The 57,671-nt window shown below is 49.5% G+C and carries 47 protein-coding genes (1 of these 47 running past the window's edge); 1 reads left to right on the top strand and 46 read right to left on the bottom strand.

The annotated features are described in order from the left end of the window. The 30 genes from NI21_RS0112350 to NI21_RS0112205 form a co-directional block, all read right to left on the bottom strand. Window positions 1-1,452 carry the 5' portion of an MBL fold metallo-hydrolase RNA specificity domain-containing protein gene (locus tag NI21_RS0112350; RefSeq protein WP_033126507.1) on the bottom strand. The gene continues 156 nt to the left of window position 1, outside the view, so the window shows 1,452 of its 1,608 coding nt (coding positions 1-1,452); it begins with the start codon at window positions 1,450-1,452; its stop codon lies off the left edge, out of view. Between the two features lie 50 nt (window positions 1,453-1,502). Then, window positions 1,503-2,243 carry an RNA polymerase sporulation sigma factor SigE gene (gene sigE, locus NI21_RS0112345; protein ID WP_033126506.1) on the bottom strand — a complete coding sequence of 247 codons (741 nt, stop codon included), beginning with the start codon at window positions 2,241-2,243 and terminating at the stop codon, window positions 1,503-1,505. Between the two features lie 23 nt (window positions 2,244-2,266). Further along, the gene (locus NI21_RS0112340) at window positions 2,267-3,055 is read right to left on the bottom strand and encodes a sigma-E processing peptidase SpoIIGA (RefSeq protein WP_033126505.1); all 789 of its coding nucleotides are present in this window, start codon (window positions 3,053-3,055) and stop codon (window positions 2,267-2,269) included. 233 nt (window positions 3,056-3,288) lie between these two features. Then, on the bottom strand, window positions 3,289-4,518 hold the full coding sequence (gene ftsZ, locus NI21_RS0112335; RefSeq protein WP_033126504.1) for a cell division protein FtsZ: 1,230 nt from the start codon (window positions 4,516-4,518) through the stop codon (window positions 3,289-3,291). Window positions 4,519-4,686: 168 nt separating this feature from the next. Next, window positions 4,687-5,430, bottom strand: coding sequence for a cell division protein FtsQ/DivIB (locus NI21_RS0112330; protein ID WP_033126503.1), 744 nt, complete (start codon window positions 5,428-5,430; stop codon window positions 4,687-4,689). Window positions 5,431-5,481: 51 nt separating this feature from the next. After that, a complete protein-coding gene (locus NI21_RS0112325) occupies window positions 5,482-6,567 on the bottom strand; it encodes an FtsW/RodA/SpoVE family cell cycle protein (protein WP_033126502.1) in 1,086 nt (361 codons plus the stop codon). 13 nt (window positions 6,568-6,580) lie between these two features. Beyond that, window positions 6,581-7,939 carry a UDP-N-acetylmuramoyl-L-alanine--D-glutamate ligase gene (gene murD, locus NI21_RS0112320; RefSeq protein WP_033126501.1) on the bottom strand — a complete coding sequence of 453 codons (1,359 nt, stop codon included), beginning with the start codon at window positions 7,937-7,939 and terminating at the stop codon, window positions 6,581-6,583. Window positions 7,940-7,961: 22 nt separating this feature from the next. Continuing rightward, window positions 7,962-8,918 (bottom strand): phospho-N-acetylmuramoyl-pentapeptide-transferase, encoded by a 957-nt coding sequence (gene mraY, locus NI21_RS0112315; protein WP_033126500.1) that lies wholly within the window; start codon window positions 8,916-8,918, stop codon window positions 7,962-7,964. An 84-nt stretch (window positions 8,919-9,002) separates the two neighbouring features. Further along, on the bottom strand, window positions 9,003-10,631 hold the full coding sequence (locus tag NI21_RS0112310; protein WP_347562462.1) for a penicillin-binding transpeptidase domain-containing protein: 1,629 nt from the start codon (window positions 10,629-10,631) through the stop codon (window positions 9,003-9,005). Between the two features lie 188 nt (window positions 10,632-10,819). Next, on the bottom strand, window positions 10,820-12,628 hold the full coding sequence (locus NI21_RS0112305; RefSeq protein ID WP_242842861.1) for a penicillin-binding protein 2: 1,809 nt from the start codon (window positions 12,626-12,628) through the stop codon (window positions 10,820-10,822). A 57-nt stretch (window positions 12,629-12,685) separates the two neighbouring features. After that, a complete protein-coding gene (locus NI21_RS0112300) occupies window positions 12,686-13,243 on the bottom strand; it encodes a hypothetical protein (RefSeq protein ID WP_033126497.1) in 558 nt (185 codons plus the stop codon). Window positions 13,244-13,283: 40 nt separating this feature from the next. Further along, window positions 13,284-14,219 (bottom strand): 16S rRNA (cytosine(1402)-N(4))-methyltransferase RsmH, encoded by a 936-nt coding sequence (gene rsmH / locus NI21_RS0112295; RefSeq protein ID WP_033126496.1) that lies wholly within the window; start codon window positions 14,217-14,219, stop codon window positions 13,284-13,286. An 11-nt stretch (window positions 14,220-14,230) separates the two neighbouring features. After that, window positions 14,231-14,671: a division/cell wall cluster transcriptional repressor MraZ gene (gene mraZ, locus NI21_RS0112290; RefSeq protein WP_033126495.1), complete on the bottom strand. Its 441-nt coding sequence runs from the start codon at window positions 14,669-14,671 to the stop codon at window positions 14,231-14,233. A gap of 320 nt (window positions 14,672-14,991) precedes the next feature. Beyond that, window positions 14,992-15,234 (bottom strand): hypothetical protein, encoded by a 243-nt coding sequence (locus tag NI21_RS0112285; protein ID WP_033126494.1) that lies wholly within the window; start codon window positions 15,232-15,234, stop codon window positions 14,992-14,994. A gap of 59 nt (window positions 15,235-15,293) precedes the next feature. Next, window positions 15,294-16,133, bottom strand: a complete 840-nt coding sequence (locus NI21_RS0112280) for a DegV family protein (protein ID WP_033126493.1) — start codon at window positions 16,131-16,133, stop codon at window positions 15,294-15,296. 129 nt (window positions 16,134-16,262) lie between these two features. Further along, window positions 16,263-17,498 (bottom strand): FtsW/RodA/SpoVE family cell cycle protein, encoded by a 1,236-nt coding sequence (locus tag NI21_RS0112275; RefSeq protein WP_242842860.1) that lies wholly within the window; start codon window positions 17,496-17,498, stop codon window positions 16,263-16,265. A 144-nt stretch (window positions 17,499-17,642) separates the two neighbouring features. Continuing rightward, window positions 17,643-18,245: a manganese catalase family protein gene (locus NI21_RS0112270; RefSeq protein ID WP_033126492.1), complete on the bottom strand. Its 603-nt coding sequence runs from the start codon at window positions 18,243-18,245 to the stop codon at window positions 17,643-17,645. Between the two features lie 3 nt (window positions 18,246-18,248). Then, on the bottom strand, window positions 18,249-18,521 hold the full coding sequence (locus NI21_RS0112265) for a spore coat protein CotJB (protein ID WP_033126491.1): 273 nt from the start codon (window positions 18,519-18,521) through the stop codon (window positions 18,249-18,251). Then, window positions 18,521-18,850, bottom strand: coding sequence for a spore coat associated protein CotJA (locus NI21_RS16130; RefSeq protein WP_033126490.1), 330 nt, complete (start codon window positions 18,848-18,850; stop codon window positions 18,521-18,523). The genes NI21_RS0112265 and NI21_RS16130 overlap by 1 nt, the downstream gene beginning before the upstream one ends. A 152-nt stretch (window positions 18,851-19,002) precedes the next feature. Then, entirely contained in the window at window positions 19,003-19,281 is a 279-nt protein-coding gene (locus NI21_RS0112255) for a metal-sensing transcriptional repressor (RefSeq protein WP_033126514.1), read from the bottom strand. Between the two features lie 64 nt (window positions 19,282-19,345). After that, window positions 19,346-20,581, bottom strand: a complete 1,236-nt coding sequence (gene glyA, locus NI21_RS0112250; protein ID WP_033126489.1) for a serine hydroxymethyltransferase — start codon at window positions 20,579-20,581, stop codon at window positions 19,346-19,348. 162 nt (window positions 20,582-20,743) lie between these two features. Beyond that, window positions 20,744-22,006 carry a S1C family serine protease gene (locus NI21_RS0112245; protein WP_033126488.1) on the bottom strand — a complete coding sequence of 421 codons (1,263 nt, stop codon included), beginning with the start codon at window positions 22,004-22,006 and terminating at the stop codon, window positions 20,744-20,746. A gap of 111 nt (window positions 22,007-22,117) precedes the next feature. Then, window positions 22,118-23,221 (bottom strand): UDP-galactopyranose mutase, encoded by a 1,104-nt coding sequence (gene glf, locus NI21_RS0112240; protein ID WP_347562464.1) that lies wholly within the window; start codon window positions 23,219-23,221, stop codon window positions 22,118-22,120. A gap of 38 nt (window positions 23,222-23,259) precedes the next feature. After that, a complete protein-coding gene (gene glmS, locus NI21_RS0112235; protein WP_033126486.1) occupies window positions 23,260-25,086 on the bottom strand; it encodes a glutamine--fructose-6-phosphate transaminase (isomerizing) in 1,827 nt (608 codons plus the stop codon). A gap of 138 nt (window positions 25,087-25,224) precedes the next feature. Further along, complete coding sequence (locus tag NI21_RS0112230) at window positions 25,225-26,835, bottom strand: cohesin domain-containing protein (protein WP_033126485.1); 1,611 nt, start codon at window positions 26,833-26,835, stop codon at window positions 25,225-25,227. A 53-nt stretch (window positions 26,836-26,888) separates the two neighbouring features. Next, the gene (locus NI21_RS0112225) at window positions 26,889-28,304 is read right to left on the bottom strand and encodes an LCP family protein (protein ID WP_033126484.1); all 1,416 of its coding nucleotides are present in this window, start codon (window positions 28,302-28,304) and stop codon (window positions 26,889-26,891) included. 82 nt (window positions 28,305-28,386) lie between these two features. After that, window positions 28,387-29,301 (bottom strand): glycosyltransferase family 2 protein, encoded by a 915-nt coding sequence (locus tag NI21_RS0112220; RefSeq protein ID WP_033126483.1) that lies wholly within the window; start codon window positions 29,299-29,301, stop codon window positions 28,387-28,389. Continuing rightward, entirely contained in the window at window positions 29,280-30,617 is a 1,338-nt protein-coding gene (locus NI21_RS0112215; protein WP_242842859.1) for an O-antigen polymerase, read from the bottom strand. Before NI21_RS0112215 ends, NI21_RS0112220 begins: the two co-directional genes overlap by 22 nt. 5 nt (window positions 30,618-30,622) lie before the next feature. Further along, complete coding sequence (locus NI21_RS0112210) at window positions 30,623-31,750, bottom strand: LCP family protein (RefSeq protein ID WP_033126482.1); 1,128 nt, start codon at window positions 31,748-31,750, stop codon at window positions 30,623-30,625. A gap of 24 nt (window positions 31,751-31,774) precedes the next feature. Beyond that, entirely contained in the window at window positions 31,775-33,178 is a 1,404-nt protein-coding gene (locus NI21_RS0112205) for an undecaprenyl-phosphate glucose phosphotransferase (RefSeq protein ID WP_033126481.1), read from the bottom strand. A gap of 240 nt (window positions 33,179-33,418) precedes the next feature. Here NI21_RS0112205 and NI21_RS0112200 point away from each other — a divergent pair, with 240 nt between their 5' ends. Further along, window positions 33,419-34,399: a glycosyltransferase family 2 protein gene (locus NI21_RS0112200; protein WP_033126480.1), complete on the top strand. Its 981-nt coding sequence runs from the start codon at window positions 33,419-33,421 to the stop codon at window positions 34,397-34,399. A 98-nt stretch (window positions 34,400-34,497) separates the two neighbouring features. Here NI21_RS0112200 and rfbC read toward each other — a convergent pair whose 3' ends face one another. From rfbC to NI21_RS17305, 16 genes are all read right to left on the bottom strand, one after another. Further along, complete coding sequence (rfbC, locus tag NI21_RS0112195) at window positions 34,498-35,106, bottom strand: dTDP-4-dehydrorhamnose 3,5-epimerase (protein ID WP_033126479.1); 609 nt, start codon at window positions 35,104-35,106, stop codon at window positions 34,498-34,500. Between the two features lie 14 nt (window positions 35,107-35,120). Continuing rightward, window positions 35,121-36,062: a dTDP-4-dehydrorhamnose reductase gene (gene rfbD / locus NI21_RS0112190; RefSeq protein WP_033126478.1), complete on the bottom strand. Its 942-nt coding sequence runs from the start codon at window positions 36,060-36,062 to the stop codon at window positions 35,121-35,123. Further along, window positions 36,062-37,093 carry a dTDP-glucose 4,6-dehydratase gene (gene rfbB, locus NI21_RS0112185; RefSeq protein WP_033126477.1) on the bottom strand — a complete coding sequence of 344 codons (1,032 nt, stop codon included), beginning with the start codon at window positions 37,091-37,093 and terminating at the stop codon, window positions 36,062-36,064. The genes rfbD and rfbB overlap by 1 nt, the downstream gene beginning before the upstream one ends. A 59-nt stretch (window positions 37,094-37,152) precedes the next feature. After that, window positions 37,153-38,049 (bottom strand): glucose-1-phosphate thymidylyltransferase RfbA, encoded by an 897-nt coding sequence (gene rfbA, locus NI21_RS0112180; protein WP_033126476.1) that lies wholly within the window; start codon window positions 38,047-38,049, stop codon window positions 37,153-37,155. A gap of 141 nt (window positions 38,050-38,190) precedes the next feature. Further along, complete coding sequence (locus tag NI21_RS0112175) at window positions 38,191-39,372, bottom strand: methyltransferase domain-containing protein (RefSeq protein WP_033126475.1); 1,182 nt, start codon at window positions 39,370-39,372, stop codon at window positions 38,191-38,193. 17 nt (window positions 39,373-39,389) lie between these two features. Further along, window positions 39,390-40,004, bottom strand: coding sequence for a GerMN domain-containing protein (locus NI21_RS0112170; protein WP_033126474.1), 615 nt, complete (start codon window positions 40,002-40,004; stop codon window positions 39,390-39,392). 113 nt (window positions 40,005-40,117) lie between these two features. Then, window positions 40,118-41,308: a glycosyltransferase gene (locus tag NI21_RS0112165; protein WP_033126473.1), complete on the bottom strand. Its 1,191-nt coding sequence runs from the start codon at window positions 41,306-41,308 to the stop codon at window positions 40,118-40,120. 145 nt (window positions 41,309-41,453) lie between these two features. Next, window positions 41,454-45,086: an RICIN domain-containing protein gene (locus NI21_RS0112160; protein ID WP_033126472.1), complete on the bottom strand. Its 3,633-nt coding sequence runs from the start codon at window positions 45,084-45,086 to the stop codon at window positions 41,454-41,456. A gap of 152 nt (window positions 45,087-45,238) precedes the next feature. Then, window positions 45,239-48,394 carry a GBS Bsp-like repeat-containing protein gene (locus tag NI21_RS0112155; RefSeq protein WP_033126471.1) on the bottom strand — a complete coding sequence of 1,052 codons (3,156 nt, stop codon included), beginning with the start codon at window positions 48,392-48,394 and terminating at the stop codon, window positions 45,239-45,241. A 134-nt stretch (window positions 48,395-48,528) separates the two neighbouring features. Then, window positions 48,529-51,018 carry a glycosyltransferase gene (locus tag NI21_RS0112150; RefSeq protein WP_052084093.1) on the bottom strand — a complete coding sequence of 830 codons (2,490 nt, stop codon included), beginning with the start codon at window positions 51,016-51,018 and terminating at the stop codon, window positions 48,529-48,531. A 13-nt stretch (window positions 51,019-51,031) separates the two neighbouring features. Then, window positions 51,032-51,634 carry a hypothetical protein gene (locus tag NI21_RS0112145; RefSeq protein ID WP_033126511.1) on the bottom strand — a complete coding sequence of 201 codons (603 nt, stop codon included), beginning with the start codon at window positions 51,632-51,634 and terminating at the stop codon, window positions 51,032-51,034. Window positions 51,635-51,665: 31 nt separating this feature from the next. Then, window positions 51,666-52,400 carry an ABC transporter ATP-binding protein gene (locus NI21_RS0112140; RefSeq protein WP_033126470.1) on the bottom strand — a complete coding sequence of 245 codons (735 nt, stop codon included), beginning with the start codon at window positions 52,398-52,400 and terminating at the stop codon, window positions 51,666-51,668. A 15-nt stretch (window positions 52,401-52,415) separates the two neighbouring features. Next, on the bottom strand, window positions 52,416-53,192 hold the full coding sequence (locus NI21_RS0112135; protein WP_033126469.1) for an ABC transporter permease: 777 nt from the start codon (window positions 53,190-53,192) through the stop codon (window positions 52,416-52,418). Between the two features lie 25 nt (window positions 53,193-53,217). Beyond that, window positions 53,218-54,132 carry a glycosyltransferase family 2 protein gene (locus tag NI21_RS0112130; RefSeq protein WP_033126468.1) on the bottom strand — a complete coding sequence of 305 codons (915 nt, stop codon included), beginning with the start codon at window positions 54,130-54,132 and terminating at the stop codon, window positions 53,218-53,220. Window positions 54,133-54,172: 40 nt separating this feature from the next. Then, window positions 54,173-56,359: a hypothetical protein gene (locus NI21_RS0112125; RefSeq protein ID WP_033126467.1), complete on the bottom strand. Its 2,187-nt coding sequence runs from the start codon at window positions 56,357-56,359 to the stop codon at window positions 54,173-54,175. A 255-nt stretch (window positions 56,360-56,614) separates the two neighbouring features. Beyond that, the coding region (locus NI21_RS17305) for a GBS Bsp-like repeat-containing protein (RefSeq protein WP_369792813.1) at window positions 56,615-57,671 on the bottom strand (1,057 nt) is incomplete at its 5' end.

The following is a 57,671-nucleotide window of genomic DNA, read 5'->3' as shown; positions in this document are numbered from 1 at the left end:
CTTCTCGGCCGCCTTCCTGGGGATCCGCACCCCCTCCGACAGGATCTGTCCCGTGGCCAGGTCCATGCAGCCGCCGGAGAAGGGAGCAAAGGCAGGGCAGCCGATCCTCTCCTCCACAGTCCGGGCAAAGCTCTCCGTCACAGTGTCCTCCCCGTGGACCACGATGACCCGGTCCGGCTTCTTCTCAAAGCCCTCCAGCCAGGCCAGCAGACCGTTCATGTCCGCATGGCCGCTGATGCCCTTGATGGACTCGATCCGGGCGTTGACTGAGATGGTCTCCCCGAAGAGCTTCACCACCTGGGCACCCTCCAGAAGCTTCCTTCCCAGAGTCCCCACCGCCTGGTAGCCCACAAAGCAGATGGTGCACTCGCTGCGCCACAGATTGTGCTTCAGATGGTGGCGGATCCGGCCCGCCTCGCACATGCCGGAGGCGGAGATGATGACCTTGGGCCGGTCGTCCAGATTGATCTGCTTGGACTCCTCCGTGGTGATGCTTGTCTTCAGCCCAGGGAAAACGAGCGGGTTGATGCCCTGCTCCACAAGAGCCATGGCCTCCTCGTCAAAGCAGGAACGGACATTCTTATTGAAGACCGTAGTGGCCTCGATGGCCAGAGGACTGTCCACATAGACCTCAAAGGAGGGGTATTCGGGCAGGAGATTTTTCTCCTTGATCTCCCGGATAAAGTAGAGCAGCTCCTGGGTCCTGCCCACGGCGAAGGAGGGGATAACCACATTGCCGCCCCGGTCAAAGGTCTCCCGCAGGATCCGGGTAAACTCACCCACATAGTCCGGGATCTCATCCCCGTGGAGCCTGTCTCCGTAGGTGGACTCTATGACCACGTAGTCCGCCTCCCTCACAGGCTGGGGATCCCGGATGATGGGCTGGTTTATATTTCCCACATCCCCGGAGAACACCACCTTCTTTGTCACGTCCCCCTCCGTCACCCACACCTCGATGCTGGCAGAGCCAAGGAGATGGCCCATGTCGTTAAACCGGACACGGATCCCGGGACACAGGTCGATGGTCTGTCCGTAGTCGCAGGGGGCGAAGAGCTGGATGGCCGCGTCCGCGTCCGCCATGGTGTACACCGGCTCGTACAGCTCTCCTCCGCTGCGGCGGGCCTTCCGGTTTCTCCACTGGGCCTCAAACTCCTGGATGTGGGCGCTGTCTCGCAGCATGATGCTGCACAGGTCCGAGGTGGCAAAGGTGGTGACCACCTCGCCTGAAAATCCCTGTTTGCACAGGAGCGGGATGTTTCCCGAGTGGTCGATGTGGGCGTGGGTCAGAAGCACGTAGTCGATCTCCCCCGCCGTCACCGGCAGCTTCTGGTTCTCATACAGATCCGGCCCCTGCTCCATTCCACAGTCGATGAGAACCCGTTTCCCGCAGGCTTCCAGAAGATGACAGCTGCCTGTCACCTCGTGGGCCGCGCCGATAAAAGTAAGCTTCATATACCTCAACCCCTTTTTGTTTTTATTGTATCATTTTACCCGGGCCGTGGCTATGAATATTTTACCATTTCCCTCTTCAGCCGCTGCATGATCTTCTTCTCCAGCCGGGAGATGTAGGACTGGGAGATGCCCAGCACATCCGCCACCTCCTTCTGTGTCTTCTCCTCTCCGCCGGGCACTCCCAGGCCGAACCGGAGGCGCACGATAGTCTGCTCCCTGCTGGTGAGCCTCTCCAGGGCCTTCCCCAGCACCTTCCGCTCCGCCTCCTGCTCCAGGTCCCGGTAGATGGTATCCTCCTCCGTACCAAGGATATCCGACAGGAGCAGCTCATTGCCGTCCCAGTCCACATTGAGAGGCTCGTCGATGGACACCTCCATCCTTGTCTTGTTGTTCCTGCGCAGGTACATGAGAATTTCATTTTCAATGCACCGGGAGGCGTAGGTGGCCAGCTTGATCTTTTTCTTCGGGTCGTAGGTGTTGATGGCCTTGATGAGGCCGATGGTGCCGATGGAGATCAGATCCTCCACCCCCACGCCCGTGTTGTCAAATTTCTTTGCTATGTACACCACCAGCCGGAGGTTGTGCTCGATGAGCAGCTTCCTGGCCGCCTTGTCCTCCTCCGTCCCCAGCCTTCCGATGGCATCGGCCTCCTCCTCGGCCTCCAGGGGCGCCGGGAGGATGTCTGAGCCGCCGATATAGTGCACGTCCCCCCTCTCCGGGAAAAGCAAAGTCCTGAAATTCGGTATCACCTTGAGTTTAAATTGATTTGGCACCGCTACTTTTATCATCATGTCTTTCTATCCTCCAATCTATGCTACAGATCCGGATGAATGAGCATCCGGTATGTTCCGTCTGAAGATACTGCGTCCTCGCTGATCCCCACAAGAGGCCCCTGTATCCACCTGGGCCCCCTCTCATATATGCAGAGCCTTTCCAGCCTCACAGCCGGAAGCACTCCATCCTTCCTTCCAACTGAGCGGTACGGGATATACCGCAGCTCCTCCGGCAGCCGGCCCTGAAACAGCTCCTCCGCCGCCTCCCTCTCCAGGATGCTGACGGGCTCCCCGGTGAAGGGATCCTTCAGGGAGTTGCCGGTGTCCACAAGGGCTGTCAGCGTCACCTTCCTGTCCCTCCAGAAAAGATCCGCCCGGCACCTGCCGCGGCCTCTCTGAAGTCCCAGGGACACAAGCCAGAGCACGCCGGAGGCCAGGTAATAGCTCCCGGCCGTCAGGGCGAAAAAGAGGCTTCCCACCTCCAGCCAGTCCCCGTACTGGGCCAGCCAGCCCATGATCCCGCCTGTCAGGAACCCTGCCGCGTACAGAAGGAAGAAAGCGTACACCATCTTCCTCCCCCAGGGTATCCCAAGGCCCGCCCGCAGCATGGCCACACTGACCATGCCGTGGAACAGAAAAAATTTTATGAACGGACAGGGAAGCGGACAGGCGATCACCACACACATGAGCGCGGATCCCGCCAGTGCTCCCAGGGCGATACGTCCAAGCGTGGCAGGGCTTTTCAGTATCCGCCTGACAAGAAGGAGCAGTATGTGATCCATCATAAAATTTTCCAGGAAAAAAATATCTATATACAGTTCATACTCCACATTACACCTTCTTTCTCTTTTGTGCAGACATCGCGTACTGCTTTACTGTACCCGGGCAGGATTTATTATAAAGAGAAGGGGGCTTCAAAATTTGTCAGATGGTGCCGGGAGGCCGGCAGATTTTCTCGACAGAAAAATATGGTTTCCGCAGAAATACAGAAGTTTTCGAAAAAGGGCAGAAAAAAGGAAGCCGCGCTCTTCGCGCGGCCTCCCGGGTAAGACGTTACATATTTTTATTTTTTAAAGAAATCCGGAATCTTGATGGACTGCTCCTTCACCTTGCTGGTGGGTGTCCTCGGTGTCTCCAGTGAGGGGGTTGTCCCTCCCAGCGGACGCTTCAGCCCGCTTCCGCTGTTAGACGGCGCTGTTCCCGCCTCCTGCCTCGGAGCATGAGTGGTGTGGGATGTGTGCGTCGTGTGGGCAGAATTCAGCTGTCTGTCATAGCTGCTGGCCGGTGGAACCATTCCGGAGCGTCCCTCCAGTCTGGATTTCAGCTTGGAGGAGGTTCCGCCTACATTATGTAAGCCTGTCGCAATGACAGTGATGGTGGCTTCGTCGGCTCTGGAGTCATCGTACATAGCGCCAAAGATAATGTTGGCATCCTCTCCCGCCAGATCCTGCACGAACTCAGCCGCATCGGATGCGTCCATGAGGGTGATGTCGCCGGAAATATTGATGATGACATGGGAAGCCCCCGCAATGGTGGTCTCAAGCAGCGGGCTGGCCACAGCCTGCTTCACAGCCTCCAGCGCCTTGTCGTCGCCTCGGCCCTGTCCGATACCGATGTGGGCGATACCCTTGTCCGTCATAACAGTCTGTACGTCCGCAAAGTCCAGGTTGATCAGGGACGGAACATTGATCAGATCCGTGATACCCTGGATACCCTGCTGCAGCACCTCATCCGCCTTCTTCAGAGCCTCCGGCATGGTGGTGCGTCTGTCCACCACCTCCAGCAGCTTGTCGTTGGGGATGACGATCAGTGTATCGACATTTTCTTTTAATTTATCAATTCCAGCCAGAGCGTTGTTCATGCGGGTCTTGGACTCAAAGCGGAAAGGCTTTGTGACAACGCCTACGGTCAGAGCCCCCTGCTCCTTTGCGATGCGGGCGACAACGGGCGTAGCTCCGGTTCCGGTTCCGCCTCCCATACCGCAGGTAACAAATACCATGTCAGCGCCCTTCAGAGCCGCCGAGATCTCCTCCGCGCTCTCCTCTGCCGCCTTCTCTCCGATCTCCGGGCGGGCTCCCGCGCCCAGTCCCTTGGTAATCTTGTCACCGATCTGCATCAGTGTAGGCGCCTTACATAACTGCAGGGCCTGCTTGTCTGTATTAATAGCGATAAATTCAACGCCGGCGATCTGTTCGTCAATCATTCGGTTGACAGCGTTGTTTCCGCCGCCTCCAACTCCAACAACAATAATTTTTGCCGCCGCTTCCGACTCGTTTGTTTTAATTTCTAGCAAGGGTTTCTCCTCCTTTGTTTCTATCCTTATTATATAATTATACATCCCATAACGGCGGACTGCCAGTCCGCCATATATACTATATAATATAGGCTTTTGTGCAAAATATCAATAGAATTTTCTCTATTTTTATGGATTTCCGCTCATTTTTATGTGGAAAACAGGCATTTACTCGGGCAGCACATCCGGCGTGAAGGAAACCGCATCCCCCTTCTCCACAAAGTGCTCCAGGTGGAGTGTTCCCCGCTGTCCCTCCAGCTTCGCCAGAATGGGGGAAATCTGGGCAATCTTGTCGGCGGTGATGTCGTCCCCCAAAAGCACGCATATTTCGCCGAACCAGAGCTGGATGTCCCCGTCGCTGCACACGATCCGGTCCGGGGAGAGTGCAAATTCCGCCACCTCCCGGGTCACCTCCAGGATGGATTTAAACAGGGCCTCATCCCCGTTCTCAAGGGGCTTGTAGAGCTCCGCCCCAGACACATCCAGCCCCTCGATACAGGGCACTCCCTCCAGGACCTCGCTGCTCATCTTCACAACCAGCCCCTCCTCGTCGAAGTACACATTCTGCTCGCCGCCTGGCACGCAGGCCAGTATCTTCTTCTCATCCACAGTCACCTTTACGGACCAGGGGGCCGTAAGAGTCACCTTCATGGAGTTCAGGCTGCCCGGCATATCATAGTCCGTAAAGCGGTACTTGTACAGGAGATAGAGCGAATTCTTGGAGAGCGGATCCTCCTCCACAAGATCCACGATCTCCTGGCTGTCTGTGTACTCATTTCCCTTCACTTCGATCTTCTGCACATAGAAGAGCAGAAACAGGGCCAGCAGGATAATGGCAAGCCCCAGAACAATGACTGTCAGCGCGTATATTTTATGGGACATTTTGTAGCCCCTGTTTTTCTTTTGCTTCATGTAAAGCCTCCTGTATTCCCGCCGGCCGCCATGGCAGCCGGCACTTTCCTGTTATTTTACCAGAGATGACACGCTCAGCACAAGCCCCATTTCCAGCAGGAGGAACACCACCGAGGTACCCCCGTAGCTGATAAAGGGCAGGGTGATGCCTGTGTTGGGAATGGTGTTGGTCACTACCGCGATGTTCAGGATCACCTGGATCAGCATGTGACCCATGGCCCCGGCGGCGATAAGGGCCCCGAAGAGGTCCGGGGCTCTGCTGGCGATGACGTAGAACCGCCAGATCAGGATGAGAAAGAGCAGGAGGATAAAGCCGGCCCCGAAAAGTCCCAGCTCCTCACAGATGATGGAGAAGATCATGTCGTTCTGGGCCTCCGGGACAAATCCCAGCTTCTGCACACTGTTTCCCAGCCCCCGGCCAAAAAGTCCCCCGGAGCCGATGGCGTAGAGCCCCTGCAGAGTCTGGTAGCCCTTCTCGTAGGCCTCCGGGTTTCTCCAAATGGCCAGCCGCTCCAGGCGGTAGCTCTCCAGAGCCAGAAAGACGGCCAGAAAGGCACAGCCAATGACTCCCATCCAGACAAACTGCCCGTACTTCGGGCTGGCGATGAACACAAGGATTACCCCGATGCCCAGGATGATGATGGCTGTGCTTAAGTTGCTGGCTCCCACAAGGCCGGCCACCGGCAGGACCAGGATCATGATCCCCGCCATAACCCGCATCTTCTTTACCCTGTCCGCGCACTTCGTCACAAGATCGGCCAGGAAGAGGATCACTGCCACCTTGGCGAACTCTGAGGGCTGAAAAGAAAACGGGCCCAAAGAAAGCCATCTTCTGGACCCGTTGTACTCATCTCCCACAAGAAGGACAGCGACGGACAATAGCACTGCTGCCAGGTAGGCCGGCAGGGCGAGACGGCGCAGGGCATGGTAGTCCATATTGGCTGTCACGAACATGGCCGCTATCCCGATGGTTGTGGCAAAAACCTGCTTTTTCAGATAATAATAAGGATCGTTAAACTTCACTTCCCCGTTCCAGGCGCTGGTGCTCTGCAGGATCACAAGCCCCGCCAGGAGGAGAAGAGACAGCGCCGCAAGCAGCGTGTAGTCATATTTTTTCTTTCTGGATGAACCCGGCAATCTATGCTCTCCCTTACAAGGAATTTACAATCTCTTTGAATTTATCTCCCCGTTCTTCATAGCTCCTGAACATATCCCAGCTGGCGCAGGCGGGTGACAGAAGAACCGCATCCCCAGGCGCCGCGGCGGATGCCGCTCTTTGGACTGCCTCGTCGAAGCTATCCGCAAACACATAGTCTGTAAAGCCGCACTCCTTTGCCTGGGCGGCGATCTTCTCCTTTGTGGCTCCCAGGAGCACAAGGAGCTTCACCTTCCCTCCAAAGCTCTCGATCCACTCTCTGTAGTCGGACTGCTTGTCATAGCCTCCCCCGATCAGCACAGTGGGCCTCTTCATGGCCTGGACCGCCTTGATAGCCGCATCCGGATTGGTGCCCTTGGAGTCATTGTAGTAGGCCACGCCCCCCTTTTCCGCCACGAACTCGATCCGGTGCTCCACACCCCTGAAGGCCTTCACCGTATCACGTATCACGTCCATGGGGACGCCGTAGGCGATGGCCATGGCGGAGGCCGCCATCACATTCTCATAGTTGTGGGTGCCCAGAAGCTGGAGCTCATCCACGCTGCACAGCAGCTCCTCCGCCCCTTTGGCTCCCCTGTATATTATATGACCATCCTCCAGATAAATGCCTGCCTCCAGCTTCCTGGCGCTGGAAAACCAGATCACCTGCGCCCGCAGGCTCTCCCCGAATTTGCGGAGCACCTCGTCCTCGTAGTTGAGGACGCAGAAATCCTCCTCTGTCTGGTTCCTCGTGATATTCTCCTTTGCCTGGATGTAGGCCTCCATGGTGTGGTGCCGGTTCAGATGATCTGGTGTCAGGTTGAGAATGGCGGACACCCTGGGACGGAAGGTAACGATGCTCTCCAGCTGAAAGCTGCTCATCTCCGCCACGATGACGGAATCGTCCCTGGTCTGGTCCACCACTGCGGTGTAGGGATTGCCAATATTTCCCACCACAAAGACACTGTCAAAGGCGTTCTTCGCAATCTCCCCCAGAAGAGAGGTGGTGGTGGTCTTCCCGTTGGTGCCTGTGATGGCCAGGATCTCTCCTCTGCCAAAGAGGTAGGCCAGCTCAATTTCCCCGATGATCTCTATCCCCATCTCCCTCATCTTCTCTATGACGGGCAGATCTGTGGGCACGCCGGGGCTGAGCACCACAAGGTCCAGCTCCCCCAGCAGCTCCTCCGGGAAAGGCCCCGTGATGATTCTGGCACTGCTGTCCTCTCCCAGTTGTTCTCTGATCTTATCCTTGTCCAGCTTTTCATTGCCGTCATAGAGAACCACACGGGCGCCTCTCTTCTCCAGCAGGGATCCAGCGCCGATGCCGCTGATCCCCAGGCCGAACACGAGTACTTCTTTTCCTGCTGTATCCATTGTATCCCTTCTCTCCTTCCTGCTACATGGCCATGAGAGCGATCAGGCAGAGGATGGCTGTGATGATGGAAAACACGGCCACAACCTTTGTCTCCGACCACCCGCAGAGCTCAAAATGATGGTGGATGGGGGCCATCTTGAAAAACCGCTTGCCCCCGGTTTTCTTAAAGTATGTAACCTGGATCATGACGGAGAGCACCTCCACCACATAGATCAGTCCCACGATGATAATGAAAATGGGCATCTGCAGCATGTAGGCTGTGGAGGCCACAAAGCCGCCAAGGGCCAGGGAACCTGTGTCCCCCATAAACACGCTGGCCGGGTACACATTGAACAGAAGGAACCCGAGGAGGGCGCCCACCACCGCGCAGGTGATCGGCTCGATGCCGCTCTTCGTCCCCACTGCCACCACCGTGAAGAAGGTGGCCACAAGTACGGTCACGCTGGAGGCCAGACCGTCCAGGCCGTCTGTAAAGTTCACCCCGTTGACCGTACCGATCACCGCCACAAAGAGCAGGGGGATGGCCAGCCATCCGATATCCAGGTATCTGCCGCCGGAGAAGGGGATGAGCATCGTCAAAGGCACGTCTGTAAACTTCACAAGGTAGAAGGCAAAGACCGCCGTCACAAGGATCTGCAGGGCCATCTTCTGCCTGGGGAAGAGCCCGTCAGACCTCTTGAGCACCACCTTCAGATAATCGTCCAGAAATCCGATAAGTCCAAATCCCAGAGTCACAAAGAGAATGGGAATAATGTTCGGATACCGCCCGATGTAGATAACGGATGTGAGTACCACCGCGGTCAGGATGATGACTCCTCCCATGGTGGGAGTGCCCGCCTTCTTTAGGTGGGATTTCACACCCTCCTCCCTCTCCGTCTGGTCCATTTTCAATCTGCGGAGCACCGGAATCACAACCGGGCCCATGATCACGCTCAGCGCAAAGGAAATGAGCACTGGCACAAAAATTGTATAGTCCATAGATACACCTCTCGTCTCTTTCGTTATTTTCCTGGCCCAGGACTGCCGGGGCAATCCATAGCTCCATTCAGTATACTTCATTTCTCACTCTTTTTCAACGCCAAGATAGGGGAGGATGTTCTCAAAAATGTCCCGTATCACCGGCGCCGCAATGGTTCCCCCATAGTAGACTCCCTGGGGATTGTATATAATGCACATGCCAAGCACCTGAGGGTCGTCCGCCGGCGCAAATCCGATGAAGGAGGAGATATATTTGTTCGCGCTCCTGGGGAGCGTCTGGGAGGTGGCTGTCTTGCCCCCGATCCGGTATCCCGCTATGGCCGCGTTTTTACCCGAGCCCTCCGCCACCACCTTCTCCAGGATCGTGCGCATGGTCCGGGAGGTCTCCTCCGAGACGATGCGGTCCTTCTTTCCCTGGTTCAGCGTCAGCTTCTCCCGCCCCTCCTCATCCAGCACCCGGACTCCCACATGGGGCGTCACCCGGTAGCCGCCATTTATGATAGAGCTGACAGTGGCCGCCATCTGGATGGGTGTGACCTGGAAGGACTGGCCAAAGGACATAGTGGCAAGCTCCACAGTACCTATATTTTCCCGCTTGTGCATGATGGTCCCGGCCTCCCCTGGCAGGTCCACTCCGGTCAGGTCAAGGAGACCGAACTGCTGATAGTAATCGCAGAAGGTGTCCGCCCCCAGCCGCAGCCCCACATCGATAAACACCGGATTACAGGAGTTCATGACACCCTCCACAAAGGTCTCCTGCCCGTGTCCTCCCACCTTGTGGCAGCGGATCTTCCGGTCCTCCACCACCCGGTAGCCGGGGCAGCTGAAGGTGTCATCCAGAGACACCACGCCCTCCTCCAGAGCCGCCGAGGCGGTGATGATCTTGAAGGTAGATCCGGGCTCGTAGGTGTCGTTGATGCACCGGTTTCTCCACATCTGGTTCAGAGCGTCCTGCTTCTCCTCGTCCGACAAAGCGGAGGTATCTGTCCCTGTGTTCAGGGTGAATGGGTCGTTCAGATCGAATTCAGGCACATTCACCATGGCCATTATCTCCCCGCTTTGCGGGTTCATGAGAAGGATGGAGACGCCGTCGGCCTGTTTCTCCTCCATCACCTTCTCCGCCATCTGCTGGGCGTACATCTGCAGATTGTAGTCAAGACTTGTCTGCAGGTCGTTTCCGGCCACCGGCTCGATCCGGTCCTCCGCCTCCCCGGGAAGCTCTATGCCCCGGGCGTCCGTGGTGGTCAGTATGGTGCCGTTCTGCCCCTTCAGGTACTCCTCATACTTCACCTCGAGGCCGATGATCCCCTGGTTATCCGCCCCGGTAAACCCAAGCACTGTGGAGGCCAGGTCCCCGTATGGGTAATACCGCTTGAAATCCTCATCCACCTTCACCCCGTCAAGGCCCATATTCCGTATAATGTCCCCGGTCTCCTTCTCCACGTTGGTTCTGATCCGCTCCATGGAGGAGACCTTCTCCACCTTCTCCCTGACCTCACTCTCCTCCATCTCCAGCGTCTGGGACAGAGCGCGTATCACCGCCTCAGGGTCCGTGATCTGGCTGTGGATGACGGAGATGGTGCACACGGTCCGGTTATCCGCCAGCACATGGCCTGATGCGTCCAGTATCCTCCCCCTGGCCGCCTTGATCTCCCTCTCCCGCTCATGGAGAGCCTCCGCCTTCTCCTGGTAGTAGTCCGCCTCAAAGACCATCAGCCAGACAAGGCGCCCGGCCAGGAAAAGCAGGATGAACAGGGCCCCGAGAAAAACGATGAAGAGTTTCTTCTTATTATATGTCCGGTTGCGCACAGAAAAACCTCACAAAAGCCTTTCTACAATTTATGAGTGCTTCTGTGAGGTTATACATCTGCCCGTATGCTGTTTTCCCTTTGCGCTGCTTTCTACTGATCCGAGCCGGCTGACGCGTCCGCCGTCTGGCTGATGCCCAGGTAGGGGAAAATCTCCTTCATGATGTCGCTGGCCATCTGGACGGCCAGAGAGCTCTGGGCCTGGTCGTATTCGTTGGGCTCATCGATAACTACATAAATGGCGATCTCCGGATTTTCCTGGGGTGCGTAGGCGATGAAGGAAACAAGGTTTTTGCCGTCGCTTCGGGGCAGCTTCTCCGCCGTCCCCGTCTTTCCTCCCACCTCGTAGCCCTCTATGTTGGCTGCTTTGCCGCTGCCCTCCAGAACCACGCCTCTCATGTAGTCCTTCACCAGAGTGCTCGTATCCTCCGATATGGTCCTCTTCACAAGGACAGGGTCCACATTCTCGATCACGTTCCCGTTCTCATCCTGGATCTGCTTCACGATGTGGGGCTCATAGTAGTAGCCGCCGTTGATGAGAGAGCAGAAGCCCGCCATCATCTGAGTCATGGTCACGTTGAAGTTCTGTCCAAAGGCATTGGTGGCAAGGCTGGTCTCGTCCATGTTGTCCGCCGTATAGAGAAGGGCCGAAGTCTCCGCCTCACCCGGCAGGTCGATGCCGGTCATCTCGCCAAAGCCGAAGGTGTGCTGATATTTGGAGAAATCCACCGCTCCGATCATCTCCCCGATCTGCATCAGAGCCACGTTGCAGGAGTTCTCTATCGCCCCCTTCACCGTCAGGGTTCCGTGTCCATCCCGGTTGATGCAGTGGATATCATAGTCCCCGATGTGGAGAGAGCCGCCGCAGTAAAAGGTCTCATCCCCGGTGAGGGCGCCCGTCTCAAGCGCCGCCGCCACAGTGAAGGGCTTGATGGTGGAGCCGGGCTCATAGGTGTCGGTGACGCAGAAGTTCTTCCACAGGCTGTTGAGGACGTCCAGCGTCTCCTCGTCACTCATGGCGTCGATCTCTTCCTGGGTGTAGTATTTCGTCAGATCCCTGGGATTGTTCAGGTCAAAGTTTGGATAGCTGGCCTCCGCCAGGATCTCCCCGTTCTGGGGGTTCATGACCATGACCGCCGTGTTCTTGCTCCCCTCCCCGGGAGTGGCGTTGTTTTTCCTCTCATCGTTGAACTGCTGGATATACTTTTCCACCACGCTCTGCACCTGCAGGTCAATGGTGGACACCACGGTCTTTCCGTTCACCGGCTCCTTCACGGTCCGCTCCACGGAGGAGCCGCTGTCCAGATAGCCGTACTCCCGGCCGTCGGTGCCGTTGAGAGTGGAGTTATAGTACCCTTCTATGCCCCCATTTCCCACATTTCCATCCACAGTGAACCCAAGCACGTCGGAGGCCAGGGTGCTGTAGGGGTAGGTCCTGTGATAGTCATCCTCCAGCCAGATCCCCTGGACATTGGGATAGTTCTCATCATCGTCATCAATGGCGTTGAAATTCTGGGCCGTCTCGTAGTCGATCCCCTTTACGAGGATGCTGTACCGGCTGTCCGGGCTGTTCTCTATGAGACTGTCCACCGTCTCCTCCTCGACGCCAAAGCAGTCCTTCAGCACCTGCTTTGTGGGCTCCACGTAATCCTCATCGCTGAGCATGGTCTTTACGTCCAGGATCACATTGTACACCCGCTCGCTGGTGGCCAGCTTGGTGCCGTTCCGGTCCACGATATCCCCCCTCTTGTAAGGGATGACCCGGCTGTCATACTGCTGCTGATCCAGCACGATCTTTGTATATTCCTCTCCGCTGGCCGCATTGATGTAGGTGATCCTCACCACAAGACCAGCAAAAGCTAGTATGATCCCCACATAGAGGATAACTAGCTTTTTCTGCATAAATTTGGGAAATTTCTTCCGCAATAATTTCTTTACTTTTTTGGTCATCTTTACACCTTAGTCCTGTACATTGTCTGCGCTCGCAATGATACCACTCTCCGGTATCTGCTCATACTGTGTCACGTAATCCCCCTCAGGACTGTCATATTCTACAATCTGGCCGCTCTGGGCGGGCACCATTCCCAGCTCACCCTCCGCCTTCTGCTTGATCTGATCCATGTTGACGGAGTCGACAATGGAATTGTATTTCGTGTTGTTCGCCTCCCGCATGTCAGCCAGCTCCTCCTGCAGCGCTGTGATGTTGCTGGAGCGGCCGGCAATCTCTGACTGGAGGCGCACATAGTTTACGCAGATAAAAAGGGCCAGCACCGCTGCCACGGAGAGAAAGATCACGTATCGCTTCCCGACCCGCAGCTCTCTTCTCTGGTTCTGGCGTACCCGCCGGCTCTGACGGCTGCTTTTCCCTCGCCTGAGCTCCCGCGACGGCTCCCCACGCCGCTGGGGCTCGTAATCCGGCTTTGGCACCGCGTTGCCGTACACGTACATAGAACGGGAATCAGCGCCGCTTCTTCTGTATGTATTTGTCCTTCTGGATGATGCTCTTCCCGCAGCCATCTGATAATCCCCTTTCTATATACTCCCTGCGCCTGCCCGCCTACTTTCTCTCGAAGATCCGGAGCTTCGCGCTCTTGGAACGGCTGTTCTCCTCCATCTCCTCCTGGCTCGGCAGAATAGGTTTTCTAGTTAAAATACTCCCTTTTGAGACCTTTCCGCACACGCACACCGGAAAATCCTTCGGGCATGTACAGGGATCCTCATTTTTCTTAAATGCGCTTTTCACAATCCGATCCTCCAGTGAGTGGAAGGTGATGATGCAAAGCCTTCCCCCCGGATTTAGCAGATCGATCATATCGTCCAGAGAATTCTTCAGCACATCCAGCTCTCTGTTCAGCTCGATCCGGATGGCCTGAAAGGTCCTCTTGGCCGGATGCCCGGACTTTTTCTGGAATTTCATGGGAATGGCTCCCCTGATGATCTCCGTCAGCTGTCCGGTTGTTTCGATGGACCTCTTCTCGCGTTCGATCACGATATGCTTGGCAATGTTCTTGGCAAACCTATCCTCCCCGTAATCTCTGATAACGCGATAGAGGTCCTTCTCACTGTAGTCATTGACAATGTCCCTGGCCGTCATCGTCTGACGCCTGTCCATTCTCATATCCAGGGGTGCATCTTCGCGATAGGAGAATCCCCTCTCTGCCGTATCTAACTGATAAGATGATACGCCCAGATCGAGCACGATCCCATCGACCTTGTCAATGCCTAATCCTTGGAGCACGGACTTCATTTCACAATAGTTGCTCCGGACTATCGTGACCTTCTCCCCGAAGTCCTTTAAGCGGATGCCCGCCGCCTCTATGGCAGCCTCATCCTGGTCTATTCCTACAATACTCCCCTTGTCACCGAGACGTCTGCATATCTCGTACGCATGTCCGCCTCCACCAAGCGTTCCGTCCACATAAATGCCGTCCGGCCTGATGTTTAATCCATTGACAGTTTCTTCAAGTAATACTGACCTGTGTTTAAATTCCATATCTTCTCCCTCTAGATACTGAATCCACTCTCCTCCATATCAGATGCAATATCCTCAATCGTGAGCTCCAGTTCAGCATTCTTTTCATCCCATCTGGCCTTGTCCCAGATCTCGGCACGCTTCCCCATACCGATAAACACAACCTCTTTCTCGAGCTTCGCGTAGCTGCGCAGGGCCGGTGGGATTAAAGTTCTACCTTGCTTGTCAAGGTCGCCGTCATTTGCGCTTCCCTGAAAGAAATGCGCAAAAGCACGGGCTTTTTTGTCTGTGGTCGTTGGTAAGGCGTTAAGCTTCTCTTCAAAGGCGGTCCATTCGTCTTCAGGATACACGTACAGGCAGTTCTCCATGCCTTTTGTTATGACGAAATGCTCCCCCAGATCGTCACGGAACTTGGCTGGAATGATCACCCTCCCCTTAGGGTCGATATTGTGACTGTACTCTCCTTTCAACATCAGAACTCACCCTCTTTCAAAGTGGCCTGCCACTTTTGCACCACTTTGTACCACTTTTCACCACTTTCTACCACTTGAAACCATTGTAAACCACTTCATTGGTGATTTCAACCCCTTTTTTTGCAAAAATCCAAAATATAGCGCACAGTCGCCTGCCGGATGCCCGCTCGCGGGGGCACGGCAGTCACCCTACGGACATATCGCACAAAAAAAGAAGACAGGCTTTCCTGTCTTCTCTCGTCTTCTATTATAGTGTATTTCCCGGGGATCTCCCCCGCTGCTGCCCGCTCCGTCCCGGATCTGCCGGCTCTGCCGTCATCCTACTGCGCCGTATTCAGGCTTGTCTCGTAATCCGTGATAGCGTTATAATCCACCTCCGCGGTCTCCACAGGCCTGCTGCTCTCATACCTGCTGAAGGCGGAATAGCCGATCCATCCCACAAGGGCCACAGCAAGGACCGCAACCACACAGCGGCGGATATAATACTGAATCTTCTCCTTTTTCATGGTCTTCCTGCGGTTGGCTTTTTCCTTTTTATATCTGTCCACTTTTTCCTGGCTCATCTTCATGCACTCCTTCTATCACTCATCAGCTAGTGCCTATTTTACCATAAAAGCCCGGATTATACAACCACGATTATGCCTCCGTCGGCCGCGTACATACTGCTGATCCCAGCCGTATCCAGCACGATTACATCCTTGGGCCGTATCCTTTCAAGGAGCAGCTCCTTCACCTTCTTGGCCCGCTCAGGGCAGTTGCAGTGGCTGATGGCCAGCACCTTCTCCTCCGGCTTTTTCACACCCCGGACGATCTCGTCGATCATTTTCTCCAGAGCCTTCCTGATGCCTCTGGCCTGCCCCAGCTGACAGATGGTCCCCTGGGGGGTGGAGCCCATGACTGGCTTGATATTCAGGGCGGAGGCCATCAGAGATTTGATGCCCTTCAGCCGGCCGTTCTTGCGGAGCGTCTCCAGCGTCTCCAGCACAAAGTAGGTGTGCTGTCCCTCAATGTAGGCCTCCACTGTGCGGACCACCTCTTCAAACTCCATGCCGGCCTCCTCGCACTCCTGGATCTTCAGGGCGATCAGCGTCTCTCCGATGGAGGCGGACCGGGAGTTAAAGACATAGATATCCTTCTCTCCGTACTCCTCGTGGTACAGATTTTTCCCCAGCACAGCGCTGTTGTAGGAGCCGCTGAGCTCAGCTGACAGAGTCACCGCGTAGACGTGCTCAGCCTCGCAGTGATATCCCTCCATGTAGGTCTCCGGCGAGGGACAGGAGGACTTGGGCGAATTAGGGCTCTGGGCGATGAGGGCCAGGAACCTCTTCTGGTCAAATGTCTCATCGTCCACGATGTGATGCTCATCAATATCAATGCTCAATGAAGCCGTCTCGAAATGCCCGCAGCGCTTCATCTCCTCCGTAAGCTCTCCGCAGCTGTCCACAATAATCTTATAACTCATTTCCGATCAATCCTCCGCGTTATCCATTGCTATTATACATAGTATCAAAAACCACTTTATACATCATAGCACAATAACGCGCGCTTGAAAAGGGTTTTATCAAATCCTCCCGGCAATGACTTTCGGCAATCATCCCATCCTGATCTGCCTGGATATTCCAAGGGCCAGTCCCATCTCCGCCATGAGAAAGAGGATCGACGTGCCTCCGTAGCTGATGAAGGGCAGCGTAATGCCCGTGTTGGGGATCAGATTGATCACCACTGCCACGTTCAGGATCACCTGGAGAGCAATATGACAGAAGATGCCGCTGGCCACAAGGGCGCCGTACATATCCGGCGCGTTCTGGGCAATCACCATCAGGCGATACAGAAGGAGTCCAAAGAGGAGGAGCACCATGATGGCCCCGAACACTCCCAGCTCCTCGCAGATAACCGACAGGATCATATCATTCTGCACCTCAGGGATAAACTGCTTCTGGGCACTGTTTCCCAGCCCCTTTCCAAAGAAGCCGCCGGAGCCCACCGCGTAGAGCCCCTGCACCACCTGGTAGCCGATACCGGAGGAGTACCGCTCCGGATCCAGCCACACGAGCAGTCTTCCCAGGCGGAAGTTCCCGGAAAAATCCCCAGCCTCCACGAGAGGCCCCAGGATCACGGGTATAAGGAGCACCGCCGCCACCCCCGCCACAACGGGCACAATGAACATGGCTTTCTTCGGATGGACGATAAAGACCATCAGAAAAGAAATGCCGAACACGATGATGGCTGTACTTAAGTTCTCCGTCAGGAAAAAGACGCAGGCTGCCGACAGAGCTCCCCAGCAGAGCACTCTCACAATCCCCGCCAGCGTATTGATCTGCTTTCCTACCTGGCAGATCACCACGGGGATAAAGAGGATGACCGCGATCTTGGCAAGCTCCGAGGGCTGCAGCTGCTGGCCCAGGGGCAGCTTAATCCACCGTCTGGCGCCGTTCACCTCTTTCCCCAAAGGCGTCTGCACGAGGGCCATAACGATCAGGGATAGGAAGAAAATCTTCTTCGCCAGCCTGGACCAGATATGATAGTCGATCAGCGAAACCAGATAGGCGCCCAACGCGCCTGCCAGGCAGAAGAGGATCTGCCTCTTAAAATAGTACATGCTGTCCCCGTAGTCCACCTGGGCCGCATAGGCGCTGGCGCTGTAGAGCATGACCAGCCCAAAGCAGATCAGAAAGACCATGGAGGCCACCAGACTGTAATCAAAGTACCGTATACTGCTTTTCACTCTCGCCCGCACCTTCTCCGATCTGGCGGAGGCTTCCCCCGGGCGGCTGTTTCCCCTGCTGCTGTCAGGCATCTGCCTGACCTTGCTGTTTCTGTTGTCCATTACATTTACACTCCAATCATTGTGCCAGTCTACACCGACGCATATATTATAACGGCAACCGGGGATAAAAACAAGCCCGGAACAGGAGGGCGCCCCGCAGAGGCTCCTCCCGTCCGGGCTGAAGGCTTCTATGCTCCTTCTCTTCTATTTTCCCAGGTCAAAGGCCGGGTTGAAGGCGTAGAAGTTGCGGCTGTCCAGATGGTCCTGGACAATGCGCAGGCTCTCGCCAAAGCGCTGGTAGTGGACAATCTCCCGCTCCCGCAGGAACCGGATGGGATCAGCCACCTCCGGGTCCTTCACAAGCCGGAGAATGTTGTCGTAGGTGGTCCTTGCCTTCTGCTCTGCCGCCATGTCCTCGTGCAGATCCGTGATGGGATCCCCCTTGGACTGGAACACCGTGGCGCTCCAGGGCACGCCGCCGGCGGACTGAGGCCACAGGGCCAGCGTATGATCCACATAGTATTTGTCAAATCCGGACCGTTCGATCTCCTCCGGGGACAGATTTTTCGTGAGCTGGTAGACGATGGCACAGATCATCTCCATGTGGGCCAGTTCCTCCGTCCCGATATCCGTCAGCGTCCCTGTCACTTCCCTGTAGGGCATGGTGTATCTCTGTGACAGATAGCGCATGGAGGCGGCCAGCTCGCCGTCCGGGCCTCCGAACTGGCTGATGATCACCTGGGCCAGCTTCGGGTTGGTCTGGGTGATCTTCACCGGGTACTGCAGTCTCTTCTCATAATTCCACATAGATCAGCATCCTCCTTCCTGCCATGGCCACGGTTCACCTGTCCAGTTCCACCTGTCCGTCTCGGAGGCGTCCGCCGTATCGATGGTGAGGGGCCCGTAATATTTGGCATATTCCTTCAGAGCCCGGTTTCTCTTTTCCTGGCACTCGTCAAAAAAGGCCAGCGCCTCCCTGTCATCAGGATGAGTGTCCAGAAAAAGGGTGGTGTCATTCACCGCAAAACTGATCACATTGATCCAGTGAAGCAGGTCTCTCCTGCACGGTCTGTTGTCTGCCATCAGCGTCTCCCTCCTGCTCCGGTAAATGGTTTGTTCAGCTCCTCAAAGATCGTCCCGCAGCAAAAGCCTTTTTCCAGGTCAAATATTCCATACCACTCCTGCCACGGCACATAGGCCATAGCGACAGGCAGGTCAGAGAGCTGCCGGGCGTCTCTTCCGCACGCATGGGCCCGCCCCATGGCCGACTGCTGCATATTCCCGCGCTGCCGCGCGTCCTGCTGCGCCTGCTGCCTGCCGCTTTGCTGCGCTCCCCGGTACATGCCCTGGTTCGGACAGCTCCGTCCCTGCCGGCTCTGACAGTCCTGTGTCTGATAACGGTAATTCGGCATGTCATTTACTCCTTCCATTACAATCTGCACTATTATTTTATGGAAGGGCCGGGAAAATGTGACAAAAGAGGAGCCCCCCGGCAGGCGCGCCCCCGGACAAAGCTCCTCTTTTTATGGCTCTTCATTCTGTTTTCGCAAAAATTATATCAGAATTATTTCATCAGCTTTTTGATGGACTCGCAGAGCTCATCCACCACCTCCGTATTTCCCTTCTGGATCTCCTCCACCACGCAGGAGTGGATATGGCTGGATAAAAGCTCCTTGTTGAACGCATTCAGAGCCGCCTGTATGGCAGACACCTGGGTGAGGATATCCACACAGTACTGCTCCTCCTCCAGCATCTTCTTGACGCCCCGCACCTGTCCCTCCACTCTGTTCAGCCGGTTCATCAGTTTCCTCAGCTCTTCGTCATCTCTGTGCTTTGTCTTCATGTCTGTCTTTCCTTTCGTCACCGCTGCCCGGCCATGTACCGGCATCTCCTGATGCCGGACCGGGTCAGATCAGAGGATACTTCTTCGTAAGGCCGGCCACGATCTCCCTGGCCTTCTCAATATTCTCCTCGCCTGCAAGTACAAGCCTGATCGCCTCAGCGATCTGCTCCATATCGTCCTCCTTCATACCCCTGGTGGTGACAGCCGGCGTGCCGAGTCGGATGCCGCTTGTGACCATGGGGGAACGGGGATCATTTGGAATGGTGTTCTTGTTGCATGTGATGCCCGCCTGGTCCAGACGCTTCTCCAGCTCTTTTCCGGTCACGTCCTCTCCGCTCAGATCCATGAGCATCAGGTGGTTATCCGTTCCTCCGGACACCAGCTTCATTCCCTTTGCCATGAGAGCCTCGGACAGGGCCTTCGCGTTCTTCACAATCTGCTTCTGGTATTCCTTGAACTCCGGCTGCAGCGCTTCCTTGAAGCAGACCGCCTTCCCGGCGATCACATGCTCCAGGGGGCCTCCCTGGATGCCCGGGAACACTGCCTTGTTGAACTTGAACTTATCTGCCGCCTCCTGGCTGGAGAGGATCATACCGCCTCTGGGTCCCCGCAGCGTCTTGTGGGTGGTGGTAGTCACCACATCCGCATAGGGGATGGGGCTCTCGTGGAGTCCCGCCGCCACCAGTCCGGCGATGTGGGCCATATCCACCATGAGGTAAGCTCCCGCCTCATCCGCAATCTCCCGGAATTTCTTAAAGTCAATCCTTCTGGCGTAGGCGCTGGCTCCCGCGATGATCATTTTGGGCTTCTCCTCCAGAGCAATCCTGCGGACCTCATCGTAATCGATAAATCCCTCATCATTCACGCCGTAGAAGGATGTCACAAAATAGCTGCCGGAAAAGTTCACCGGTGAGCCGTGGGTCAGGTGTCCGCCGTGATCCAGGTTCATGCCCAGGATCTTGTCACCGGGCTTTAACATGGCGAAAAATACGGCCATGTTCGCCTGTGCGCCGGAGTGGGGCTGCACATTGACATACTCACAGCCAAACAGCTCCTTTGCCCTCTCCCGGGCCAGGTTCTCCACCACGTCCACGTACTCGCAGCCGCCGTAGTAGCGCCTTCCCGGATAGCCTTCCGCGTATTTATTGGTCAGCGGGCTTCCCATGGCAGCCATAACCGCCTTGCTCACCCAGTTCTCGGAGGCAATCAGCTCGATATGGGAGTTCTGTCTCTCCATCTCATGCCGGATTGCCTCTGCCACCTCGCTGTCTGTCTTCTGGATCTCCTCAAAACTGTACATTTTCTCTCCTCCTTGTAGCTAGTCTATCGCTGTCTGTTATGTTTTAGCAGGCATCGCAACCACGATGCTCATATTATATCATACATCCCCGGGCAAAAAAAGGAGTATGGCGCCACTTTCTGCCACACTCCTTTGCGTGCCCTTTTTGTAAGCCCTGTCTGCTTAGTTGGGATTGGGTCCCAAAGTCACGGAGACGGTCTGCTCCTGATATTCCCCACCGCTTGCGGGAACCTGGACAGTCAGCTCCACAGTCTCGCCCACCGCATAGTAGGAGAGCTGATCCTGCAGCGTCTCCATGCTGTCTATGGTAACGCCCTCCATGCCAGTGATGATGGTTCCCCTGGCAAGTCCTGCCTGTTCGGCGCCGCCTCCCTTTGTCACCTCAGAGATGTACACGCCTGTTGGCATATTGTAAGCCTCGCCGATGTCAGAGGAGACATCCTGGCCTGTGATACCCAGATAGCCTCTCTCCTCGTCAGAGACTCTGGTTCTGGTCTCCCGGTTCATCAGATTAGTCAGCACTTCGCTGGCGTCTGAGATGGGAATGGCATAGCCCATCCCCTCCGCCACGCTGGAGCTGATCTTGGCCGTGTTGATGCCGATGACCGCCCCGTTGGCGTTGAGCAGGGCCCCGCCGCTGTTGCCCGGGTTGATGGCCGCGTCTGTCTGGATGAGCTCACTGTCAAATCCATCCATGTCGATCTGCCGGTTTGTGGCTGAGACAATGCCCGTTGTCACGGACTGTCCGTAGCCCAGGGCATTGCCGATGGCAATAGCCGGCTCGCCCACCTGCACCTCATTGGAGTCACCGAGAGTGGCAATGGCGATGGCGTCCATGGTGGAGTCCTTGATGGACTCCAGGGGAACGGCCACGATAGCCAGATCCTTGGAGGGGTCTGTTCCCTTTATATTGGCCTCCACATTTTCATCATCCACAAATGTGACAGTCAGGGTGTCCGCTCCCTCCACCACATGATTGTTAGTGGCGATCAGAAGCTCTGTGTCAGACTGCTGAACGATGATGCCGGAGCCGAGGCTCTCGCTCTCCTGCTCCTGGGTCTGTCCAAAGAAGCTCTGAACCTCCTGAATACTCATATTAGTGATGGACACAATGGAGGGCATAGCCTGCTCCACAATGTCGGACACGTCGGAGGTCACTGTGCTGGAGGTCTGGTTCAGCTGAGTCGCCGTGGATGTCTGGCGCACCTCCTTTGTGTCCTCTCCGACAGCCCGGTCCACAATGATGTTCCCCGCCCGGAAGGCCGCGCAGGCCACAAGGCCAAACACGAGTCCTCCGCTGACGATGGACAGCCATCTCTTCGAGCTGCCGCCCCTCTTTTTCTTCGGCGGCTTCTCTGTCTGCTGCCCGTTAAATATATTCTGATCATCCGGCCCCGGATTGTAGTAGTTGTACTGATTATCCATAGTGCAGACTCCTTTCATAATCTCATGCTTTCTATGACTGTAGTCTAACGTATAATTGTGTTTAAACTGTGATGAATTGATTAAATAATGTTAAAACTCGTCTGCAGCCTTTTATGCCAGTTCTTTTTTCGCAAGCTCCAGGGCACTGGCGATCACCTTGTCCATGTCGTAATACCGGTAGGCTCCCAGCCTGCCGCCGAAGATCACGTTTTTCTCCTCCGCTGCCAGGGCGGCGTACTCCTCATAGAGGTGGGAGTTCTTTTCGTCATTAACCGGGTAGTAGGGCTCATCCCCCACCTTCCACTCAGAGGAATACTCCCGGGAGATCACGGTCTTTTCCTGGGTTCCGAACTCAAAATGCTTATGCTCGATGATCCTGGTCCAGGGCACCTCCCTGTCCGTGTAGTTGACCACCGCGTTCCCCTGGTAGTTGTCACAGTCCAGCACCTCTGTCTCGAACCGGACGCTCCTGTACTCCAGAGGTCCCAGCCTGTAGCCGTAGTACTCATCGATCATGCCGGTGAAAACGATCCTCCCAGCGGCGCCCTCATAGGCCTCTCTCTCCTTCAGGTAGTCCACGCCCGTCCGAACATCCGCCCCCTTAAGGAGCTTCCGGACGATACTGGTATAGCCGCCGATGGGGATGCCCTGATACCTGTCATTGAAATAATTGTTGTCATAGGTGAAGCGCAGGGGCAGCCTGCGGATGATAAAGGCGGGCAGATCCTTGCAGTCTCTTCCCCACTGCTTCTCCGTGTAGCCCTTCACCAGCTTCTCGTACACATCCCGCCCCACAAGGGAGAGTGCCTGCTCCTCCAGGTTCCCCGGCTCCTCGATATGCAGATCCGCGATCTGCCCCTCGATGATCTCCTTAGCCTCCCGGGGCGTGCGGATGTTCCACATCCGGCTGAAGGTGTTCATGTTAAAGGGGAGATTGTACAGCTCATCCCTGTACACAGCCACCGGAGAGTTGATATAGTTGTTAAACTCCGCGTACCGGTTGATGTAATCCCAGACTCTCCTGTCCGAGGTATGGAAAATGTGGGCCCCGTACCGGTGTACCTGGATGCCCTCTATCTCTTCTGTGTAAATATTTCCCCCAATGTGGTCCCTTCTGTCCAGCACAAGGCAGGTCTTTCCCCTGTCCATGGCCTCCCTGGCAAACACCGCGCCAAAAAGGCCGGCTCCCACTATAAGATAATCGTATTTCATCAGCAAATTCCTCTTCCACTTTCTTTCGTACTGCTGATATCTTACTCTACTGTGACGGATTTGGCAAGGTTTCTCGGCTTATCCACATCGCATCCCCTGCCCACAGCCACGTAGTAGCCAAAGAGCTGCAGCGGGATGATGGCCAGTGAATTAGTGAAATACTTGTTCGTCTTCGGGATGTAGACAACGTAGTCCGCCGCCTTCTCCACCTCTGTATTGTCCACATTGGTGATCGCCATGACAAAGGCTCCCCTCGTCCTGACCTCCACCATGTTGCTGATAGTCTTCTTGTAGAGCTCCTCCTGAGTCAGCACCGCGCACACCAGGGTTCCCTCCTCAATAAGCGAGATGGTCCCGTGCTTCAGCTCACCAGCCGCGTAGGCCTCGGAGTGGATGTAGGATACCTCCTTCAGCTTCAGAGAGCCCTCCAGAGAAATGGCATAGTCGATCCCTCTCCCGATGAAGAAAATGCTCCTGGCCGCCAGATAGCGGTTGGCGAATTTCTGTATCTTGTTCTGGTTGTTCAGCATCATCTCCACCTGGGCGGGCAGCTCCTTCATCTCCTCGATCATCCCGGCCAGTCCCTCGTCAGACAGTTTGCCCCTCACATGGGCAAACTTCATAGCCAGCAGATAGAGAGCAATGAGCTGGGCCGAGTAGGCTTTTGTGGTGGCCACGGCGATCTCCGGGCCGGCCCAGGTGTACATCACATTGTCCGCCTCTCTGGCAATGGAGCTTCCCACTACATTTACAATGCCAAGCACCCGCACGCCCTTGGATTTTGCCTCCCGCAGGGCCGCCAGTGTGTCCGCCGTCTCCCCGGACTGGCTGACCACGATCAGAAGGGTTCCTTCCTCCAGAATGGGATCCCTGTAGCGGAACTCGGAAGCCAGATCCACCTCCACGGGAATTCTGGTCAGCCCCTCAAACACGTACTTGCTGGTCATGCCCGTATGGTAGGCGGAGCCGCAGGCCACGATCATGATCTTACGGATGGCCCTGATATCCTCGTCGCTCAGCCCCAGCTCCTCGATGACAATCTTCCCGTCCTTCAGCCTGGGGGAGAAGGTGTCCGTGATAGCCTTTGGCTGCTCATACATCTCCTTCAGCATGAAGTGCTCATATCCGCCCTTTTCCGCCGCGTTGACATCCCAGTCGATGTGGACTGTCTCCTTCTCAATGGCCTCCTCATCCACATTGAAGAATTCCATCTGGTCCTCTGTCATGCGGACAATCTCCTCGTTCTCTATGAAAACCACATCTCTTGTGTACTTCAGCACTGCCGGCACATCGGAGGCAATGATGCTGCCACCTTTGGTGTGGCCCACAATGAGCGGGCTGTCCTTGCGGACCGCGTAGAGCTCATCCGGATGGTCGCTGAAAATAATCCCCAGGGCGTAGGAGCCCTCCATCCGGTGCATCACCTTCGTGATAGCCCGCAGCGGATTTCCGTCATAGTAGTAGTCCAGCAGCTGGGCGATGATCTCTGTGTCCGTCTCAGAGACAAAATTATAGCCCTTCTTCTCCAGCTTTTTCTTCAGCTTGAGGTAGTTCTCGATGATGCCGTTGTGCACCACTGCAATAGTCCTGTCCTGGTTGAAATGGGGATGCGCGTTCCTGTCAGAGGGGGCTCCGTGGGTAGCCCATCTGGTGTGCCCGATCCCCAGAGTCCCGGGAAGCAGCTCTCCATCGTGGCTCAGCTCTCTCAACACCTTCAGCCTTCCCTGCGCCTTCATCACGTTAATCTTCTCACCGTCATAGACCGCAATACCGGCCGAATCGTATCCTCTGTACTCCAGCTTCTCCAGCCCATCCAACAAGATAGGCGCTGCCTGCTGATCTCCAATATACCCAACTATTCCACACATAATCTTTTCTCCTCACTTAAATTTGTACATATATCCGTTTTTTTTGCATTATCAAGCTGTATTGTATCAAAAATACGTCCATGTGTAAAGAAAAAGGAGAATGCAGTTTCCCACATTCTCCTTTTTTACCGAAAGCTGTTAATCCAGATCAATGATATCCATCTTGAAGGTATCGTCCGCCTCCGCATGGCTGCGTCTCTGGGACTCCTTCTTCGGTCTCTTCGCCGGCTCTCTCACCCGCGCGTTCAGAAGCTCATCCAGATCGTCAATGTCCTCCTCGTCACCTGAGCGGCGGCTGCGGCGGGGCGCATCGTCGTAAGATCGCTTTGCACCTCTTACAAAGGCGTCGTAATCCTCCTCATAGTCCTCATCGTAGTCGTCTTCCTCATCATAGCTGTCATCATTATCATCATCGCCATCCAGATCGTATTCATCTTCATAGTCGCTGTCAAAGCCGTCCTCAAAGTCCTCGTCCTCGTAGTCCTCAAAGTCATCATCAAGCTCAGAGTCCTCGTCCAGGGCCAGCTTGTCCTGCTTCTTCGACTTCTTATTGGCCTTCTTATCTTTCTTTTTCTTGTCCGGCACTTCCTCCGGCTCCTCCTCCAGGTCAATGCCGTACTCGTCATAGAGGTCGTCCAGCTCCAGGTTGCGGTGATGCAGCTTTACAAGAGCCACAATCAGGATGATCACCACAAGCACAAACAGCACGCAGGCGGCAACCATTACCCAGCGCAGATTGTCCTGGATAAACTGAAGGATTGATCCCAGTATCCCGTCCGCCTCTCCGGAATCATCTGTGGAGATGGACAGAGGGCGCACATATCTCTGATAGGTGCCATCCGCTGTGTCATACTGATAGAGCACGCTGTTTCCGTCACTGTTCAGGCCGTACACCAGATAGTACTCTGTGTTGTTGGTGTTCTGCCATGCCGGGAACTCCTTGCCGTTCAAGGTGAGCGTAGTCTCCTGGTATCCTCCCGGGATATCCACTGAACCGTCGTTCTGCAGAAGGATCAGATACCGGTCCGTGGAGAGTTCGATCTCCTCAAAGGGAGAAAAGGTTCCATCATTCGTGTTGTAGAGGAAAAAGTCTCCATCCCCTCCGGCAGCCGGCACAAGGTACATAGCCGTCGCGCCGCTGGCAGCTTGTGTGACTACTGTACAGGTCTGTCCCTCAAACTGCATCTCAGAGCGTTCAAAGCCTCCGGGTATGATGGCGTCGGAGAAATCTCCGGAAACCACATAGGATGTCCCGTTCACCTCCACCGAAGGCCCGTTGGCCGACGCCGCTGCAGTGTCCTGAATCAGGGAGGGATCCCCAGGTCCGATGGTGATCGTAGACTGACCTCTTGTAACATCAATATCATCTCCATCGACATCTGTACCAGAAGCAGAGGAAATCTCGATCACCGTTGTACCCTCCTTGAGGGCCTGGAAGGTCATCGTAAAGTTCAGCTGTGTGGAGGTTCCGTCTCCCGCACCGCTCAGGGACAGGGTGCCGTTGTTGTCCGTCACCTGACTTCCCTCCACAAACCGGAGCATGGATGTGTCATAGGTGAGGGTCGCCTCTGCTGACTGCACCGCCACTGTACCGGTAAAGGTAGCTGTCACTTCCACCTCCGCCCCCACAGTCGTGGAGGGGTCAGAAAAGCGGAGCTGCCCCGAGGATGCGTATGCAGAAAAGGAAAAACCTGAAACCAGCATACACACCGCCATCAATGCCATTAATGCTTTTCTCAATCTTTTCATTGTTCTTTTCCTCTTTATTCGTAATATTTCAATCATTCAGCCCATCAGCATTTCTAATATCCGGATACTGCGTCACCGCCACTGCCGTCAGAGCCGCCGCTGACTTCGCCGCCCGAGGAGCTCTCTCCACCGGATGAGCCCCCAGTCTCTGCTCCTCCATCTCCGCTGCCGCCAGAACCGCCGCTGACTTCGCCGCCGCTTCCGCTGCCGCCGCTGACATCACCGCTGTCCCCGGTCCATCCCGATCCGCCGCTGCCGCCAGTCCATCCTGATCCACCGCTGCCGGAGCTTCCACTGCCGCTGGAGCTTCCGGAACTGCTTTCATAGTCATAGTCGTAATAGGAATCATCCGGCTGTTCCATGATGGCCTGACTGTCCTCATCCGTGTCTGCCTGCCTATCGCCGGCCTTGGCCACAATGTTTCCACTGATGGTGGACACCGTTGAAGAAGGTGTATATCCATCTTCTGTTCCAAAGAAAAACTCATGAAGCTGCTGTACATTGCTCTCCAACGTCACAGGAATAACTACACTGCCTATATTATTCAGCGTATCCGTCGATTTATCAAAGGGAAATCCCGTCGTCTCCCCCAGCTTATAGTCGAAAGCATCCAGCGCATAATCAAGAATTTCTGTGAGGGTAAAGTTTGTAGACACCTCCGGGAATACCTTATCTATGATCTTATTGATCTGGGAGAGGCTTGCTCCCTGCAGCTTTTCAATAACTTTTGTCAGCACCTCTCTCTGCCTCTCAGCACGCTTAAAGTCATCACCGGCCGTATAACGAATACGGGAATAGGCTGTTGCCTGCACACCATTTAAAGTCTGAAGCCCCGGTTCCATTACTCCCATAGAGTCCTTTCCCGTCACCTTAATAATCTCAGTCGCATAGCCGTTAATATAACTAATCTCCTCTTGCTGGACATCGATCTCCACACCGCCAACGGCATCGATCACATCAATCAGCGCATTAAAATTCACCGTCACATAGTGTTCAATATCCATATCCAGATTCTCATTGAGCATAGCAACGGCCCCCTCAGGACCTCCATAAGCATAGGCCGCATTGGCCTTGTTCAGCGTTCCATCACTCTGCTGCAGGAGAGTATCACGATACACCGATGATATCTTTACTTCCAATGTCTCGCGGTTGAGGCTGGCGATCATGATCGTATCGCTCCTGGTCCCCTCCCCTAATTCATTGTCTCTGGAGTCAACGCCAAAAAGGGCAACGTTGAGATATCCCGTCCCCCTCTCTCTGGCCTCCTTAGAGATATTCAACTTATCCGCGTCCAGCTCCACTGTATCGATCTTTGCCAGTTTGCTGGCCAGCAGCACTGCCCCCGCCGCCGCCACGATCAGGAAGGTGCCCCCCACAATGGAGGCGATCTTCTTCCCGAGAGACCAGGAAGCAAATCCTCGGTTTTTCTTTCTGCGTCCGCGCCGGTAATGCTTTCTTTCTTTTGCCATTACTAAAATCCTTTCGCTAAAAAACTACATGATTTCCGAACATATCATTCTATACTATACATGATTTTCTCAAAAACTGCAATTATTTTTCCCAATAACTCTGGCTCATCGTACATTTTTTTATAAGCCAGAAAGGGAGCTTCCTGTAGCTGCGCCCCAGTCGGTATCCCAGATACTTACAGCCGCTCTGCCACACCAGCTTCGGGATCAGCCATCCCTTCTTCTCTCTCAGCAGATATTTTGCCGTATTCTTCACGAGGCGGATCCCCTCGCTCTCCGAGGCGATCCCCGCGAACACCTCCGGGTGATCCGCCTGGGAGACAGCCAGATCAAAATTTCTGTGGAACTGCTGGACTCCTGTATAATTGTGGGAGTGGATTACCCTGGCCTCCGCCGCATAGGCGATCTTGTATCCCTTTTCAATCATGTGGCCTGCCAGGATCATATCTTCGTTGAAAATAGTCTTCTTTTCAAATCCGCCTGTCTCCTCGTAGGCCTTTTTGCTGTAGGCCGCACACACATCTGAACAGAAGAAGGTCTTGATCCCAAGAACCGGCAGATCCTCCTTTCCTTTCAGTCTGGACTTCTCCGGATAGTTAAAGGATCTGGTGTATCTCTCAATGACATGGCAGTCCTTCCCGGGAAGCTGCCGGGCATACGTCACTCCCACATCGTCCCTCTCAAAGGGCTTTATCAGATTCTCGATCAAATACTTGTCATAGGGTACCGCATCCTGAGTCATGAAGACGATAATATCCGCATCTGACTGCCGGATCCCCATGTCCCTGGTACCGCCATGGTCAAACTGCTCTTTTTCAATGTGCGTCACCCGAATTCCCTGTTCCATGCAGAACCTTGCCGGGAAATGATCTGATATCGTGTTGATCACATGGATCCCGTCCGGCAGCCGGGTCTGCTTCTTCAGCCTGAGAATCAGCTTTTCAAACTCCCTTCCCGGCCTGTAAACCGGTATGATCACTTCAATCCTTTCCGCCATCTGCCATCTTCCTCCTTTTTCTGATATCCTACAAAGAGATACATCACCGTAGTAAGAGCAAGCCAGAACCAGGTGGTGGGATTGCTGAACCAGGTGGTAAAAAATGCCAGCCCCAGATAGATCGCAATCTGCCCGTAAAAAAGATAAGCCACCGGGTTGCCGCCCTTATGGATCCAGACTGTCAGCTTCCTGGCAGCAAAACCAATGATCAGCGCCAGGAGAAGCACTCCCACTATCCCGAAATCATAGTAGGCATCGTAGAACATGGTCAGAGTCGTCAGCTCCGGCTTGGTAATATAGATAGGACTTGCTGTCAGCTCCGGAAAAATAAATTTCAGACCTGTCAGAGCGAACACCGGGAACAGCATCCGCACCCCATAGGTGTGCTCTGCGATCTGCTCCACAAGACAGTTAAAGTTCTCAAAATTGTTGGCTACATAGATATAGGGCTGCGTGATGAAGATGGGTGTGCTGCTGTTCTTCATATCAAAGATGCCGTTCAGGTATTCCACGTCGTGGTTCCTTGCCACAGTGAGCCCCACATAGACGGGAACCATGATGACCAGCAGGAGCACCAGCACCTTCCAGTTCAGATGCCGGTTCGTGAGTATATAGACCACCACGGCAAACCCCACCGCAAACAGCAGCTGAAACCTGGATACACACAGCACCGGCACCGCCACTGCCGTTATGTTCGCTATCCCCAGCAGTACATAGTCTCTCCTGCTCCTCTTCTCCTTCACCTTCCAGTAGAGGACAGTGATCGCCGGGATCAGAATACAGCTGATGGTAAAATAGTGCACCCCGGAAACATGGAAATAGGAATAGGCATGGGGCTTATCCGAAAAGAGAGGGATGAAGCCCACAGCCAGGAACTCGATCAGAAAGCAGACCCAGGAGGCAACAGCCAGCCCGCAGGCACAGAGTAACAGCCTTCCTGCCCTCACCCCGTCTTTTGCCAGCGCTACATGCTCCGGCATGGACTGCCTCCGCATATATCCGGCGCAGAAGCCAATGTAAGCCAGGAAAAAGGTAAGCCAGGTCCAGACGCTCCAGTCTGTCTGGAGATGGCTGAGCTGCAGGCAGGCGATTCCCTGCCCTCCTACCCAGGCCAGGGCAAACAGTCCCTTCATGTCCACCAGATTCCCGCTCTCCCTGAAACGGCAGATATAAACGCCCAGGGCATAGAAAACAAGAAGAAGGGAGCTCAGTATATGCACTCCCCCCCTGGAGGCAAGAAAGCTGCCAAAATAGATCACTGCACACAGCACTGCCTCCGCTATAAAATTGCGAAACATCGTTCCATTCTCTCTCATGCTTCCTACTCGTCTCCTGTATCTTCTGACTCCGTAAAGTCTGACTGCATTGCGGTCGTGCTCTCATCTACTCCTGTGAGGTATATAATATCATTGTCAATCTGCTGTACAGTCTCTGATGGCGTATAGTCTTCCTCCCCAAAGAGAAATTCATGCAGGCGGCTGACATTGGATGAGAAATCGATAGGCACAACATAGGAGCCGCTGTGGTTCCGCACATTTTCCGATGTTGTCACATCGAACGGGAAGCCTGACGTATCTACGATATTGTAATTCAGCGCATTGGCTGCAAAGCCAAGTAAATCCGCGGACGAAAAGCTGGTCGATATCTGCGGGAAAACTTCATCTACAATCTTGTTCAACGTAGAAAAGCTGGCTTTCTTCGCCTTCTCCATGACCTTTTCAAGGACAATACGCTGTCTCTCTGTCCTCTTGAAATCGTTTCCGTCTGTATATCGGATCCGGGCATAGCCCACCGCATGGACCCCATCCAAAAGCTGGGTCCCGGCCTCCTCTTTGATCTGCGTCATCTCTTTCCCGGTCACCTGGGCCGTCTCAAAGGCGTAGCCATTGCACCAGAACGCCTCCTCAGCTGTCATATCGATCTCAAGTCCTCCTAAAAGATCAATCACATCCACAAGGGCATTGAAATTCACACTCACATAATTCTGGATGTCCAGGTCAAAATTCCGGTTCAGAAGGCTGATAGCATCCTCCACACCCCCGGTGTTATAGGCTGAATTGGCTTTCTCATATGTACCGTCCGCCTGCTGGAGAAGAGTATCTCTGTAGACAGATACAAGCTTCACATCGCTGGTCTCATTGTTGATGCTGGCGATCATGATGGTGTCACTCTGGACGCCTCCCTCCAGCTCTCCGTTTCTGGAGTCAAGCCCGAACAGGGCAATATTAGTGTAAGGTCCGGTGTCCTTATATACATCCAACCTGCTCTTGTCCAGGATATTAAAGTCCAGCTTGTCCAGCTTGAACATTCCATAGGCCACTACGCCCAGCACAGCCAGGATGATCAGCTCAAGGATCAGAACAATGATCCGTTTTCTTCTCTTTTTCCTTCGAAGCTGCCGCCTCTCCTCGCGGGTCATCTTCTTCTGTAATCTCTTTTTTCTGCTCATTCTATCTCCTGTATCTTCCATTGTCTAGTAGGCGTTCTTGTTCACAAACCCCTTAAAGAAGGTCATGATGATAATCTTGAAATCAAACCCAAGGGTCCAGTTCTCAATATAGTAGAGATCGTGCTCGATCCGCTTCCGAATAGATGTATCTCCCCTGTAGCCGTTGACCTGGGCCCATCCGGTCAGGCCCGGGCGTACCTGATGCTTTACCATGTATCTGGGGATTTCCTCCTTAAACTGTTCCACAAACTGGGGCCGTTCGGGACGGGGGCCCACCAGGCTCATATCCCCTTTCAGCACGTTAATAAGCTGGGGCAGCTCGTCAATGCTGGTCTTCCGGATAAAGCGGCCGATAGGAGTCACCCTGGGATCGTTCTGGGTTGTCCAGGCCTTCTTCTCAGAGGAAGCGTCCTGCACCACCATGGAGCGGAATTTGTACATATAAAAAGGCTTATTCCTCATGCCAATCCTCTCCTGCTTAAAGATCAGCGGTCCCGGTGACGTGGCCTTGATGATCACCGCCACCACTGCCATGACAGGGGAAAACAGGATCAGCGCCACCACGGCTCCGAAAAGATCCACGCACCGCTTCATAAAGGCGTTGAGCCGGTTGTTCAGAGGCACGTGACGTATATTAATGACCGGAAGGCCGAGAAGGTCCTCCGTGTAGGGCTTTGTGGGGATAATATTGTTGTAATCCGGGATAAACTTCGTGTGGACGCCGGACTTTTCACACATGCTTACAATCTTTGCCAGCTTGTGATACTCCGCCAGGCCAAGGGTAATGGCAATCTCGTCCAGCCGGTTTTCCGGCAGAATAATAGACAGGTTGTCGATCCGGCCCAGCACCCTGATTCCCTTGTACTCGGTTCCCCTCGGCACATTGTCCGCCAGGATCCCGCGGACAGTGTAGCCCCAGGATGGGTTGGCCACTACCCTGTCAATGTACTCCTCCGCAGCCCGGCTGTACCCGATCAGAAGGATCTGCTTCTGATTCAATCCCTTTTTCCGGATGCTGCGCAGCAGAATCCGGATCAGGTTGCGCATCAGCGCCTCCGCAAACACATTTACACAGAAGAACACAAAGAGCATGCTTCGGGAGAAGTTCTGCTCCTTCACAAGATAAAGGATCAGGATCAGTCCCATCAGGCCGATCACGTTGGCCTGAGTGATATGCCAGATCTCCAGCCGCCGCCCCTGAACTCTCTTTGGCGTATAGAGCTGAAAAATGTAGTACAGGATCAGGTAGCCCGGGATCACAAAGAGCAGTACCCGGCAGTACTCCTGCAGTGACAGGTACCAGGGCGAAGGTGAAAATACACCAAATTTAAACCGGATATACCAGGCAAGCACATAGGACAGCCCTATGACACAGGCGTCCAGCACCACGTGAAGTCCGTTCCAGAACCGTTGATTATCTTTTATCATGATCATTTCCTCTATTTTATATAAAACCTATCATTATTTGACATACCGATATCAAATCCTGTTTTATCATACACTAAATATAGTGATTGAACAAGCCTTCCCTCCACATTTTTTCTTAACATTTATTTAACACTTTTGAAATATTCATGAAGTTCATCTGGCAATTCACGCCCGTCTCTGGTATAATCAATAAGTATTTAACATGAATAATTCGAAAATCAGAAGCAGGGGAAATAGACTATGCAGGTTACGATCGTCATTCCAAATTACAATGGAAAGCATTTCATGAAGCCCTGTCTGGAGTCACTGGACAAGCAGACATACAAGGGGTTTGAGATCATCGTGGTAGACAACGCTTCCTCCGACGGGAGCATGGAATATATGAAGGAGACTTACCCGGAGATCCGCTGTATTGCCCTGGACAAAAACTATGGATTCAGCCGGGCGGTGAATGAAGGGATACGTGCCTCCCGCACTCCCTATGTCATTCTCCTGAACAACGACACCACTGTGGATCCCCGCTATGTAGAGGAGATGGTTCGGGCGATCCGGAAGTCCAAACGGATCTTCTCTGTCAGCAGCAAGATGATCCAGATGTACCACCCGGAGCTCATTGACAGCGCCGGAGATCTCTACACCCTCATGGGCTGGGGCGTCTGCCGGGGTACCGGAAGACCTGTGTCCAACTACACAGAAGCAGACGAGATCTTCACAGCCTGTGCCGGAGCCGCCATCTACCGCCGCTCCGCCTTTGAGAAGATCGGATACTTTGATGAATCCCACTTCGCCTACCTGGAGGACATTGATGTGGGCTACCGGGCAAAGATTTACGGCTATAAGAACATGTACTGTCCCACTGCCCTCGTCTACCATGTGGGCAGCGGCACAAGCGGATCCAAGTACAACTCCTTCAAGGTAAAGCTGTCCGCCAGAAACAGCGTGTACCTCAACTACAAGAACATGCCTCTGGCACAGCTGATCCTCAACTTTGTGCCCCTGGCTCTTGGATGGCTCATCAAATCTCTCTTCTTCGCGAAGATCGGCTTTGGCAGAGACTACCGAGAGGGCCTGAAGGAAGGGTTCCAGACTCTCTCAGAGCAGAAAAAAGTCCCCTTCCGGCTCCGCCACCTTGGAAACTACGTGGCCATCGAGCTGGAGCTGATCGCACATACCTTCGCCTACGCAAAGGACTGGTTCAGCAGAAAGCTGGGACACAATTAGAACAATTATTAAAATGAGACGTAACACTTTTAAAAAGTATTACGTCTCATTTTCACTTTACTGATGTACTATTGTGTATATTTTACGAACAAAAGGCTTTAAAAGTGGAACGTATCCTTCAGCCCGGCCCACTTCTGATCCTTGTCGCTTAAGTTCAGAGCCGTGCCGTCCGCCAGATGGTACCCCTCCGCGGAAGCGCTTCCCTGGTACTCGCCCTCCAGCTGGGGCCATGTAATGCCGATCTCCGGGTCGTTCCAGGCCAGTCCGCCCTCATCTCCCGGATGATAGAAGTCCGTGCACTTGTAGCAGAACTCAGCCACATCGCTGAGAACCAGGAAGCCGTGGGCAAAGCCCTCGGGAATGTAGAACTGCTTCTTATTCTCCTCTGTCAGCTCAATGCCGAACCACTTGCCGTATGTCTCGCTGCCACTCCTAAGATCCACCGCCACATCGAAGACAGAGCCCTTGATGACCCTGACCAGCTTGCCCTGAGGGAATTCCTTCTGGAAGTGAAGTCCCCGCAGGACACCCTTTGTGGAGCAGGACTGGTTGTCCTGCACAAAGACCATGTCAAGGCCGTTCTCCTCCATGTCTCTCTGGTTGTACGTCTCCATGAAATACCCTCTGGCGTCCCCGTGCACTGCCGGCTCGATGACGCAGAGTCCCTGGATGCCGCCTGCATTTTTCTCAACTTTGATCTGTCCCATTGCTGTAAGCCTCCTTAAAACTCGATTTCTCTCAGATATCTATTAAGAGCGTCCTGCCATGTGGGGAGAGGAGTAAATCCGTTCTCCACAAGCTTGCTCTTGTCCAGCCTGCTGTTGAAGGGACGGGCCGCCTTGGACACGCCGTACTCCGCCGTGGTCACCGGCTTCACCGTGAGACGGTCCTCACTGTACTCTGTGTGTCCCAGTTCCACTGCCTGGCGGAAGATCTCCTTTGTGAAATCATACCAGCTGATGTAACCGCCCTCATTTGTGGCGTGATAGTAGCCATACTTCTCTGTCTCCAGCATATCCACCAGAAGCCTTGCCAGGTCAAAGGTGTAGGTCGGAGTCCCGATCTGGTCGTTCACTACCGTCAGCGTGTCGTGAGTCTTGCCCACATTCAGCATGGTCTTGATGAAATTCTTTCCGTTTTTACCAAACACCCAGGCGATGCGGACGATGAAATATTTCTCCAGCGTCTCAGACACAGCCAGCTCTCCTGCCAGCTTTGTCTCCCCATATACATTTAAGGGCTTGTAATCCTTGCAGTCCGGCTCCCAGGGCGTCTCCCCCTGTCCGTCAAAGACGTAGTCCGTGCTCAGATAGATCATCTTGCAGTCCAGCTTTTTGCACATCTGGGCAATATATTTTGTGCCGTCCACATTGATGGCCCGGACCTTCTCCTTTTTATCCTCATCCTCTGCCAGGTCTACTGCCGTCCACGCGGCGCAGTGCACCACCACGTCCGGCCGCACCTCGGAGAGCACCTTCTCTACAGAGGCCTGATCCGTGATATCCATGGGCACATAGGGCATGATCTCCACCGGAGTGCCGTCCTTAATGCCGCTGTACTCCTCCTTCAGGTCAGAGCCCACGCCTTCGTATCCCCGTCCTGCCAGTTCATTCATCACATCATGTCCAAGCTGTCCTGCAACACCGGTCACAAATACCTTCATTATTTGATCTCCTCCCTGTTTCCATACATCTTCTCATAATAGTTCTGATACTCTCCGGAAATGATGGTCTCCCACCACTCCTTGTTGTCCAGGTACCACTGGATGGTCTTCTTGATGCCGTCTGCGAACTTTGTCTCCGGCAGCCAGCCCAGCTCGTTGTGGATCTTTGTGGGGTCGATGGCGTAGCGCATATCGTGGCCCTTTCTGTCCTCCACGTGAACGATGAGGCTCTCCGGCTTGCCCAGCTCCTTGCAGATCAGCTTTACAATGTCAATGTTCTTCATCTCATTGTGGCCGCCGATGTTGTACACCTCGCCCACGCGGCCCTTGTGGATAATCAGGTCGATGGCCTTGCAGTGGTCCTCCACGTAGAGCCAGTCCCTGACATTCTCCCCTGCCCCGTATACCGGCAGAGGTTTGTCATTGAGCGCATTGGCGATCATCAGCGGGATCAGCTTCTCCGGGAAATGGTAGGGGCCATAGTTGTTGGAGCAGCGGCTGATGGTCACCGGCAGGCCGTATGTCCTGTGGTAGGCCAGCACAAGAAGGTCTGCGGAAGCCTTGGAGGCGCTGTAGGGGCTGCTTGTGTGGATGGGAGTCTCCTCTGTGAAGAACAGATCCGGCCTGTCCAGAGGCAGGTCGCCGTACACCTCGTCTGTGGATACCTGATGGTATCTCTTGATGCCGTACTTGCGGCAGGCGTCCATGAGCACAGCTGTTCCCTTGATGTTGGTGTCAAGGAAGACCTCCGGGTTCTCGATGGAGCGATCCACATGGCTCTCAGCCGCAAAGTTGACTACCATGTCCGGATGCTCCTCCTCAAAGAGCTTGTACACAGCCTCACGGTCCGTGATGCTGGCCTTCACAAAGCGGAAGTTGGGATTGTCCATGACAGGAGCCAGAGTGGACAGGTTTCCCGCATATGTCAGACAGTCCAGACAGATGATGCGATAGTCCGGGTACTTGTCCAGCATGTGAAATACAAAGTTGCTTCCGATAAATCCAGCTCCGCCGGTTACAATAATATTCATAGTGTTTCTTCTCCTTTTTCTTGGCAATAGTTAGATGATTTTCCTATATCTCTTTATTATCAATAGAGATTTTCCTGGTATTTCCCGTCCAGCACGTCCTTCAGATACTGACCGTACTGGTTCTTTTTCAGAACCTCGTACACTTCCATCACGTCCTCTTTGGAAATCCATCCGTTTAAGTAGGCGATCTCCTCCAGGCAGGCAATCTTCCTGTGCTGGTGAGTCTCCATAGTCTTGACAAAATTGGTGGCGTCCACCAGGCTCTCATGAGTTCCCGTGTCCAGCCAGGTGAAGCCCTGTCCAAGAAGCTCCACATTGAGCTGTCCCGCCTCCAGGTAAATGCGGTTCAGGTCTGTGATCTCCAGCTCTCCTCTGGCGCTTGGCTTCAGGTTTTTCGCGTAATCCACCACTTTGTTGTCATAGAAATAAAGGCCGGTCACGCAGTAGTTGCTCTTGGGATGCTCCGGCTTCTCCTCTATGGAGACAGCCTTACCCTCCTGGTTGAACTCCACAATGCCAAACCGCTCCGGGTCATCCACATAGTAGCCGAACACTGTGGCGCCCTTGCCGGACTCCGCATTTTCCACAGCTGCCTTTAATCTTTTCTTAAGGCCGTGGCCCGCAAAAATGTTATCCCCCAGCACCATAGCCACGCAATCATCGCCAATAAATTTCTCACCAATGATAAACGCCTGTGCCAGTCCGTCCGGGCTTGGCTGCACTTCGTAAGAAAGCTGCACGCCAAACTGATGTCCATCTCCCAACAGCTCTTTAAACCTTGGCGTATCCTGCGGTGTGGAGATGATCAGAATGTCCCGGATGCCCGCGTTCATAAGAACCGACATGGGATAGTAGATCATCGGCTTGTCGTAGATCGGCAGAAGCTGTTTGGATGTGACCATTGTCAGAGGATAGAGCCTTGTGCCGGATCCTCCCGCTAAAATAATACCCTTCATTGTAAAACCTCCTTGGTACCTTCATCTGGTATTCCTGGTAAATAGTATTTCTGATAAGCCGTATCTTATTAGTTTAATTGCATTATAAAAGGTGACCTTAGGTCACCTTCAAGTGTTTTTTAACATTTTGTAATAATTTGGTTATTTTGCACAAATAAATATCCCGGCATCCTTTGTGATCCTGAATCCCCCGGCGGTTTTCTTCTTCACAAACGCCCGGAAGTCATTGTATTTTTCCCCGATGTACTGCCCCTGGTTCCCATGGCAGGAGAGCACATAGGAAATGAGGGGCTCCGGCTCCGTGACCACAAGGGCGTCCCCGTACTGCTGCCACACCACTTCAGCGAAGCTCTCTCCAAGCAGCTCTTTGCCGTTCTCCTTGCCAAACTTCTCATACAGCTTATCCGCAGACAGGGCAATCCTTTCGTCAAACTCCTGGACAAGCTGACCGACCTCCTTCATATGCTCCCGCCCGTAGGTGCTGCAGATGAATCTGCCGCCAGGCCTTAGCACTCTTTTCACCTCCCGGCAGACAGCCGGGATATCCTGGCAGTAGAAAAGCACATGGTTCGCGATCACCAGGTCAAAGGTCTCATTGTCATAGGGAATATGATGACAGTCAAAGCTGTTGAAAGCAAACCTCGTATCCTCCGTCCCTATAGCGCGCCTGGCATCCCGGAGCATGCCCTCCGAGACATCAGAGAGCGTGACTGCCACATCAGCCGGAAGTTTCTCCTTGTTCTCCGTCCAGAGGGTACCGTCCCCACATCCCAGCTCCAGTATCTTCATCCCGCTCTCAACACGCAGCTTCTCATAGATCCAGGGAAACCACCCCTGCCTGTTCTGAGAATAAAGGCTGTGCAGATTGATCCTGGCTGAGATATTGGTGGCGCTCTTATACTGGTTCTTAAAGCTCTTTTCCATGCCCGTCAGATGGATCAGCCCCAGCATCCGGCTCCAGTCCACCACATGCTCCTCCCGGATGGCAGCTGTCGTGTCCTCGATGGCCTGCTCCACAAGCTGCATCTGCTCGATCCGGTCCTGCACCAGCTTCTTCTGAATGTCCAAGGAATTGAGCATAAAGTGGTAATCCGTATCCGCAATGGTCATCTCACGGATATCGTCCAGAGAAAACCCCAGATACTTCAAAAGGAGGATCTGCTGCAGTCTGGCAAAATCCTCGTCTGTATAAAAACGTGCCCCCGCATCAGTCACATACGAGGGCTTTAAAATGTTCTGTTTGTCATAGTAGCGGATCGTCCGCAGGGTCACCTGAGCCATGCGGGCAAACTCGCCGGATGAATAGTAGCCTGGTTTCTTCATGTCCCGCTCCGCAAATCTTATTCAAATCTGGACAGATAGCCCGGATACTCGGCATGTCCTGTGGACAGCGTATCCCCATCTACCGTGATGCGAATCTGCTCACACTCGTAGGCATCCAGGAATGTATTGACAAGGGCACCCACTGTATAGTACTCGCCTGTCGTCCCCATGTTAGATACATATGTAGCAAAGGCGCCATTCAGATCCAGCTCTATGCTCTCCTTCCCATCCACTGTGTTCATAGTAAAGGAATTTTCCGCCACGTCGGCTGTCAGCGCCCCCTGCGAAACCAAAGCCTCAAGAACAGCCTCGGGAGAGAGGGAAGCTATCTGCACTTCTGAAGACTCAAAAGCCGTGGAGTCCGCATTGCTGTAGAAGACAGTAATCGTCGCAGTCTCAGCCACCGGCTCCTGAGCAGGAGTCTGTGTGTCTGTATTCGTCGCATCCTGAGAGGGCTGCTCCTCTTCCGCCTCCGGCTCTTCTGTCTCTTCCGGTTCCTCTTCTTTCTGCTCCTCCGTCTGGGTATCCGAACTATCGGAAGGCTCCTGGCTATCTCCGGAATTCCTGCCACAGGCGGCCAGAGAAAAGACAAGGGTTAAAAGTAAAATTGCTATTATCAGTTTGGATTTCATGATGCTTGTCCTCCGTTTGTAAAGAGTGTTCTGATTAAATTATAAGCGGATTTGGAAGTTATGTCCAGTGTAGTTAGTGTGAATTTTCATAGTCTCTTACACTTTTCATCTCTTTATTTTCTACGCACGATTTTCCCGATGCGGCGAAGCGGGCGGGTAACTTTCCAGCTTGTCGAATCTCTATATAGGGAAATTTCCTTCTTCAGTCTTTCCACCTCGTCATATAGTGACTTGTTATCAACCTCAAGCCTGTCTCTCTCCTCTCTTACAGTCTGAAACTTCTTCTGAACGATTGGATCAAAATAAATATTTTTTGCATTCATCCTATATAGATCCTTTATAGAGAAATTAAATTTTTTTTCCAGAATGTCTTTCATTTCGTCATCTCTAAACAGCTCTTTCAGCTTTTCAATGCCCGCCGGAGCTGTCCATTCCCAGCCAATCTGTGACTTACACAATATGAATGCCTTTTCACACTCCAATTCCTGAGGTGTAACAGAAGCTTTACAGATAAAGTCATCCTGAAATGCTGCCAGAAATACATCTTCCGGCATATCATCAAAAATGTGAGCTCTGATATCTGCATACTCGTTAAATGTTCTGATATCGTTTTCCTCTGTCACGGCACTTGCGTTTATATTTTTGTCATTCTCTTTTCCAAATCTGCGCATCCCAATCAGCCGCTCGGGAATCACATAGAGATTATGATGCTTAACGATCCTAACCCAATAATCATAATCGTGCAGCTGCCTGTATGCTGGTTCAAAACCGCCGGTCTCCCGCATCAATTCCGTTTCCATTAAAACCGAAGAATGCAAAAGGCAATTGCCTACATAGTAAAACTGCTTTATCCAGTCACGCTGGCTTCTGAAATCAGCATCGCACATTTTCCTCAGTTCAGGCTCTTCATCGTTTATAATCTCTCCTCTTTCATTAATCCAGTTACACCAGGTAAAACAAATCCTGCATTCAGGATTTTTCTTCATAAATTGCATTTGTCTGTCCAGCCTGTTTTCATACCAGATATCATCACTGTCAATTCTGGCGAGATACTTTCCCCGGACTTTGTCAAATCCAAAATTTGTTGCATAACAGATATGCTCATTCTTTTCAAGTCTGTACATCTCAATCCTGCTATCCGAAAAGTCTTCCACAATTTCGCAGGAACGATCTGTAGAGCCATCATCCACTATGATCAACTGGAGATTCTTCCAGGTCTGATTCAGCACACTCTGCACTGCATCTCTAATCGTATTTTCACGGTTATAGTTTACCATTAACACTGAAATCAACTCTTCATTCATCACTTTTCCTCCGCATCCTCTGATAACCGATCGGCGTTTGTCAATCTAACAAAAATATTCTTTGAAAAAGGCACATAAACGCAGATCGGACATACACAATAAATTGAAATCTCTATGTGAATACAAGGGATACTTGTCCTCTATCTTATACAAACGGCCTCTGCACTCCTATCACATTACCTCGGCTATACAATCCTTGTATTGTCACACCCTGTCCAGGCCAGGAGTCAATAATTTGTCCCCCGCCTATATAAATTGCAACATGATTTCTGTAATACACCAAATCTCCCCGCTGCAGATTATTTAGCCCCACAGGCATAAATGTATTATTGTTCAGCCAATTCATAGAATTATATGTTTGTCCCGGCAACCATCTATGGTTATATGGATTATAAATTCCCATATCCATTCCAGTCGCATATAAACACTGTAAAACCAGTCCAGAGCAATCCACAGCGTCACCCGGCCAGCTTGACCAGGGCTCAATATATCGCGTTCCTAAATATTCATATGCTCTTGCAACAAATGCATTTACACAATCCTCTCTGGACGCATCTATCGCAATTCTGGAAGGTGTTACATAAGTGAAATAGCCCGTACAATAGCTGGGCAGCATAACCGTTCTCGAACTCACCTGCGGATATCCCGCAGGATTCTGCCATCCTATTTTTCCAGGAGTTGCCGCAGAGAAAACACGCCACTCCTGTCCCGAACTTCCATTCTGCTCATATGCCCACACATTTGTGCCAGATTGTCCTGAGCTGCCGACAACATCTGCTACTGTTCCCAAAGCAGATTTTAAAACAATACCATTTTCCCCCATTTCAAAGCGCCACTTTTGCGCATTGCTTCCATTTGCCTCATATTGTTGAATATTTGCATTCAATGCCGCACTTCCACCACTGATATCTAAGACTTTTGCCGAGCAGCATGCCGTCAAGGTATACCAGCCATCGCCCACGCTCTTCACCCACCACCGTTGTGAAAGAGTTCCATTAGATGAATAGACCTGTACATTTGCGAAATTATCTCTTGATCCTCCTGCAACTTCCAGGCGCAAACCGGTATTAGATAATGGAGCGAACTCATAAAATCCCGGCTCTAATACACTGACAGCGTTGAAAGTCCACGCTTGCGCTTTTGTCCCATTCTCGTCATAGGTTCCTATATTGGTCTGATCCGCGGTATTAGCTCCACTTAAATCTAATCTTTTCCCCGAAGCTCTATTCGTTAAAGTAAATCCATCTCCCAACTGCAAACCTAAAACCCATTGTGCATCTGTAACATTTCCGGAATTATTCATTTGGCAAACGTTTCCATTTACATCTGTTAAATACAATCCTGAACCAAGATTCTGCAAGGATATAATCCCTTCTTCAACCGTTCTGACCTGCCATTTTTGTGCCAGGCTTTTATTATCGGTATAAATCTGAGCATTTCCTCCAACAGACAATGAACCACCTGCAATATCAACAACTTTATTTGAATTAATAGCCGTGCTGATCATATAGCATCCTTCTGCAATTGACGGCTTATACTCTATAAAACTCCACTTTTGAGAAGACACGTCAGAAATGTTCTGAGTAGTAATTGTTCTTCCCTGTGATATATCTCCCGCATCCATACTCAATCCATTGGCAGCTGAAATTATTCTGTAAGAACCGTCCCCGGTGTCCGATATGATCCAGCGCTGTTTTATCGTATTATCTTCAGCTTCCTGCTGCACTACTGTTCCGGGAACAAGGCCACCTCGAGTCAGTTCAACTACTTTGCCGGTTTTTACTATTTTTATACTATAGTAACCGTCTTCATGATATTCGACCCAGAAACACTGTGCTAATGTTCCGTTAGAACTATAAATCTGCATGGGTGTTCCGTCTGCTGCGTCTCCATTATGCAAATCCATAACCATATTGCTATCTGCGGAAAGCGCAATTGTATAGTACCCGTCTTCAATAACTTTTCCCTGAGAAGGAACATTGGCCTCTGTATTATAAAAACAAAACATTTGTGCATTTGTTCCGTTCCAGGTATATGTCTGCACTTTTGCTCCATTCACTGCTATTCCCGAAGCCACATCCAGGACCAATCCTCGTCCCAATGCAGAATAAAAGGTATATGTTCCATTGTCATTCTTGATAGGAAGCCATTTCTGCGCTCTTGTTTTATTCCAATCATATTGCTGTATCTGGACACCATTTTGGATAGATGCTCCGTCTACATCAAGAACTTTCCCGGAGTTGGCACTGACTATCTTCGCATATCCGTCATCCGTATATTCAACTTTCCACCGTTGAGCTAAAGTTTCATTAGATTCATATAACTGTACTTTCGCGCCAGTGGCTTTTGAACCATTTGTAACATCTAATGACATTTTTTCGTTCAACACTGACGTAATCTGATATGTTCCCGCAGCTATATCCGGCTGTCCGATCTTTATTGCGGCAAGGCTGTCCATCTCTTCTTCCGACCAACAAAAAGGAGCCTCTTCCAATGTCCATGTACAGCTTCGAGTATCTTCTCCCGGCACGGTTACAATAGAATTTGTTGCCGCTTGATCTTGCCCCAGCATTTGACCATTGGCTGCGCTGGTAATTGTATATGTATAATCTTCATTTTGCAGAATATCCCAGAACTGTTGATGCGCTTCAGTATTTTCCGGTGCCGCTGTCACAAGTGCGCCGGGTACAGTATCTCCTCTGTCAACATCCAAATTTCGATCAGCACTGCATGACCTTATTGTGTAATATCCTTTTGACTCATTATAAGAAATAAAAAAATATTGAGTCAGATCATTCTGTTTACCAGCATTACTTTGTATTTTGCTGCCCACATTTTTCAAATAACTGCCGTTACTGCTAATCATATATGTACCATCTGCAATGGTCTTTCCACTATTTGATATCTCCGCTTTAGTGGAATAAAACAGAAACTTCTGATTATCACTTCCGTCACCAGAGTCAATATCGACATTGGATGAATTGGCAGCTGTCATCCCCGTAACATTTAAGACCATTCCATTTCCAACTGCCGATTTAATAGTAAAGGTACCGTCCCCATTATTTAATACGATCCACTTCTGCGCCCTGCTTTCATTGGAAGTATATTGCTGTACATTGGTCCCGGCCACATTATATCCGCTGGCTACATCCAGCACTTTCCCGGAGCCGGCATTAATGAAAGTAATATATCCCTTTTCATCATGCACAACTTCCCATTTCTGTGCCTTTGTAGTGTTTGTTTCATATATTTGTACATTAGCGCCATCATTATTCGATCCGCTCTCAACATCAATGACCTGTCTACTGGACAGACGGGAACCAATCACATATTCACCATCCGCCAGAACCGAACTGTTCTGCATAGCCAAATCATCCAATGTCTTTTCTTCCTGCGGAGCAAGCCGCATAATCTGAGTGCTTGAGTCATCACTGACTGAAGTCTCTTGCAGCTCATCGCTTTGTATATTATCACTGAATTCACTGGCGCTTTCGCCTGTATAAATCGGGTTCTGCGCATTTTCCGCATCATCTGCATCATCTTCTGTTCCCTGATCTTCCGATAAACTATCGGAATCTTCTTCTGTATCAGAAGCAACGTCCGTTTCAGAGATTCCTGTGCTGTCTAATGAATCCTCTTCCTTTGTCTCATCCATATTACTTTCTGTTGAAGAAGCGTACGCAAAAGAATAGTCGCTAAACACTATTGTGCAAATCATAAGACACAATAATATTCGCCGGAGCCCGGTAATATATTTCCGTCTTTTTGAGTAATTCATTAAACTTTCCCTCCCTCATAAATACAAAATCTTGTTTTCAATATAACGAGTGGACTATCCAGCCACTGCCTTCTTAGTCAAATCAGTCTCCTGAACTGCCTTTACTACAATTGCCTCGTGCTCTTTCACGAGGCAATTATTATATCACTTAACTAATGATACACCACCACCGTCGTCCCGGAAGGAATGGTGTCATAAATCCACTTTGCATTATTAATATTTAATCTCACACAGCCGTGGGAAAGCCCCATACCCAATCTGCCATCCATTAGCGAGCCATTATATCTGTTGTAAAGCACCGAATGGAACAGATAATCTCCGTAAAACTGCGTCCACCAGTAACAAATCGCATCTCCCGAATAGAAATAATATCCTCTGCTTCCCACTCGGAATACCCCTTCCACAGTCGGGGTACTTGCCTTTCCATCTGAACAATCCCAGTACTGAATACAGTTCCAATTGCCCTGCCATCCTTGAAAAATGCCAACTTTATGGGTTGTCCTGTTTACAAGGGCAATATATCCTGTGGTACTTGAATAGGAATTGGCTTTCAGCCTCATCATTTCCAGATCTGTAGGTATTTTAATTAATGAATAATTTGTCGACCCTACCGACTGCCTCACACCGCTTTTAGTTACATATGCATGAGTTGTATAATTTCCGCCATTGCTATGGTTTGCACTATCTACAAGCGCACTCCATGTGCCATTTCCATTATTGGTTCCATCATACCAGACAATATCATCCTGCCCCTGTTCATCGCTCCATGTAGGGAACTGAACAAGCTCTCCGTCAACTCCAAGAAGCCAAACTCTTCTTTGTGTGTCACTTATATACTCATTGTACAGATAATTATTGGGGCTGATATTCTGGATATTTGATGAACTGACACATACTCTCACTCCATTCCCCATTGTGACATATACATGGACTTTATAATCCCCAAAATGGTGACGATGATTCACAACGTTCATCGTTGTAGTATAAGAACCTTCGGATAATCTCGAGGCCGTATACCAGTATATATCATTCTGATTATCAGAACACCACATGGGTATTTCAACCTTCTGGATACCTGAAGAGGCAAGAAGACCTGAAATAGTCACTCGAAATGTACCTTTATTCCCGTTTATCTCTGAAATTGTCACATTTGAAAACAGAGGGACATTAGATACATTAAAGGTTGTCGTTCCAAGTCCAAACATTCCTCCGCCTTTGGTCACGCAGTATACATGTACGTTATACAATCCCAATTCACAGTGATCGCGCACCTCAACATCTAATGAATAATTTCCATTTGACTGCCGGCTTAATGTATGCCATGTAAGATCATTTTGACCATCTTTATCCCCCCACACAGCAACTCGCAACTCTCGTTCACCTGCCGGAACATTAACCCCGGATATATTGATTTCAAAAGTCTCCTCCGAGTCATCTATATCTTCCGCTTCTATTGCTTCTACTTTTGCTGACATATCACAGCTTCTTGATCCAATTCCGTTCAACATGCCAGTAATATCTTCTACATAGCAATGAATACTATACTCCCCTATGTTATATCGATGATCCTTGATATGTACATCAATAATATATTCACCGGCCAAATTTTTTCTTGCATTATACCAGATGAGATCACTTTGATCATTTTTAGACCATACAGGAATTTTTATGTTTTTAACAAGATCCTCATTTTCAATATCAGAAACTTTTACTGTAAAGCATCCTGCCTCTTCATCTACTTTTTCCACCTCGAAAGTATTGACAATGGGTACTTCTGTTTCAAATCCTGAAATCAACAGAGGAATCTGTTCCCCGTTTTGTTTTTTAGCATATGCATGGACATTATATCTTCCCAGACCTCTATGGTCATCCAGGCTAATTGTGCACACATAATCCCCTTCACCATTCTTGCCTGCAGTATACCATACAAGGTCATCTTGTCCGCCATTTTCGCTCCATACAGGGAAAAGGACTTCAGATGCGCCCGCAGGAATGACAAAATCCGATAATACAATACGATATCTTGCATCACCGATATTTTCGATCTGCAAACTGCCTTTTTCTATATCCATGCTGCACTCAGTGCTTCCCACGAAATATTGATATCCGGTAATATCCGTCACATATGCGTGTATATTGTAAGATCCATCTGAGTATTTATGGTTCTTCACATCCACTGTAAGTTCATATGTCCCGTCTAAATCTTTTTGAGCCGCATACCACACGAGATCGTCCTGTCCGTTTGAATTACTCCAAACCGGAATCATAATTTCTTTAACAAGATCTGCATTTGATACGCCTTCCACTCGAGCGCTAAATGTTCCCCTCTCTACATTCCGATCACTTATCTCAATTTCGGCAACTTTAGGAGCATCAATATTGAATTCATATGCTCCAATTCCTTTCATTGTATTACCTTTTGTGCGCACATACACATGTACATTATATTTTCCAAGTGCCCTATGGTTTTGCACAGACCAGTCATACTCATACGAACCCTTTTTCAGCTTTCTGGCATCGTACCATACCATGTCATCCTGTCCGCCATTTTCACTCCAAACAGCAAACAAGACCGCTTCTTCCCCCGCCGGTACTACAAGGTCATTTAAAGTAAAGAAATATTCTCCACTGTCCGTCCCCTCTGTAATTTTCAGTTCTGAACTTTCAACAACTATTTCATACTCTGTTTCCCCCACCCATACTTGCCCTCCAGACTCAAGCAAAGCATATGCATGAACAATATATTTCCCTAAAGTATAATTGTGATCCGACAACTTTACATCCGAATAAAAGGACGCATCTAAACTGCTTTCCACAATATTCCATGTCAGATCATCCTGTCCTCCCTCTTCACTCCAAACAGCAAACCTTATATCACAGATACTCTCTATATCAGAAAAATCATAAGCTCGTACTGTAAAAATGCCTTTATCTTTATCCTCTCCAGCAACTTCAACACTTCCTGTAATTTTCACATTCTGTGGAGCAGCAGATGGCTGGGCGTCCAAATTCGTCTCTTGATTGTTTATCTTCAAAGAAGAAATATCTGTATTTTCCTGATTGCTTTCTTCAATTTCCTTTTTATCTTCAACATTTTCATCCGCAAACTCTTCAGAATCCGCATCCTCTACGTCCTTGTCTTCCCGTGTTGCAGCCTCGGATGTATTGTCTCTGTCCAATTTCCCGGAGCCTTCAATTATTTGTTCCTCCTGTTCTCCAACCGTTTCTTCCGCATTAAGCGTCGCAACATTCGACAGAAGGCAACAAGCCAACACAAGCGCTATTCCCCTGAATAATTTCTTTTTCATTCCTTTCCCTCCCTGATGAAATCGGTAATTAATTTTATGATAACATTTTTCCATAGATAAGCAAAGACTTTTGTATAAATTACTAAAATGAGCCTCGATTATGAGGCTCATTTTAGTAGTATATTAAAATTTTTTTATCCTAAGGTAAAGGGCGCTTGTGTAATCGGGAAATTTCTATTATAAAAAGGATCGCCTTCATCCAGTATGCGCTTCCATTTTTTCTGGAACTTTTCCACCTCACCATCAAATCTTTTCTGCTTTTCTCTGGTATCCTCATACCCTCTGGATTTAGACTCATAATGATACCACTCAGCAAATGCATCAAATACAATCCATTTGTTCAGTTCTCTCAGTTTGAGACAGTAATCCACGTCATTGCAGGCGACAACAAACTGTTCATCAAAACCTCCTACTTCATTAAAAAGAGTCTTTTTAGTCATCATGCAGGCCGCCGTTACCGCGCTATAATTGCAATTAATACGAGCTCTCACCATGTATCCATAGTCATTCCGTCCAATTCCGGTATTTACATGTCCGGCATATCCTCCAAATCCAATTACAACGCCTGCGTGCTGTACCGTGTCATCTTCATAGAGAAGCTTTGCTCCTACGGCGCCCACATCGTCTCTCATACAGCAGCCAAGCATCTCTTCGATTGCATCAGGTGAAATTACTTCTGTATCATTATTCAGAAACAGAAGATATTCTCCCTTTGTCTCTTTTACTCCATAGTTATTGATTGCAGAATAATTGAAATCGCCTTTCCACATTATAACTCGTATATTATCATGCTCTTTCTGCAGACTCTCATAATAAGTGAAGGTCTCTTTCTCCTCACTGTTATTCTCTACAATGACAATTTCAAAGTTCTTATATTGATTTACTGTATACAGAGACTGGATGCATTTTTTCAGGTCACTGACATGATCCTTATTGGGAATAACAACAGATACTAGAGGATCCCCGTGTACTTTATATCTTACATGATACATTCCCCACAATCCTACATGCTCCACTGTAGCATCTATTCCCACTCTTTTTAAGTGTTCTTCTATTGCTCTTTTTCCGGCCTCATATGCATACATTTTGCTTGAAGGGTCGCCTGCGACCGAATTCATATGCACTCTCCAATGATACAAAATCATAGGAATATGCTTAATACTCTCTGCCCTTTCTATACAGCGAAACATAAGGTCATAATCCTGAGATCCATCAAATTCCTTCCTAAAGCCGCCTATCTCATCAACAATTTTTTTCTTTACAACAAAGAAATGCGTAATATAATTGTGACTTCTAAAAAGATCTATACTAAAATCCGGTTTAAAGTTAGGATCCATATGTTCTTTTCCATCACCATCTACCTTGTCTTCGTCTGTATACAGAATATCGTAATCCTTTTTCTGAAGGCACTTAACAACTTCGTATAAAGCACTAGGCGCTAATATATCATCATGGTCAAATAAACCTATATATTCGCCTGTTGCAAGCTCAAGCGCACCATTTGTATTACCGGATATACCAAGATTTTTTTCTAAGATCCGATATTTAATGCGGTTATCTTTCTGGCCGTATCTCTCAAGCTCACTTTCAACTTCTTTATCTCCTTCACTGCCATCTGCAATACACAATTCCCACTTTGCATATGTCTGAGCCAACACAGAATCTATCATTTCTTGCAAATAGGGAATAGGAGTTTTATAGGTCGGAACTATGATACTGATCAGGGGGGCTTTCTCAAACTCTTCCGCCCTCTGCCGCCCAAGCTCTTCCTTTGTCGGCTTATTCTCTTCAAACCACTCCTCATATGATTTTCCTGCATGCATAACTTTCATAAAAATATGCTCTTTCAGGTGAGAAAACCCATTCTTTTTCACATATTTAATAGTCTTTTGAGCATATTCAGGAGTTACATATTTATATGCAGCTCTAACAAAACCAACCTTTTCACGCAGAGACTGCTTTTTCCGGATATTAGCCAAATTAAAAATCAAATGCTTCTTCTTATTTCCATCCTCCAGAGACAAGCAAAATTCTTCCTGTTTATCATAAAAGTAATCTATGCGGAAACCACAAAGAATATCTTTTTCCTCAATCAGACCAGCATCTACCAAGTCAGGTCTTTTCAATTTTTTTAATTTAAAATCGACTTCGCCTCCTTCAGCATCTATTAAGCCAAAACTTACCGCCTCTGCCCCATCAACCGAAGAAGCCCATCCCGTAATTTCCGCTTTAGTATCACGCACGTAAATCAAATCTATATTATATGATATTGTACTGTCATCTGTAATTTTAGCCAACTGTTTCTTGTTTAGTTTGACAATACACTTACGTTCTTCTCCATTTGATACATACAATTCAAAAGTCTCTGGAACTTCTGCTGTATCTGTATAGCTTTTAATATGGAAGCCGCTGTCACATGGCACATTATACTTTTGATACTTCTTCTCTACATCCTTTCTATCTATTCTCTTCAGCTTAAATTTGTCCGCAGGTTTTCCATTAATAAAGGCTTTATAATGCAATGCTTTTCCTAAAGTATCAAACGCCCATCCATTAACGCGTATATACTTTTCTTGCGGTTTAACACGATACTTCTTTTCGTCAATATAATATTTGATTCCCATTGCTTTTCTCTCCCTATCTGAATAGTTTATAGAGGAACTTCATGAAAAATACAATATATATAACAAAAATCAGAAACACACCGAATGTTTCCAGGTCAAATCTGTCCGTAACTGTTTTAATTATCATTGTACCATCTGTATTCGCTCCATTTATCTGAAGACTGGTATTATCTTCCGTCTTAGGTTCATACAACAGTCCAATACCTCTGGTATTCTCCACATCTTCATTGACGCTTTCAAAGATTGCTCTATACGTCTTCCCTTTACATCCATGCACTGTTTCAAAAGGGAACTCGTTAAACTTACTATTTTCTATATCTTCTGCTTTTAGTTCAGACTCTGCTACGACTTCATCTGTTTCTTCATCTACTAAAGTCAATAGTATGGAAGAGCCTGTTGCATCTCCCTGTAACTGACACTTTGCAGTAATCCCATCCAGCGTTTCTTCAGAAGAAATAAATGTCTGCTCTATCTTGTCTTCAAAAACACCGGTCCCTATATATTCACTGTTATCCAGATTCCTGTCGTATAAAGGATTTACCTTCCCTATATGAGCATATAAAAATGCTATCACAATTACTACAACTATGCCTATAACTGTTTTTATTTTCTTCATTGCTTTCCTCTCAATCATCTGGTCCCTTTTGCTATATCTGGCTGTATTCTTCACAAATTTCCAACGCATCACCAAAGCGCTTCATAACACCATGCTCGAGCCAGACAACCTTATTGCATATATCCTTAACCTGTTGGATACTGTGAGATACAAAAAGGATTGTTGCTCCCTGCTCCATCATATGCCGTATCCTTTTTTCACATTTCTGTTGGAACCGGAAATCGCCGACTGATAATACTTCGTCTACGATCAGAATATCCGGAACACCTATAGTCGCAATAGCAAATGCCAATCTGGAAACCATGCCTGAAGAAAAATTTTTCACAGGGACGTCCATAAAATCTCTCAATTCTGAGAATTCCACAATATCTTTATAATGCTCCTGCATGACTTCTCGGGAATGGCCCAACAAAGCTCCGTTCAGATAGATGTTTTCTTTTGCAGTCAATTCAAAATCAAATCCTGCTCCCAGTTCGATCAAAGGCGCAACATTTCCCCTGACAGATACAGTTCCTATAGTAGGTTTAAGGACTCCTGCAATGGTTTTAAGCATTGTGCTTTTCCCACTTCCATTCAAACCGATAAGCCCCAGCGAATCACCGCGGTACACGTCAAAAGAAACATCTTTTAGGGCCCAGAATTCATTATATTTTATCTGCTTTTTCAGACTCCTTATCACATATTCCTTAAAGCCGTCAAAACGCTCTGATGCCAGATTAAACTTCATAGACACATGATCGACTTTTATAATAATATCGTTTTCCATATTCGCCTCCACTGTCTAAATATTCAAAATAAACTGATCCTGATTTTTATAGAAAACATACAGTCCCAATGCCAGGAAAAAAGCCGTCTCAACAATTGCAATAACAAGTGACCACACATCAAAAATCAACCCATTTATCATAACATCCCTAAACATCATCAGGATATTGGTCAACGGGTTTAACAGCACCACCTTCTCTAACCAGCCCGGTAGGATGGACATTGGATAAATGACCGGAGTAAGATATAAAAGCACTGTTGTAAATACTGAATAAAGATGCATAATATCCCTAAACTTCACAGTAAGCGCAGCCAGGATAAGGCCAATTCCCAGAGAAAGCAGCATCAAGAGGGACAAAGGAATAACTGAAAGTATTACGCTCCAATGAAGTTCTGCCCTTGTAGCAACCATAACGAGCATCAATGCTGTAAAAGATGCCATAAGATTAATGAAGCTTGAAAAAACTCTGGAAATCACAAATAAATATTTAGGCACATAAACTTTCTTGATCAGCGCAGCATTCCCTACAATGGCTGACATGGCCGTAGAGGTCGCATCGTTATAGAAGTTAAAAATAATCTGACCACTCAACAAATATAGCGGGAAATTTTCAACATCAAATCGGAACAGATTTGAAAAAACTACAGACAATACGATCATCATCAAAAGCGGATTTAGTAATGTCCACAACACTCCCAAAACAGACTTCCTGTATTTTATTTTTATATCTCTCGAAATCAACTCATTTAACAATGGCCTGAATTTGATAAAATTTTGTATATAAACAGACATGAAATCCTCCGTACTTACACATAACTTATTTTATATGATGCAATTGTATTTCGAAGTCCTGACGACTCTTTTGCGCAATTGTTTGTAGAATCATTCCCGCAAAAAAAGATTGTATGGCCGCCAGCATAACAAAGCCACTAACAATTAACGTTGGAAATCTCGGAACAATTCCTGTTTGCATATAAGTTATCAAAATCGGAATGAACATTACTGCCGCCACTAAAACTAAGATTAGTGATAAAATCCCAAAAAAGCCCATTGGTTTATAGTTTTTATACAATCTAACAATTGTAGCCAACACCTTGATTCCGTCAGAATATGTGTTTAATTTAGATTCGCTCCCTTCCGGTCTATCTCTGTATTCAATCACCACATTATCTACATACATATTTTTATCTGCAGCATGAATACTCATTTCCGTCTCAATTTCAAACCCTTTCGATAAAACCGGAAAACTTTTCACAAACTGATAACTAAAAGCACGGTAGCCTGTCATAATATCTTTAATATCTGTCTTAAACAACAAATTGATACTTTTTCTTACAATCGAATTTCCCCAATTATGAAAGGGCCTTTTATTCTCTACAAAATATGTTGATGACAACCGATCTCCCACAACCATATCCACCTGCTTTTCAAGAACTCTTCTAGCCATTTCTGGCGCAAATTCTGCAGGATAAGTATCATCGCCATCCGTCATAATATAGCATTCTGCATCAATATCACGAAACATTCTTCGAATAACATTTCCCTTACCCTGCTGATACTCATATCTAACAGTAGCTCCTGCCTTTTTTGCTATTTCATCCGTTCCATCTGTGGAGTTATTATCATATACGTATATAACTGCCTCAGGTAAGACTTTCTTAAAGTCATTGACAACTTTCTCAATAGTCTGACTTTCGTTGTAACAAGGAATTAACACAGCAATTTTATCCATTTTTTGTTTTTACCTCCTTTATCTGCAACACAAGTATTAATTATAGATAATTTATCTCATAAATAAAATATCCATCAACTTCCTTTATTTTTTCTATAAGCACGTTATCATTAGAGTATATTGTAAGATCCTCCTTACTTAAAATATATTTCACCTCTAACTTTTCCAAATCATCAACATTAAGGTTGATAAGAAAATAATCCGGTGCAATCAGCTCAAATTTCGTCTTTTCGTCCGCCTCAAGGCCAATCGTAATATGCGCATATCTATTATATATGTCTGTATAAATTCCATCTGAGTCTAATTCCTCCCATCTTTCTAAAGTCGGATAAACATTGGTACTATTTATTGTACTTGCCCCGGCAAGTAGAGAAATATTCGTCTCCGGGTAAGGAAGGTCAATCGAAATCCACTTTGCCTTATTATCTTTCTCTACTATTTTCGTAATTTCACTAAGGATGTTACTTCTTTCCAACAGCGGCAATCCTTTTTGAATCGGATTAACAAGACCTCCTGCGATCAAAAACACCATCATCGCAAATGCGATCAATATTCTTGCCCCTTTTTTTGTTTGGCTTTTACAGAACAATACTGAAAAAATAAATAAAATCAAAAACATTCCCGCTTGCATAGCTGTTGAAAGCGGAATATCATCCATAGTTCCTGTAAAAATCAACACTACTACTCCTGCATAAATTACCGATCCTATTATTATCTTTCCAGTTTTAATCTCATCGTCTAAAAGACTCACAGCTCTATACAGAAGAATGATATTAAAAAACTGAATTGAAATCAATGCACGATCACAAGTTGTCAAAGAGAGTAAAGTTATTTTCAACAGAATCTCAGGAACCGGAAGCGTAAAAAAGATGATTAAAATCAAATCTATAACTAACATTATTATTAACATCCTATCCCTTTTACGCTTTTTAAACAGCACATATCCCGCAAAAATAACGCCTAACGGAAATAAATCTATAAACCCCCATGGCATAACCATTTGCGAATCTGTCAACGCCAAGTACACATTATATGCCCCACCAAAAAGCTTCCATATCTCTAATTTATTCGTATCAATTCTATTTCCAGGATAGACTGTATTCATTACAGATTGAATAGTGTCCCAAGATCTACAAACCAAAAAAAGTAGTAGTCCCCCACAACAAAGGGCTGGAATAAGGATGGATATAATATCTGTTTTCCATCTCCAAACAAACTGTGTCCGATTTTCCAAAACAATCCAAATGAAAATCCCTAAATAGACATATCCAAAAACAACTTGCCATGCAGGATAAAACAATAATATATATACACATCCAGACCAGAAAAAAACAAATGAATAAATCGTTCTTTTCCAAACAACAGTTGTTCTCATAAACAAATATAACATTATTGAACATAATTGTCCAAATATTAGCATTTCCGCCAACCCATTAATAGCAAACCACCACTGGAGTACCGGAGACATAGCAATAAAAATAGCATAAACTATTGCTATCTTCTTTTTGTTTCTCAAAAAAATTCTGCCAAACTCGAAGCTCATCATAAATAAAAATATGAGACGTCCGCACCAAAAAAAGGCCAATCCTTTCTCGCTGCCAAACAACAAATACCCCCAATGAAAGGGGCGAAACAGAATTCCTATATCCTTTACAGGTTGTCCGTATACAATATACATATCTGTAGTTGTACCACGCACAATATTACTTATATATGGATAGCTCTCTCCTGGATTTTTCCCTTGTGCAATTGCAAATATTGTATTTAAGCCAAACTCATCACTCCTATATGGATTAGGCACACGAAACATAAGTCCGCTTTGTGTCACATCAACACCTAATGCACTACATAAACTGCTTATTGACGAGCCGCTTATCTCAAAAAGAACACCTCCTGCTAAAAATAATATAGCAATAACATAGCGGTATTTATATATAATCTCAAAATATTTTTTATTTAGATTGTTCAAAAAAAAGTATCCTATTGAAAAAAAGGCCCAACATCCAATTATACCAAGAAAAAAGCTCGACTTTCTGTATTGGCAAAACAATTCTATTGTTCTGTTTAAAGTAATGCCTTCTTCATTATTATAGAAGAAAAAATCAGTATTTCTACCTATTTTATAAACGAAAAGTACTAAAATAGAAAAAAGAAACCCAATTATTAACGCCTCAAAAATATCTTTTTTGTTTAGCTTTTTTCTTATATTCTCACGATAGATATCCAACAAATTACGTCTCCTAGTATAATAATACTGTAATCTCTAATGACTACTAATCAATAGTTGCAAAGTCCAAATGAATAACTAAGAGGGGCTTTCTTGCACATCCTCCAATAAGCAAGCCTTTTACAAGCAATTTCTCCTTTAATCGCAAAGGCCATTAAATATAATAATTCATTTTCATGAGAAAAATAACAAAACTTAAAGAAAATGTCTTCATCTCTCCTGTTTTGTTGTTTTTCGTTTTTTTCACTAACCGTTTTATAATAGTTTAATTTGTCTGATCATAGAAACTATAGAATATCCATAATTGGTACTTGTAGCCCAACCTGCTCCTGTAGGATTTTCCTTCTGTCCAAGCCACTCAACATAAGGTGCTGAGCCCCTGGTAACCAAATGAAACCTTGGATCTACCTGTGCATTCACCAACGCTTCATTTGAAGCATATGCTTTCAAATGCTGAATTTGAGCTCTGATACCAGTTCTTACATCAGGAAATGAGGCACAGTTTCCTGACGAATTACCATCAAGTGCACCTATTCCCGCAAAATTAAACTGGTCAATCTGCACAATTCCTCCATATTGAAGCCATCCTGTTTCTTTCATTGCCTGTGCAAAAGCCACCTCCGCACGCACCCCTTCAGCATGTGCTTCTTCCAAATACAAGAGGCAGAACTGTTCCAGGGTAGATGCTCCTCCTACTCCAAGAGCCGCTGAAGGATATGCATGTCCGCTGGATTCGAAACACCTCATCATCTGATCAATGGTAACTGTAGTATCTCCCATAATAGTATAATATTGGGTAGCGCTAACCATCTGAGAAGCAGTTCCGACATTTTGTTGTATTCCGTTATTCGATACTACATATACATGTATCTTGTATAAGCCAGAATTATACTTATGATTTATTGGGTCTACAGATACTGTATATGTTCCATCTGACTGATGTTTTGTGCTATACCAACATATGTCACTCTGATCTTCCGAACACCATACCGGTACCAATACAGAAGAAACACCGGAGGCCGATTGCGGTTCAGGAACTACTACTGTAAAACTCCCTGTTGCATCATTATAATCTTTGATTGATATTTCAGAAGTCAAACTCGCTCCAGAAACTTCAAAAAACGCAGAACCAAGGCTCTTCATGACACCATTGGCCAATGTATAGTATACATCCACTTTATAGGCCCCGGGTGTTTTATGATTCCGAATATCTATCGCTGCCTCCCAGTTCCCATCTGCATTCTTGTGCCCTGTATACCATACCAGATCGTCCTGGCCGCCTTGTTCACTCCAGGTTGCAAACATAACATTC

It is taken from the genome of Eubacterium sp. ER2, from assembly GCF_000765215.1.
GTDB classification, from domain to species: domain Bacteria; phylum Bacillota; class Clostridia; order Lachnospirales; family Lachnospiraceae; genus Claveliimonas; species Claveliimonas intestinigallinarum.
This window is presented reverse-complemented; position numbering and strand designations above follow the sequence as displayed.

Excerpts from the sequence above, each read along its gene's own strand:
- NI21_RS0112255 (WP_033126514.1), bottom strand. The coding sequence starts at position 19,281 with ATGAAGACAAAGCACAGAGATGACGAAGAGCTGAGGAAACTGATGAAC.
- NI21_RS0112170 (WP_033126474.1), bottom strand. The coding sequence starts at position 40,004 with ATGAAATCCAAACTGATAATAGCAATTTTACTTTTAACCCTTGTCTTT.
- rsmH (WP_033126496.1), bottom strand. The coding sequence starts at position 14,219 with ATGGAATTTAAACACAGGTCAGTATTACTTGAAGAAACTGTCAATGGA.
- NI21_RS0112280 (WP_033126493.1), bottom strand. The coding sequence starts at position 16,133 with ATGAGTTATAAGATTATTGTGGACAGCTGCGGAGAGCTTACGGAGGAG.
- NI21_RS0112130 (WP_033126468.1), bottom strand. The coding sequence starts at position 54,132 with ATGGATAAAATTGCTGTGTTAATTCCTTGTTACAACGAAAGTCAGACT.
- NI21_RS0112300 (WP_033126497.1), bottom strand. The coding sequence starts at position 13,243 with ATGGCTGCGGGAAGAGCATCATCCAGAAGGACAAATACATACAGAAGA.
- NI21_RS0112215 (WP_242842859.1), bottom strand. The coding sequence starts at position 30,617 with ATGAGAGAGAATGGAACGATGTTTCGCAATTTTATAGCGGAGGCAGTG.
- NI21_RS0112310 (WP_347562462.1), bottom strand. The coding sequence starts at position 10,631 with ATGGTCTTTGAGGCGGACTACTACCAGGAGAAGGCGGAGGCTCTCCAT.
- NI21_RS0112150 (WP_052084093.1), bottom strand. The coding sequence starts at position 51,018 with ATGGGAATCAAATATTATATTGACGAAAAGAAGTATCGTGTTAAACCG.
- NI21_RS0112270 (WP_033126492.1), bottom strand. The coding sequence starts at position 18,245 with ATGTGGAATTATGAGAAGAGACTGCAGTACCCGGTGAAGATCACCCAG.
- NI21_RS0112160 (WP_033126472.1), bottom strand. The coding sequence starts at position 45,086 with ATGAATTACTCAAAAAGACGGAAATATATTACCGGGCTCCGGCGAATA.
- NI21_RS0112265 (WP_033126491.1), bottom strand. The coding sequence starts at position 18,521 with ATGGCAGACAACAGACCGTGCAGGAGAGACCTGCTTCACTGGATCAAT.
- NI21_RS0112135 (WP_033126469.1), bottom strand. The coding sequence starts at position 53,192 with ATGTCTGTTTATATACAAAATTTTATCAAATTCAGGCCATTGTTAAAT.
- NI21_RS0112155 (WP_033126471.1), bottom strand. The coding sequence starts at position 48,394 with ATGAAAAAGAAATTATTCAGGGGAATAGCGCTTGTGTTGGCTTGTTGC.
- glyA (WP_033126489.1), bottom strand. The coding sequence starts at position 20,581 with ATGTACAGTTTTGAGGAGATCCAGAAGACAGACAGCGAGGTGGCAGAG.
- NI21_RS0112225 (WP_033126484.1), bottom strand. The coding sequence starts at position 28,304 with ATGGCAAAAGAAAGAAAGCATTACCGGCGCGGACGCAGAAAGAAAAAC.
- NI21_RS0112330 (WP_033126503.1), bottom strand. The coding sequence starts at position 5,430 with ATGAAGCAAAAGAAAAACAGGGGCTACAAAATGTCCCATAAAATATAC.
- NI21_RS0112175 (WP_033126475.1), bottom strand. The coding sequence starts at position 39,372 with ATGAAGAAACCAGGCTACTATTCATCCGGCGAGTTTGCCCGCATGGCT.
- rfbC (WP_033126479.1), bottom strand. The coding sequence starts at position 35,106 with ATGGGACAGATCAAAGTTGAGAAAAATGCAGGCGGCATCCAGGGACTC.
- NI21_RS0112275 (WP_242842860.1), bottom strand. The coding sequence starts at position 17,498 with ATGGACAACAGAAACAGCAAGGTCAGGCAGATGCCTGACAGCAGCAGG.
- NI21_RS0112140 (WP_033126470.1), bottom strand. The coding sequence starts at position 52,400 with ATGGAAAACGATATTATTATAAAAGTCGATCATGTGTCTATGAAGTTT.
- rfbD (WP_033126478.1), bottom strand. The coding sequence starts at position 36,062 with ATGAAGGTATTTGTGACCGGTGTTGCAGGACAGCTTGGACATGATGTG.
- sigE (WP_033126506.1), bottom strand. The coding sequence starts at position 2,243 with ATGATGATAAAAGTAGCGGTGCCAAATCAATTTAAACTCAAGGTGATA.
- NI21_RS0112220 (WP_033126483.1), bottom strand. The coding sequence starts at position 29,301 with ATGGCGGAAAGGATTGAAGTGATCATACCGGTTTACAGGCCGGGAAGG.
- rfbA (WP_033126476.1), bottom strand. The coding sequence starts at position 38,049 with ATGAAGGGTATTATTTTAGCGGGAGGATCCGGCACAAGGCTCTATCCT.
- NI21_RS0112210 (WP_033126482.1), bottom strand. The coding sequence starts at position 31,750 with ATGAGCAGAAAAAAGAGATTACAGAAGAAGATGACCCGCGAGGAGAGG.
- rfbB (WP_033126477.1), bottom strand. The coding sequence starts at position 37,093 with ATGAATATTATTGTAACCGGCGGAGCTGGATTTATCGGAAGCAACTTT.
- mraY (WP_033126500.1), bottom strand. The coding sequence starts at position 8,918 with ATGGACTATACAATTTTTGTGCCAGTGCTCATTTCCTTTGCGCTGAGC.
- NI21_RS0112205 (WP_033126481.1), bottom strand. The coding sequence starts at position 33,178 with ATGATAAAAGATAATCAACGGTTCTGGAACGGACTTCACGTGGTGCTG.
- NI21_RS0112305 (WP_242842861.1), bottom strand. The coding sequence starts at position 12,628 with ATGCAGAAAAAGCTAGTTATCCTCTATGTGGGGATCATACTAGCTTTT.
- murD (WP_033126501.1), bottom strand. The coding sequence starts at position 7,939 with ATGGATACAGCAGGAAAAGAAGTACTCGTGTTCGGCCTGGGGATCAGC.
- NI21_RS0112230 (WP_033126485.1), bottom strand. The coding sequence starts at position 26,835 with ATGAAAAGATTGAGAAAAGCATTAATGGCATTGATGGCGGTGTGTATG.
- NI21_RS0112245 (WP_033126488.1), bottom strand. The coding sequence starts at position 22,006 with ATGGATAATCAGTACAACTACTACAATCCGGGGCCGGATGATCAGAAT.
- NI21_RS0112165 (WP_033126473.1), bottom strand. The coding sequence starts at position 41,308 with ATGAATGAAGAGTTGATTTCAGTGTTAATGGTAAACTATAACCGTGAA.
- NI21_RS0112200 (WP_033126480.1), top strand. The coding sequence starts at position 33,419 with ATGCAGGTTACGATCGTCATTCCAAATTACAATGGAAAGCATTTCATG.
- glmS (WP_033126486.1), bottom strand. The coding sequence starts at position 25,086 with ATGTGTGGAATAGTTGGGTATATTGGAGATCAGCAGGCAGCGCCTATC.
- mraZ (WP_033126495.1), bottom strand. The coding sequence starts at position 14,671 with ATGTTGAAAGGAGAGTACAGTCACAATATCGACCCTAAGGGGAGGGTG.
- NI21_RS0112285 (WP_033126494.1), bottom strand. The coding sequence starts at position 15,234 with ATGAGCCAGGAAAAAGTGGACAGATATAAAAAGGAAAAAGCCAACCGC.
- NI21_RS16130 (WP_033126490.1), bottom strand. The coding sequence starts at position 18,850 with ATGCCGAATTACCGTTATCAGACACAGGACTGTCAGAGCCGGCAGGGA.
- NI21_RS0112145 (WP_033126511.1), bottom strand. The coding sequence starts at position 51,634 with ATGAAGAAAATAAAAACAGTTATAGGCATAGTTGTAGTAATTGTGATA.